A 55,234-nucleotide genomic window follows, 5' to 3' on the forward strand; every position below is an offset into this window, starting at 1 on the left:
CAGCCAGCCCTTCAGGTTGTCCTCGACCACTTTCGAGAGTGCTGAGATATGGGCGGCGTCATCATTGAGGCAGGGAATATAGGTGAAGGCCTCGCCACCCGCCTCTTCGAAACTCTCCTTGATCTCTTCGTTGATCTCTTCCAGCGTTTCGATGCAATCGGCCGAGAAGGCGGGCGCGCAGACAGCGATATTCTTCTTACCCTGCCGCGCCAGTTCGGCCACGTGATCCACCGTATAGGGTTTCAACCACTCCTCCGGCCCGAATCTTGACTGGAAGGTCGAGACGATGTCGGTCTCAGCCCAACCCAGACGTTCTTTCAGCAGGCGCGTGGTTTTTACGCATTGGCAGTGATAGGGATCGCCCTGCTGCAAATAACGCTCTGGCATGCCGTGATAGGAACACACGAGGATGTCGGGCCGATCATCGAGCTTGGCATAGGCCGTCTCGATCGACCGCGCGAGCGCGTCGATATAGGCGGGTTCGTCGTAATAGGCCGGGACCGTCCGGCTTGAGGGTTGCCAGGCCTCGTCCATCAGCGCCCGAAAGAACTGATCGTTTGCGGTGGCCGAAGTGGCCCCCGCATAGTGCGGATAGAGCGGGAAGAACAGGATGCGGTCGCATCCGGCCTCGACCATCACGCGCACCTTCGATTTGGTCGACGGGTTACCGTAGCGCATGCAGAAATCAACCATCACCCGGTCGCCATAGCGCGCGTGCAGCGCCTCGGACATTTTTGTGGTCTGGTCCTTGGTGATCGTCATCAGCGGGCTTTCGCTGCGGTCATGGTTCCAGATCGACTTATAGGCCGCGCCCGAGGTGAAGGGCCGTTTCGTCAGGATGATCAATTGCAACAGCGGCTGCCATTTCCACGCCGGATAATCGATCACCCGCTGATCCGAGAGGAACTCGTTCAGGTATCGCCGCATCGGCCAGTAGGTGTAGTTGTCGGGTGTGCCCAGATTGGCCAGCAAAACGCCCACCTTGCCCATGCGAATCGGCGGGTGATCTGCCGGGGCGTGTTGCGGGCGGGCAGCGGGCTGGGTGGCGTCTAGCATCTGGGGCGTCCTGGGTTTTGAGCGTTGTCTTTGCAGATAAATGGAATGTTGCTGGCGTCAATCGGGCAGTTTTGTCTCACCTGTGCCCAGCGCTTCGGCCAGTCGCGTCTTGGCAGAGCCGGGGCGCAGCGGTTTTGGCTGGCTGTCATCGGGCGCCCAGCCGGTCAGGCACAGGATCTCGAACGTGGCGGGCAGTCTTTGGTCGGATTGGGCGAAATGGTCGGAATAGAGCTTGTTGGCCCGCTCAAACAGCGCGCGCCGGGTGAAATGGCGGTCGCGGGCGGTCAGGATATTGGTCTCGCCCATCGCGCGCAGATCCTGCATCAGATGCGGCAGATCGCGATAGCCTGCGGTCAGGGTGAAGCTATCGGCTACCGGCAGCGCCAGTCCGGCTCGCTGTAGCAGCGCACCGAGGTCGCGAATCTCGGCCATGGGCGCGATACGCGGGCTGAGCCCGCCCCGCGCCTCGATCTCGGCCTGAGCCAGAACGGCGCGCAACTCGTGCAGGGTCTGCCCGCCAAGGCTGACGCATAGAAACAGCCCATCGGGCCGGAGCGCGCGGCGGCACTGGATGATCTGGCCAACCGGATCATTGGCCTGATGCAGGGACATGGCATGGATCACCAGATCAAATTCCGAAATGGGCAGGTCCAGGACCTCGCCATCCTCGACAATGCGCGCGTCGGGGAGCTGCGCGCGCCAGATCGTCGGGAAAGGCGTCACGATTGCGATATCCGTAAACACTCTCTTAACCAGCGACAGGCGATCCTGCACTTCGGTCAGGGCCGCCTCGTGCAGAAACAGCGCATCCGCCTGCACCCGCCTGCGGCGCTGGCGGAGGGCGGGTCGGTCAAACAGGGCCGGTGTATCAGAAGGTGGCAGTCTCATGGCGCGCAGATAACCCATGTGGGCAGGAATTCAAACCGCGGTCGAGATGATCTATCCGCCCCGCTGTGTCAGCTGCGGAGAGCTGGTGACCAGCGATTTCGGACTTTGCGGCCCCTGCTGGCGCGACACGCCGCTGATCACCGGCACGATCTGCGAAAGCTGCGGGGTGCCGCTGCCTGGCGAAGTGGATGGCCACCGCATCGAATGCGACGATTGCATGCAGACCCCGCGCCCCTGGCAAGAGGGGCGCGCGGCGCTGACCTATACGGGTCGGGCGCGCAAGATGATCCTGGCGCTGAAACATGGCGACCGGCCCGATCTGGCTCGGCCTGCGGCAAGATGGATGGCGCAGGCGGCAGGTCGGATGCTGCAACCGGATCGCCTGCTGGTTCCGGTACCGCTGCACTGGTCGCGCCTGCTCAGGCGCCGCTACAACCAATCCGCGTTGCTGGCCACGCATCTCGCAGCTCTGAATAACCTGCCCACCTGCCCGGATATGCTGCTGCGCACCCGCTCCACCCCGAAACTGGACGGCAAGACACGTGATGAACGCACCGCGCTGCTCACAGATGCTATTCGCGTGAACCCGCGCCATGCAGGGGGCCTTTTAGGGCGCGACGTGGTGTTGGTGGATGATGTGATGACTTCGGGCGCAACCCTGACCGCTTGCGCCGAGGCCTGCCTGAACGCAGGGGCAAATCATATTTTCGTGCTCACACTGGCGCGCGTTGCCAAGGATGCCTAGTTGCCCGTAGATTGCCGCGACTCAAGGGAACAAGACATGAAACCGGTTGAAATCTATACTTCTCCGCTCTGCGGGTTCTGCCACGCTGCCAAACGCCTGTTGACACAGAAAGGCGTCAGCTTTGACGAGATCGATGTGCTGCGAAACCCGAAGCGCAAACCCGAGATGATCGAGCGTGCCCGCGGCAGCCGCACGGTGCCGCAGATATTTATCGGTGGTGCGCATGTTGGCGGCTGTGACGACCTTCACGCGCTTGACCGGGCAGGTAAGCTCGACAGCCTTCTGACCGCCTGATGCGCACCGCACTGCTGCAGATCACGTCCTCGGACGATCCTGCTGCGAATCTCGAAATGGTTCGCGGTCTGGTTGGTGATGCAGCAGGTCAGGCGGCCGCGTTTGTGCTGACGCCCGAGGTCACCAACTGCCTGTCAACCAGCACGACTCACCAGCGCGCCGTCCTGCACCATGAAGAGGATGACCCGACGCTTGCTGCCCTGCGCGAACAGGCTGCCGCGCTGAAGATCTGGCTGCTGATCGGGTCACTCGCGCTTAAAACCCGTGGCCCGGATGGCCGCTTTTCCAACCGGTCGTTTCTGATCGGCCCGGATGGGGCGGTCGTGGCACGCTATGACAAGATTCACATGTTCGATGTGCAGGTGTCCGAGACCGAAATCTACCGCGAATCGGCGAATTACCGGCCCGGCACGCGCGCGGTGGTGGCCGAGATGCCCTTCGGCAAGCTGGGCCTGAGCATCTGCTACGATCTTCGCTTTCCCCATCTCTACGCCGCGCTGGCGCAGGCGGGCGCGCAGGTTTTGACAGTTCCGGCGGCGTTTTCGCCGGTCACCGGCGGGGCGCATTGGGAATCGCTGCTGCGCGCGCGCGCAATCGAAACCGGATGCTATGTTCTGGCACCCGCCCAGACCGGGACACATCCGACCAGCCGGGGCAGGCAACGCACAACCCATGGCCACAGCCTGGTGATTTCGCCTTGGGGAGAGGTGCTGATCGACGCAGCGACCGATCCGGGCATTCACATTTTCGATCTGGATGTTAGTTCTGTGACAGAGGCGCGCCGAAAAGTGCCCTCGCTCACCCATATGCGCCATTTCGATGGCCCCTGATCCAGATCCGAAATGAACGACGATACCAATTCCCTTGCGGCTTCGCTGTTCAGCGAAATCCTCACCTCGGACCAGTTGCTGCGCAACCGGCTGAGCCGTGTATTGCCCAAAGGGATGGAAATCTCGCATTTCTCGGTGCTCAACCACCTGGTTTTTGTGGGGGATGAGCGTACGCCGGCGCAACTTGCCGGAACCTTCCACGTGACCCGTGGGGCCATGACCAACACATTGGCCAAGCTGGAATGGGCGGGCTATGTGCATATCCGCCCCGATTGGGACGATGCGCGTCGCAAGATGATCGCGATCAGCCCCGCCGGGCGGCGGGCGCGGGATCAAGCGATCTCGTCCATTACGCCGCTCATCAACGCGTTTGTCGATGATCTGGGGATCGAGCGGGTGCGCAACGTGCTGCCCGTACTGCGCGATCTGCGGCTGAAACTGGAAAACGAATAGGCTCAGCCGGGTTTCACGCTGGCGGTCACGTAGTTGACGCTCAGATCTTTTGCCGAGATCGACCAGGACCAGAGCAGCGGATTGAACACGAATCCCTTTCGGTCCACCGGGTCTAGCCCGGCCTGCCGCAGCAGATCAAAGAGTTCGTCCGGCGTGATGAACTTGGACCATTCATGCGTGCCGCGCGGCAGCCAGCGCATCACCACCTCGGCCCCGAAGATCGCCATCGCATAGGATTTCGGATTGCGGTTGAGCGTCGAGCAGACCTGTAACCCACCGGGTCGCAACAGTTGTTGTGTCGCGGTGAGATAGCTGAGCGGGTCGGCGACATGTTCGACCACCTCCATGTTCAGGACCACATCGAACTGCTCTCCGGCCTCGGCCAGCGCCTCGGCTGTGGTGTGGCGGTAATCGATCTCCAGCCCCGATTGCTGGGCATGGACCTGTGCGACGGGAATGTTGCCTTCGGCGGCATCCGCACCGACCACATCCGCCCCCAGCCGCGCCATCGGTTCACTGAGCAACCCGCCGCCGCAGCCGATATCCAGCAGGCGCAGCCCGGCAAAAGGGGCAGGCACGGTCAAATCACGCTCAAACTCGGCGGCGATCTGCCCGGTGATATAGTCCAGTCGGCACGGGTTGAGCATGTGCAGAGGCTTGAATTTTCCCGCCGGATCCCACCATTCTGCTGCCATTGCCTCAAATTTCGCAATTTCTGCCGGGTCAACGGTGGATTGATAGACTTGCATTCCCGTCTCCGTATGCTCTTTTACCGCTTGAGCACTATATAGGGCGGTAATGGACAAGTATCCCGACCAAAAGCGCGCAGTTCAGTATCTTTATCCGCCGATCGACCCGTTCGATCAGCGCATGATAGATGTGGGCCAGGGACACCGTATCTATGTGGAACAATGCGGAAATTCCAATGGCAGGCCTGTTGTGGTTCTGCATGGCGGACCGGGTGGCGGATGCAGCCCGGCGATGCGGCGTTACTTCGATCCGGACGTGTACCGAGTGATTCTGTTCGATCAGCGCGGCTGCGGCCGCTCGCGTCCGCATGCCTCGGTTCAGGACAATACCACCACGCATCTGCTGTCGGATATCGAGGTGATTCGCCGTCAGCTGGAAATCGACAGCTGGGCCGTCTTTGGTGGCAGCTGGGGCGCAACGCTGGCGCTGGTCTATGCGCAGGCGCATCCCGACCGAGTCGCGCATCTGATCCTGCGCGGGGTGTTCCTCATGACGCGGGCCGAGCTGGACTGGTTCTATGGCGGCGGCGCAGGCAAATTCTGGCCCGAACCCTGGGAGCGGTTCTCCGCCCTCATCCCCGAGGATGAGCGCGACGACATGATCGCCGCCTATCACCGCCGCCTGTTTTCCGGAGACTTGCAGGAAGAAACCCGCTATGGCCGCGCCTGGTCGGCTTGGGAGAACGCGCTGGCCTCGATCCATTCCAACGGGTCTACGGGGGAAAGCCCCGGCGATTATGCCCGCGCGTTTGCCCGGTTGGAAAACCACTATTTCATGAATGACGGCTTCCTGGAATTTGACGGGCAGATCCTCGCCAACATGGACCGGATCGCGCATATCCCGGGGCATATCGTGCAGGGGCGCTATGACATGATCTGCCCGCCTACCTCGGCCTGGAAATTGAGCGAGCGCTGGCCCAGTTGTCAGCTCAAGATGGTGCGCAATGCCGGTCACGCCCTGTCAGAGCCGGGCATCAGTGCCGAGTTGGTGCGCATCATGGACCGGATCGCGGAGCAGGGAACGTGACCCGCCTCGACCGCCGCGCGCTCTTTGCCTCTGGTGCCGCCGCCGCCTTGCTTGCGGCGACCGGGTTGTCGGCACAAGCCGGGCCGCGCGCAGGGGGCACCCTGCGCGTTGCGGTTCCGCGCGAGGGCGATGTGCTGGGCCTGATCGCCCGGCGCGCCGTCTTTGAAACACTGACCGAGATCGGCCCCGACGGTGCCCTGCGCGGCGAGTTGGCAAGCGCCTGGGACAGCGATGCCGATGCGCGTGTCTGGCATTTCGATCTGCGTGAGGATGTCCGTTTTCACGATGGCAGCCCGTTGCGCGCCGCGGATGTGAGCGCCTCGCTGGCACGACTGCCACGTCTGGCATCGGCGCAGGAACTCTCGCCCAGGCGTCTGCGGCTGGCGATGACGCAGCCCGTGCCGGACCTGCCGCTGTTGCTGGCCAAAGATCACTTCCTGATTGCACCCAACGGGCAGTTCGGGGCGACGCTTGCCGACGCGGTTGGAACCGGCTGCTACCGCGTGACCTCTGCCCGTGACGGCCGACAGTTCCGGGCCGTCCGGGTGGCGGATCATCACCGCACGGGCCGTGCGGGCTGGGCTGAAGCGGTCGAGATCATTGTGATTCCCGACGCCGCCGTGCGTGCCGAGGCACTCTGCGACGGGTTTGTCGGCGCGACCGTGCTGCCGCAGGCCGACGCGATCAGGGCGCGCGGTGAATATCGCTGCCATCCCTCTGCCGATGATATGCAAATCGCGTTTTCATCGCAGGTTGGCGCCCCTGAACGGATCGGCCCAACAACCTCGCTGGGCGATCTGCGTATTGCTGAGCGCTGGTGGCTTGCTGAGACCTGATCCGGCATTTGCCTGACGGACAAAGACTGCCGGGGCTTCCTTGCGATCCCCGATGCGCGCCCTCCGAAATGGGTGTTCTTTCGTATATCTAGCAGGTCCTCCCTACTGAGACACAATATTTGCGCCGGTATTTTCTGACTTCAGGAAATTTATGCAACCGGTTGCAAAAATGGAAATTGCCGCTACAGTAAATGATGCTCGTGGGAGGAGCCGGTCTGAAATGATATCGTTTGGCCTGAACCATATGACAGTACCGCGCCTATCTGCGCGGGGCCTGCTGACTATGGCGAGCGCTCTGGGCTGCACCGGTGTCGAGTTCCGCAACGATCTGAATAGCCCTCTGTTTGATGGCGAAGACCCCAAAGATATCGGGGCCGCCGCGCGCGCGGCCGAACTACGCATTCTGGCGCTGGCCGAGGTCAAAGCGTTCAACGACGCCCCATCGGACAAACTGCCCGCCGCGCTTGATCTGATGCAGATGGCTGCCGCCTGCGGTGCCGAAGGGGTTTCGCTGATCCCGCAGGTGGCGACGGGGTCAACCGGACGGGATACCCAACGTCTGGCCCTGCGCGCGGCCTTGGAGGTCCTGCAGGCTCCGCTTGAAGATCACGGCCTGACAGGGCTGATCGAACCGTTGGGCTTTGCCCAGAGCACAGTGCGGTTCAAGAGTGATGTCGTGGCCGTATTGGACGACATGAACCGCCCCGCCTGTTTCGGCATCGTGCATGACACGTTCCACCATCATCTGGCTGGCGAGGACAGCATCCATGCCAAGGTGACAGCGCTGGTGCATATCTCTGGCATCACAGACCCGGCTCCGACATCGGAACAGATGGTCGACACGCATCGTGTGCTTGTGGATGCGGATGACCGTCTGGGCAATCTGCCCCAGTTACACGCTCTGCAAGCCGCAGGCTATGACGGCCCCGTTTCGTTCGAGGCTTTCGCGCCCGAGATTCACAATATGGCCCAACCCGCCCAAGCGCTGGCACGGTCACAGGAATTCATCACATCACATCTGGCCCGGAGAGCCGCCTGATGGGCGTGATGGTCAATCGGCCTCGAAACGAGGTCCCGGTATCAAGGCAACGTGCGCCGGGCACGATCCAAGGGAGGAAACCATGAAGAAACTACTACTTGTCAGCGGTCTGGCCGCATTGATGGGAACGTCCGCAATGGCCGAGACCATCGGGGCCACCATCGCGCGGTTTGACGACAATTTCCTGACCGTCATGCGCAACGGCATGACCGAACACGCGGCATCGCTGGATGGGGTGGACCTGCAGGTCGAGGATGCCACCGACGACGTGGCCAAGCAACTGGACCAGATCAACAACTTCATCGCTTCGGGCGTTGATGCGATCATCGTGAACGCCGTCGATACATCCGCGACCCAGGCAATGACCCAAGCCGCCGAATCCGCCGGTGTGCCGCTGGTTTATGTCAACCGCGAGCCAGCAAATGTCGACACATTGCCTGAAAATCAGGCCTTCGTGGCGTCCAACGAGATCGAATCCGGAACACTCAAAGCCTTCCAGATCTGCCGCAATCTGCGCGGGGAAGGCAAAGCGGGCGGTGCCAAGGGCTATGTTCTGATGGGGCAGCTGTCCAACCAGGCAGCGGTTCAGCGTACCAAGGACGTGCATGACGTGGTCGGCATGGACATGTGCAACTTCATGGAAATCATCGACGAGCAAACCGCCGAATGGTCGCGTGACAAGGCCCAGGACCTCATGACCAACTGGCTGTCCTCGGGCGAAGAATTCGACTTCGTCCTTGCAAACAATGACGAAATGGCAATCGGTGCGATCCAGGCGATGAAAGCCTCGGGCATCGACATGGCCGCCGTGCAGGTCGGTGGTGTGGACGCCACGCAAGATGCGCTGGTGGCCATGCAGTCTGGTGATCTGGACGTGACCGTGTTCCAGGACGCCCATGGTCAGGGTGCGGGCTCGGTCGATGCAGCACTGGCCCTGGCCCGCGGCGAAGAGCTGGATCAGAAGGTCTACATCCCGTTCAAGCTGGTGACGCCGGACAACGTTGCCGACTTCCTGTCGCGCAACTGATCCGACACCCGAAGACCGGGCAGAGCGGCGCGCGGTCGCTCTGTCCTGACACGACCCAATCGCGGCATCACTGATCCAATCGGGGAGCACCAGATGGCTGAACAATCCCATGGCATAGGTGGACTGAAATATGACAAGTCCAAACGGTCCTGGCCGGGCGAAGTGAATATCTTTTTTGCCCTGATCATTATCATCCTCATCTTCGAGGCGCTTGGTCAGATGCTTCCGTATATGCGCGGTCAGAGCATGTTGTTCGACTTCAACACCAACCGCGACGGAACCATCCTGAACATCGCCCGGATCAAGATCATCATCCTGCAGGTGGCGATCATCGGGATCATCGCGCTTGGGGTCACGCAGGTGATTATCTCGGGCGGGATCGACCTGTCGTCAGGGCCGCTTGTGGGGGCGACGGCGATGATCGTGATGTCATTCGCCCAGACCGAACTGGTGAACGGCCAGCTGAACCCCAAGGCGGTGTTCGGAGCGTGGGCCTTTGATCTACCGGTGCTCATACCCGTGATCGTGGGGTTATGTTTCGGCGCGTTCATAGGAGCGATAAACGGATCGCTCATTGCGTTCACCGGCATTCCGCCCTTCATTGCCACACTGGGCATGTTCCTGATCTGCCGCGGCATCGCGCAGTGGTGGACCCGTGGTCAGCCCGTGTCCTTCCCCACTGAAAGTTATGCCTGGCTGGGATCCGGCATGATGCCGGTGTTCTGGTTCCTGCTATTGGCGTTCCTTTTCCATTTCGTGCTGAAATTCACCGTCTACGGCAAACACACCTATGCCATTGGCTCGAACGAGGCTGCGGCGCGGATGTCGGGTATCAACGTGCGCCGGCACAAGGTCATGGTCTACATGATCGCCAGCATGCTGGCCGCCTTTGCTGCGATCATCCTTAGCTCCAAGAACCTGACCGCGCAGACTGGCATGGGCCAGTTCTATGAACTGTTCGCGATTGCGATGGCGGTGATCGGCGGGGTCAGCCTGACCGGCGGGCGCGGCTCGATCATTGGCACCGTTCTGGGCGCCATGGTGTTCGGCGTGATCCAGTCCGGGTTTACCTATATCAAGCTTGATGCATTCTATCAGCTGATGGCCATGGGAGCGATCATCATCAGCGCCGTGGTTCTTGATCAGTGGCGCCAGAAAAGCGCTGCGGCCAAGGCTTAGGGAGGAGGAACTGATGAGTGAAATAAAGCTCCACGACATGGGTGACATCATCCTTGAAACACGCGGCCTGACCAAGCACTACGGTGGTGTGCACGCTCTGGAAGACGCCAATTTCATCCTCAAAAAGGGTGAGCATGTGGCGATCATGGGCGACAACGGCGCGGGCAAATCCACCTTCGTCCGCCAGATCACCGGAGTCGAACAGCGCACACGCGGGACCGTCATCTTCGACGGTCACGAGGTCGATTTCAAAGGCCCGCTGGAGGCCCGCGAGGCTGGCATTGAAACCGTGTTCCAGACGCTGGCCCTGGCCGATCACCTGGATGTGCCCGACAACCTGTTCCTGGGCCGGGAAAAGACCATGTGGAACTGGCTGGGTCCGTTCCGGCGGCTGGATTACAAGGCGATGCGCGCCGATACCATGGCGGCGCTGGAAAAGACTGGCGTCAAGATTCCCAACATCCGCAACACCATCCAGAATATGTCGGGCGGTCAGCGCCAATGTGTGGCGATCGCGCGCACGGCTAGCTTCCATTCCAAGCTGACGATCATGGACGAACCGACCGCAGCGCTGGGCGTTCAGGAAACGGCACAGGTTGAGAACATCGTTCGCACCCTCAAGAAGGCGGGTGAGCCGTTGATCCTGGTCAGCCATAACATGCGGCAGGTCTTTGATCTGGTGGACCGCATCATCGTGTTCCGCCGGGGCCGTATCTGCGCCAATCTCGACATCAAGAACGAGAGCTTCACCGGCGAAGATGTGGTCAGCTACATCACCGGCGCCAAGACCGGCGCGGAATATGAAGGAGTAGCATGAAAAAGCTCGTCGATCTGCAGGACCCCTTCTTTGAACCACTCTGGATCCGAATTGCGGTGGTTGCAGTCGCGGCCGGATGGGGCCTGTTTGAGTTGAGCACGGGCGCACTCTTCTGGGCCGGGGTCTTTCTCGGGTTCGCGGCCATTTGTGCCTGGCGGTTTGCCTCTATTGACTATGGCAAAAAACCGGAAGATTAGGGCGTATGGCCGTTACGCTGAAAGATGTCGCGGAACTTGCGGGCGTGTCACGCTCGGCCGTGTCGCGCACCTTTACCGAGGGCGCCTCGGTGTCTGCCAAGACCCGCAACAAGGTGATGAAGGCCGCATCCGATCTGGGGTTTAGCCCCAATGCGCTGGCCTCATCGCTGACCACCGGCCGTACCAAGATGATTGGCTTGGTCTCGAACAACTTTCACAATCCGATCTTTCTTGAAGTCTTCGATCTGTTCACGCGTGGTCTGCAGGATCGGGGGTTGCGACCGCTGCTGGTCAATCTGACAGATGAAACCGATCCCGAAGCCTCGGTCCGCATGCTGCGCCAGTATTCGGTCGATGGTGTGATTGTAGCCTCGTCCACTTTGCCGCCCGGCTTTGCCACCGCTTTTCGTGAGGCGGGGCTTCCGGTGGTGCATTCCTTTGGTCGCCACACCAGAACGCCGAATGTGGACATACTGGGTATCGACAATATCGCTGCCGGACGTCTTGCCGCGCAAACGCTGATTGCGCGGGGTTATACCGAGCTGGGGTTTCTTGGCGGTCCTGCGGATGCAACATCCACCATCGACCGCGAAAAGGGTTTCCTGCAAGAGATCGCCTCGCGGCCCGGCATTTCCGTCACCTCCAGCTTTGCCGAAAACTACTCTTTCGATGCTGGTCTTGACGGCATGCGGGACCTGCTGGCGGGACAATTGGCCCAGGCCTATTTCTGCGGTGACGACGTTCTGTCCATCGGCGCTTTGGCTGCCTTGCAAGCGGCGGGATTGCGGGTGCCAGAGGATATCGGTTTGCTGGGCCTGAACGACATGAAAATGGCCGCCTGGGCCAATATCAACCTGACGACGATTCATAACCCATTCCCAGAGATCATCGCCGCCTCAATCGATCTGGTCGCAACCCTTGCCGAAGGTGGAACACCACTGCCCGAGGCCCGGCTGTTCGACTGCCATGTTGTCGAGCGCGGCACATTGCGACCTTTGCCCTAAGGCGCGTAGCTGCGGACCAGCGCGGCGGCAATCAGCGACCAGCCATCGGCCACAACAAAGAAGGCCAGTTTGAACGGCAGCGCGACCGAGGCCGGGGGCACCATCATCATGCCCATCGACATCAGCACCGCCGCTACCACCAGATCGATGATCAGAAACGGCATGAAGACCAGAAATCCGATCTGAAAGGCACGGGCGATTTCCGACAGCATGAAAGACGGGATCAGCACCGACAAGGCTGCATCGGGCGTCGGTGCCTCGGCCACGACCTCGGGTCTGAGAGCCGCAAGCGTCTGAAAGGTCTCGGGATCGATCCGTGCCGCCATGAAGCCCCTAAAAGGCTCAATCGCGCGCTGTAAGGCAGGTTCGACCTCCATCTGCTCGTCGATCAATGGTTGGATGGCGTTTTTCCAGGCGTCGGTGAAGACCGGCTCCATCACGAAATAGGTCAGGAACAGCGCGAGGCTGACGATCAGCATATTGGGCGGCGATTGCTGCAACCCGATGCCCTGCCGCAGGATCGCAAGCACGGTGACCAGAAACGGAAAGCAGGTGATCATGATCGCCAGACCCGGCGCGATGCTGAGCACCGTAATCAGCAGAATCAACTGGATCGTACGCCCTGAGACCGACCCGCCCTCGCCCAGCGAGACCGAGATTTCCTGCGCGGCCGCCGGGCCTGCCAGCAGAGTCCCAGCCAGCAGGGTCAGCGCCAGGACGTTGCGTGTACTCATTCCTTGCCATCCGGAATGGTGACGATCTCGATCAGCCTGACCGCCAGTTGCCCGCCCTGATCGCCGTCCAGCTCTTCAAGCTGACCGCGGGCGACCAACTGGTCCCCGACGAACAGTTCCACCGGGTCCTCGACCCGTTTGTCGAGGGTCAGGATGGCGTTCTCGCCCAAACCGATCAGATCCCGTACCAGCGGGCGCGCACGACCGACCGCGACGGTGATCTCGACCGGAACCGAGGTGAATGGCCCGGTGAAATCGGGCTTTGAGGTATGCGGATCATCCATGTCGCGTCTCCGTCTTGGCATGATGCAGGAAGGCGTCGGTCGCCTCGGAAATGGCGTCCAGCAGGGCGGTGCAGTCCAACTCGCGCTCGTCTTTGCCGATGCGCAGGCTGGCCTGACCCTGCGGCAGTGAGGGGTCTTCGATCATCTCGACCGGAAACGAGAACTCGGTGTCCAGCGCGGGCGCGAGTGCTTCAGCCGCACCGGCGGGAACGGTAACGATCGCCGGTTGGCCCGCCTGAGCGCGCGCCATCTCGGTCAATTGTGCGACGATGCGATGCACGAAACTGCGCTCGATGGTTTCGGGCAGGACGGTGTTCATCAGGCTCTGCAACATTGGCTCCAGCGAGGCCACCATCTGCTCCAGCGCCTCTTGATAGGTGAACCCCAGATCCTGCAGCGACTGGGCCAGATCGGCGGAAATACGATCCTGTTCGGCGGTCTGAGCCGCCCCGGCATCGTCCAGACCGGCGGCATATCCCTGTTCGAACGCCGCGCGACGCTGGTCTTCCAACTGCTGCACGGACAGGAGTTGCACAGCCCCTTCGGGCGACAGACTCTGGTCGAAATCCTCAAGTAGATGCGCGATGGACATCAGGCGTTCCCCCGGCTTTCCTCAAGCCAGCTGCGCAGAATCTCGACCGATTCATCCTGGCGGTCACCGACCAGCTCGCGCAGCCGGTCGACCGGCTTTTCGGCCTGATTTGGTAGGGCCGAGACATTCGTCGTCGATGCAAGCGCGGTCTGGGCCGTACCCTGCGGCGTATCTGCGGCCTGGACTTCTCCGGTCAGCGCGGGCAGGTCAGCGGCGTCCGGCGCGCCTGGTTCAGAGTTCAGCGCCAGTTGCGGCGCTGGCAGGGCCGCCGTGCTGGTCAGAATCGGACGGATGACAAAGGCGCCAAGCCCCAATAGAACCAGCGACAGGAACGCCATCTGGACCAGCGGCATTGTCCGCAATCCCAGACTTTGCAGGAAGGATGGTGCGACGGCTTCGGTTCCCTCGGGGGTCGGGACTGGCAATTGCATCGACTTGATCGTTATGACGTCACCGCGTTCAGCGTCAAACCCGACGGCCGAGGCGACAAGCTCGCGCATCGCTTCCAGTTCCTCCTCGGGTCGCGGCGCGCTGGCAAGCACCCCATCCGCGCCTGTGCTTGCCGCCTCGTTAACCAGAACCGCCACGCTGAGCCGCTTGACTGCGCCGGGCAGGCGCAGGATTTCGGTCTCGGTCTCTGACACTTCGTAGTTCACCCGCTCGCGCGTGGAGTTGGCGAGCGATTTTGACGAATCCTCTCCGGCGGCATCGCCGTCCGGCAGGTTCGAGGCAACGGTCACGTCATTGGATTGATTCGACGCGGAATCCGAGCGCTCTTCCAGATCGGTGCTGATGGCCACGCGCCCGTTGGGATCGAACCGCCGCTCGCGCACCGATTCCTGTTCGGTCACCGTATCGACACTGACCTCGACCACCGCATTTCCGCGCCCGACGCGCGCCTCGATCAACCGCAACACGCGTTCGCGCAGCCGGTCGGCGCGGGCATCGGATGTGTCGGCCTGCGAGTTGGCATCAGCCTCGCCGATCAACCCGCCTGCCGCATCGATGACCGCAACATTGTCGACATTCAGCCCGTTGACCGCCGAGGCCACGAGATAGCGAATCGCATCCGCCTGACCCGGCTGGACCTGACCGTTTACCGAGGTGATGAACACCGATGCGGTCGTCTCTGCATCCCGCCGGAACGGCTCTCCCATATTATTCGCGATATGCACGCGCGCCTGGCTGACATGCGGCCCGGCGACAATTGTGCGGGCCAGCTCGCCCTCTTTCGCACGCCAATAGGCAGCATCGAACATGCGTGACGTTGTGCCGAACCCGTTCAGCGAATCGAGCAACTCATACCCGCGCCCGCCATTTGCAGGCAGCCCCTCGCTGGCCAAAGTCAGGCGCAACTGGTCGCGCTGGCCGGAGGGCACGTAAATCGCGCCCGCCTTGACCTCATAGGTCACGCCTTCCTGTTCCAGGGCGCGTACCACCTCGCCCGCCGCCCCGGTTTCGAGATCGGCATAGAGCAACGCCATGGATGGCGTGGTGCTGATTCGGACCAACCCGAAAATGGTGACGGCCATGGCGACAATGGCCGCAATCGCCAACAATTGCTTTCGTTTGTCGAGTCCCGCCCAGACGCTTCCGATCTGCTGCACCCTATCCTCCGTTTGCCGACATCCTGTCTGGCTCGTTCACACTTATTGCGGGTGGCGCTTAACATTCGGTTAGTTCCTGAGAGGGTATGGATTGTTGCGAACAATTCAGGAACCGACGCATGACAGACGCCACAGCAGAAGATGCCGATGAGCCGCCGAAGTCCGGAAAGATGGGTCTCGTGCTGGCGATCCTGCTAACCGTGGTTGGCGGCGGGGGCGGGTTTTATCTGGCCAGTTCGGGGAAGGTTCCGCTGCTTGGCGGGAAGAAAGCAGAGCACGCCGATACAGACACCAAAGATGGCTCATCAAAGGGGTACAAGGCGGTCGAGGTCGCCTTTGTCGATCTGCCTCCGGTTCTTATCTCGCTCGACAGCACAAGCGGCACACGGCATCTGCGCTTTCATGCCCAGGTTGAGGTCGAAACCAGGTATCAGGCCGAGGTCGAGGCGATCATTCCGCGCCTGGTCAACGTGATGAACAGCTATCTCAGAGCGCTCTCGCTGGCAGAGTTGCAGGACCCGCTGGCCCTGCCACGGCTGCGGGCACAGTTGCTGCGTCGTCTGTCGATCGTCAGTGGCGAAGGGCGGGTCCGCGACCTGCTCGTCATGGAATTCATCTTGAACTAGGAGGGGCAGGTGCAGGTAATTGCCGATATTCTACTGGCCGCCGGCGCATTTGGTGCAGGATTTTATTGTTTCATTCTGTCGCGACGGCTGAAGCGGTTCAGCGATCTGGAAAAAGGGGTCGGGGGCGCGGTTGCGGTCCTGTCCGCGCAGGTCGAGGATCTGACCAAGACCGTTGATACGGCCCGTGCCGCTGCCGGAAGCTCTGGTGCTGAATTGCAAGAGCTGACCCGCAAATCCGAATCGGTTGCGCATCGGTTGGAGCTGTTGATCGCTTCCTTTCAGGACGTCGCACCAGCAGACGAGGCGCCGGTTCAGCCTCCCGCACCGCCGCCAACCCCGAAGGGCAAAAAGACGCCCGCGCCGGGCCTTTTGTTTCAGCGCAACGCTCAGGGCGTTGATGAGGTCGCGCCATGACGGCCTTCGTCAATCCACCATTTGAGCCCCGCCGCGCCCGGGTCGGAACATTGTTTCTGATCACGCTGTTCCTGCTCGGCTCAGCAATCGTGCGAATCGGCCTGCATGCCGACCCGGCTATTGCGCGCGAGACCACCCCAGAAGAGGCAGATGGGCACGGGTCCGGGGCGGCTCCGGCGCTTGTGGCAGAGGCCCATTTGCAACCGGTGCTCGCCGCATTTGAAGAGCGCGAAACCCGAATCGCGCGGCGCGAAATGCAGCTTGAGGATCGGCTCAAGGCGCTGGACATCGCCGAGCGCGCGATTGAGGCGAGGTTGGTCGAGCTCACCGCAGCCGAAGAGGCCTTGCGCCAGACACTCGCCTTGGCAGACGGCGCTGCCGAGGGCGATCTGGGTATTCTGACCGAGGTATACGAGAACATGAAACCGAAAGAGACCGCCGCGCTCTTCGAAGAGATGGACCCCGCCTTTGCGGCCGGTTTCCTGGCCCGAATGACGCCGGAATCCGCAGCCAAGGTGATGTCCGGGCTCAGCCCGACGGCGGCGTATACGGTCAGCGTCGTCCTCGCCAGCCGCAACACATCCGTCCCCAGAGAGTGACTCGCAAGATGTACAAGATCGGAGGTTTCGCATGATTGGTATTCTTGGGATCGTCATCATCTTTGTGATGGTTTTTGGCGGCTACCTTGCTGCGGGCGGTAAGATGGCCATTATCCTCAAGTCCCTCCCGTTCGAGATGATGATGATCGGGGGCGCGGCAATTGGCGCCTTTCTGATCGGCAATGACAAGGGCGGCATCAAACACACGCTCCAGGATATCGGCAAGGTGTTCAAGGGCGTCAAATGGAAGCCCGAGGATTACCGCGAATTGCTCTGCCTGCTCTTCGCCCTGATCCGCATTGCAAAGCAGAGCCCGGTCGATCTGGAACAGCATATCGAAGATCCGCAAGCCTCAGCGCTGTTCTTCAAATACCCCAAAATTCAGGCCGACAAGGAGGCCGTCGCACTTATCTGCGACACGCTCCGCTCGGCATCCATGAACTATGACGACCCGCATCAGGTCGAAGAGGTTCTGGAAAAACGCATGGAGGCCAATCTGCATCATGCGTTGCACTCAAGCCATGCCCTGCAGACGATGGCCGACGGCCTGCCTGCCCTTGGCATCGTTGCCGCCGTTCTGGGCGTGATCAAGACCATGGGCTCGATTGATCAGCCGCCCGAAGTTCTGGGAAAACTGATCGGCGGCGCGCTGGTCGGGACCTTTCTGGGCGTTTTTCTGGCTTATGGTCTGGTCGGGCCCTTTGCTGCCAAGGTCAAGGCGGTGGTCGAGGAAGACAGCCACTTCTACCAGCTGATCCGCGAGGTTCTGGTGGCAAATTTGCACAACCATGCCGCAAGCATCTGCATCGAAGTGGGTCGCCAAAACACGCCCGCACATTACCGGCCCGACTTTGCCGATCTCGAAGAAGCCCTCAAATCGATAAAGCAGGAAGCGGCATGACCCGTGCAGTCGCCTGCGGATTGAGTGCAATCTTCCTGGCCGGAGCTTTACAGGCTGAGCCACTGGTGGTCAGGTCAGGGGATCATGGAACCTTCACGCGTCTGACGGTCGGTCTTCCGACCGGCGCGCGGTGGGAGATTGATCAGATCGGCGATATCGCCCGACTGACCCTGGATGCGCCATCCATCACGTTTGACATCAGCGAGGTGTTTTCGCGGATCGGTCGCAACCGGCTGAAACAGATTGAGCAAGCCACCGAGGGTGCGCCTCTGATGCTGGAATTGAGTTGCGAATGTATGGTGACTGCCTTCGAAGAGGGCAATACCTTGCTGGTACTCGATATTCGCCCTGGTCGGCCTGCCGTAGTAGAGAAAGTCGAACTGCCGATCGTCTTTGACCTGCTCGAAAAACCCGAGATCGAGTTTGAGATCCCGCCCGAGATTAAGCGGACGAATGCACCGCACAAAGAGGCCGCCGCCCCACTCGTCGCGGTGGAAGGGGCGGTCATTCAGTCACAGGTGGATCGCGCGATCGCACAGGGTCTTCTTGCCCCGACGGCCAATCACCGCGCGCAATCTGGCCTCGATCAGCTACAGGCTCTGCAGAGAGTGCTGGACAATCAGACCATGAATATCCGAGCCACCACGGTCATAGATCGCGATCTGGACGGGGTCGTTGATGGTATTTCGGCGCAGCTTCGACAGACCCAATGCCTGAAAGATGACCGGCTGGATATCGGGAAGTGGGGCGACGATGCGACCTATGCCGGTTTGGGCGAAATGACATTGCGGATTTACGGCGAATTCGATCGCCTTGACCGTGATGCCGTGCGACAGCTTGCAAAATCGCAACTCTATCTCGGCTTCGGAGCGGAGGCTGCCGCAACGCTCGGGTTGGACCCGACCAGCGCCGATCAGGTCCCGGAGCTGACCTCCATTGCTATGGTGATAGACGAGAGGCCACAGTCTGCGCCTCCGGTCTTTGCCGGGCAGCAAGCCTGCGAGGGATTGGTCGCATTCTGGGCGCTGTTGACCGATCAGAACCTGTCCGATGACGCTGATGTCGAGGCGGTATTGAACGGCTATTTTGCTTTGCCGGAACATTTGCGGGGCCATCTGGGCCCCCGCGCAGCCGGCTATCTGATCGAGGATGGCATGACCGATATGGCACAGATCATGATGCGGCGTGCGACACCCAATCCCGACGAGGACACAGTCGCGGCGCGGATGGTTCAAGCAAAGCTATCCGAGGTCTCTGGGAATGCCAGAAAGGAAATGACCCAGCTCGAAGAGGTGATCCGCGACCGCTCGGACCCACCAGAGGCACCTGTTGCGCTGATCGAACTGGTTGAAACGGCATGGGAAAACCGCCTTGGTGTAGACGAAGAAAACGTGATGCTCACTGCGGCCTTCGCGCAGGAATTCAGAGGGTCGAATTTGGGGCCAAGATTGTGGCAAGCCCATATCCTCGCCCTCGCGCTCAGCGGAAATTTCGATGAGGCGTTCGGCCATCCGCAGATGCGGCAGGCCACCGACTCGGCAGAGGTGAGCGAACTGCGCCAGAAATCCCTGACCTTGTTGGTGGAACACGCGGCGGATATCGCCTTTCTTGTCCACGCGACCGATCAGTCCAACGCGCAAGTCCAGGCAATGGACCCGCAATTGCGCATCGCGGTGGCGCGTCGTTTGGAGCAGTTGGGTTTCTCCAAGCAGGCCATGAAATATCTGGATTTGCCAAAATCGGCGGGATCTCCGATGGTGGCAAGTTTGCTGCGCGCCCGGTCCACGCTGGATGCCGGATTGCCGCGCCGCGCCTTGCTGGAATTGTCAAATGCCGATGGCGAAGAGGCACAGCGTCTTCGGGCCGAGGCGCTTGCAAGGAGCAATGAACTTGTCTCTGCCGCGGCGATTTATCAGGAATTGGGCGAAGTGGACGCCGCAGCAAGGTCGCTCTGGATCAGCGAAGAATGGGGGGCGATCCCGGAAGAGGCCAGCCCGATGTATCGAGAAGCCGGGCAGCTATCGACCGGCCTGTCGCAAGAGCCTGCGGTGCCGGGCACCCCGACATTGGGCGCGGCGCAGGCGGTGGTCGAAACAGCGCGCGACACTCGTACCCGGATCGAGGGCCTGCTTGCAGTCATCGAACGCCCCTGACCTGGGCCGGTTACGAATTATCAATTCCGCCGCAATAGCGTGACAGAACAGAATGTTCAGACGGTTTCACAGAATGTCCATCGACACAAAGCCAGCGTTAAGCGGCTTTCTTTTATTCGTCTTTGTCATGGGGCTGATCGCCACACCGGCGACTGCCCTGCGCCCGGGACAACTTGCGGCGCAATGTGACCGAGCGGCGATCGGCGCGGCGCAAAGATATGGCGTGCCCGAAACCGTCATGCTGGCGATCACACGTGTTGAGACGGGTCGAACCAGAGACGGGGCTTTGGCCCCCTGGCCCTGGGCGATCAACATCGGCGGCAAGGGGTACTGGTTTCAAACGCGGCATGAGGCGCAGAGCTTTGTGTTCAAGCATTTCGTGAACGGCGCGCGCAATTTCGATGTCGGCTGTTTCCAGATCAACTACCGCTGGCACGGCAACAAGTTCCGTTCGATCGAGGAGATGTTCGATCCGCAAAAGAACGCCGATCACGCCGCCCGGTTTCTGCTGGACCTGCACAAGGAGTTTCGCGACTGGACCGCTGCCGCTGGTGCATATCACTCGCGCACGCAATGGCGGGCAGAGCAATATGCCGCGCGTTTCAGGGATGTGGAGGCGCAACTGCCCGATGGCTCGGGTGAGGATCGGCAAAAAACGGCGTCAAAGGGGTCCATCCGGGCGGCCCTGCCGCTGACACAGGGGACATCACCGCAACTGGGCTCGCTCGTGCCGACCGGCAACGATGTGGGCGCGTCTTTTCTTGCGCTGAATTGAGGTCTCGCCCATGCCGAAAATAAACAGCAGTGCCCTGTTCAGCCCGACGGTTTTGCTGGCGCTTTCGCTTATGGCGGTCATCGTCATGATGATCTTGCCGATGCCTGCCTGGATTCTGGATATTGGTCTGGCCGCGTCTTTTGCGCTGGCAATCCTGATCTTCACGATCACCCTTTTTATCGAACGACCACTGGATTTTTCGTCCTTCCCCACCATCCTGCTGGCGTCGCTCATGCTGCGCCTGTCACTCAACGTGTCCTCGACCAAGCTGATCATCGGCGAGGGTCACACGGGGACCAGCGCGGCGGGTGGCGTGATTGAGGGGTTTGCCCATTTCGTCATGGGCGGCAGCATTTTTCTGGGCCTGGTGGTGTTCGGCGTTCTGCTGATCGTCAATTTCATGGTGATCACAAAAGGTGCCGCGCGCATGGCCGAGGTTGGCGCACGCTTTGCACTGGACGGTATGCCCGGCAAACAATTGGCAATCGACAGCGACATGTCTGCCGGCGCGATCGACCATGCCGAGGCCAAGGAGCGGCGCGAACGGGAACAGCAGGAAACCACATTCTTCGGCTCGCTGGATGGGGCGTCAAAATTCGTCAAGGGCGACGCGGTGGCAGGCCTGCTGATCACCCTGCTCAATCTGGTCATGGGCCTGATCATGGGCGTCGTCGTGCATGACATGCCGGTCTCTTCGGCGTTTGAAAGCTATGCGATCCTGACGGTCGGGGACGGGTTGGTGTCGCAAATACCGGCGGTGATCATCTCCATCGCATCGGCGCTGCTTCTGGCGCGCGGGGGAACCCATGGCGCAACCGATACAGCCCTGCTTGCGCAATTGAGCCGACACCCCGCCGCCTTGGCCACGGTTGCCGTGCTGATGGCGCTTTTTGCGTTGGTGCCCGGCCTGCCGTTTCTGCCCTTCATTCTGGGCGGGGCGGTGTTGGGATTTGCGGCGCGCAAAATGCATCTAAGGGCGGCGCTGGCCGCGGACCAGGCCACAACCGAAGAAGAGGTGCAACAGGACGCGCCGCGCATGTCGCTGGGGGATATTCTGGATCTCGACGACGTACATCTGGAGTTTGCCCCCGATCTGGTTGCGATGGTGCTGGACCCGGGGACCGGGCTGGACGCGCGGATCGCCAATATGCGCAATCATGTGGCTTCGGTCTATGGGCTGATCCTGCCCGACATTCGCTTGACCGATAAGGCCGAACTGCCTGCGGGTACATACATCATCAAGGTGCAAGGCGTTGAACAGGTCCGGGGTGTGCTGCATCCTGATCTGGTGCTTGCACTGGTGCCAGATGGGGCCGATGCGCTGCCCAGCGGACCTGACGTGGCGGAACCTGTTTATGGCGCACCGGCGCGCTGGATTGCGCCCAAGGATCAGGATGCCGCAGCAGTGGCCGGGGCGACGCTTGTTACCCCGCCCGAAATCCTCGCTACCCATCTGCTTGAGGTGATCAAGCAGAACTTCGCACGCCTTCTGACCCTGAAATCACTGCGTCGGCTGCTGTCTGAGATGACGCAGCTCAGCGACGCCACCCGCGCCGAGGCGAACCGCAAAATGCTGGATGAGTTGATTCCCGACAAGGTGCCGATCGACTGCCTGCACTCGGTCCTGCGCCTGCTGCTAGAGGAGAGGGTCTCGATCAGAAACATGCCGCTGATCCTGGAAACGATAGCAGAGGCGCGGGTATCGACCACCCAGCCGGAAAACATCTGCGAGTTGGTGCGCCAGCGTCTGGGCTTCCAGCTGGTGGCGGACATGAAACGCGAGGATGGCACGATCCCGCTGGTTCAACTTGCCCCGGAATGGGAGGATACCTTTACCAGCTATCAGCTCGACGGGGTGCCGTCCGGCCATGACATCGCGCTGCCGCCCGACCTCTTTAGTCGCCTCGGCGAAGGGGTCACCGAGCAGTTCGATCAAAGCTCGCGGCAGGGGGTCTTCCCGGCGCTGGTGACCTCGACCCGACGGCGGCGGTTTCTGCAAACCATCATGCGCGCGCGCGGGCTGGCCAACCCGGTGCTGTCCTTCGAGGAAATCGGACTGGAGGCGCGACCCTCGCTGGTCGGCGTCGTCGCGGCCTGATGGAACTCCTGTCAGATCGTCTGAGCGCCGAGGCCACGCATCTGCTCATGGTGTTTCTGCGCGTCGGCGCCGCGGTTTCGCTGTTTCCCGGTTTCGGGGACAGGACCCTACCCGCACGTATGAAACTCGCAATCGCTCTGGTCTTCTCGCTGATCGTCACCCCGGCCACCCCGGGTCCGGGCATTCTGAGCTTTGCGCAGATTCTGAGCATCGGCGGTGCCGAGATTCTGACCGGCCTTGTGTTCGGATTGGCGCTACGATTGCTGGTCCTGGCGCTGCAAACGGCAGGGTCCATTGCCGCACAATCGACCTCGCTGTCGCAAATTCTGGGCGGTATGGCGGCAGAGCCGATGCCCGCGATGGGCCATGTTCTGGTCCTGTCCGGCATCACCCTCGCCATGGTGCTTGGCCTGCATGTCCGGGTGGCGGAATACCTGATCCAGTCCTACACCCTGCTGCCGACCGGCAGCGCCATCGCCCCGCGGGATCTGGCAAGCTGGGGCACCGGCCAGGTGGCGCGCATGTTCGCGCTTGCGCTGTCGCTGGCGGCCCCGTTCGTGATCGCATCGCTTGTCTACAATCTGGCTCTGGGGGCTATCAACCGCGCCATGCCTCAACTGATGGTGGCCTTTGTGGGCGCACCCTTCATCACATTCGGAGGGTTGTTTTTGTTGTTCGCCGGCGCGCCATTGTTGCTGATGCTGTGGCACGACGCCTTGCTGCAAACCCTTTCTGATCCATTGGGGGCACCACCATGAGCGGTCACGAGGAAGGGGAAGACAAGTCATTTGAACCAACGCCGCGCAAGTTGCAGAAAGCGCGTGAGAAGGGCGAGCTCGCCCGCTCCGCTGACCTGAACATCGCGGCGGTTTACGGCGGCTTTATCCTCACCCTCTTTGTTTTTGGCGCGTCCATGGTCGATCAGGCCGGAACCGCGATGAGCGTCCTGCTCGGGCAATCCGATCAACTGTCCCAGATGATCTTTGACGGTCCGGCACAGGCCCCCATCGGAGGGTTGCTGAAGACGATGAGTGTCGCGATTCTGCCGCTGTTCCTGTTGCCAGCCGCAGCCGTGATCCTGTCTGTTGTCGCCCAGCAGGCCTTTGTGGTCGCGCCTGCGAAGATCAAACCGAAGCTGTCCAAAATCTCCCTGATCTCAAATGCCAAGAACAAGTACGGGCGCAGCGGTTTGTTCGAGTTCGCCAAGAGCTTTCTCAAGCTGGTGACCTATGGGCTTTGTCTGGCGCTGTTTTTGAAGGCGGATCTGAACGCCATTCTGACGTCGGGTGCCGCCGGTGCCCGCCCGGCCGTGGTGGCGATGATGGCGACGGTACTGCAATTCCTGATGATCGTTTTCGTGATCGCGCTGGCGATCGGGAGTATCGACTTTCTGTGGCAGCGCGCCGAGCATCTGCGCAAGAACCGGATGACCAGAAAGGAGTTCACCGACGAGATGAAGGAATCCGATGGCGATCCGCATATGAAGAACAGCCGCCGTCAGCGCGGCCAGGAAATCACGATGAACCAGATGGTCCAGGATGTTCCGGATGCGGATGTGGTGATCGTGAACCCCACCCATTTTGCGGTGGCCTTGAAATGGTCGCGACTGCCGGGGTCCGCACCGATCTGTGTCGCAAAGGGCGTCGACGAAATCGCGGCGGTCATTCGTGAAACCGCGATCTCTTCGGGGGTGCCGATCCATTCCGATCCGCCGACCGCGCGCAGCCTGCATGCCAGTGTTGAGATCGGGCAAGAAATCGACGCCGTGCATTACCAGGCCGTCGCAGCCGCGATCCGGTTCGCCGAAAAGATGCGCAAGAAAGCCAAGGGGCGGGTCAATTGAAGGCAGGAAAGCTCGATAGATTGGTCCGTGCGAGCGAGGCTCAGTATCTTCTCGAATATGAAAAGATCAGGTCTCTTGTTGAACGCGAGGCGACCATCAGTCACCGGCTGGCCGAATTGGCCGGGCACAGCCGGCGTGCCTGCGAGACCGATACCGGCTATGCCCAAAGCGGTGCGCATGCCCGCTGGGAAAGCTGGGCAGGCCAGATGGCGGCGGTCTTGAACACCGAGCTGGCGCAGATTCGGGTCCAAAGGCAAAGCCTCGACGCCCAGATGCGCAAGGCTTTTGCGCGCCATTCGGCGCTCAAAGAATTGGACAAATCAAATATTTCGCGCCGAAAGCAAGAGCGTTTGGGGGCAAAAGCCGTTCAATTGGAACAATTAGCGATTCTCTGCGCGTCCAATAGCCGGGATGTGCCCGGTCAATAATTGTCCTGCCGGGCGATATCGACGATCAAAACCGCGTGCACCACATCAGGACCCAATTCGTGCCGGGCGGCATCCAACAGGGCCTGCCGCAGGGGGTCCAGCTTGCCCGACATCGTGAAGGCACCATCGAACCCGCCGGTATTGGCATGGTCGAACAGAACCTGCAGGAAGGCATCCCGCAGCTTGGGTTCACGCGCATAAAACAGCTCGCTTGTGCCGGGTGCTGCTTCGAGGCTCAGCGCCAGATTGGCCAGACCCGCCAAATGTTCTCCATCCAGAAGCGGGACCACGAACTGCTTGCTCATCTTGAGGAATTCATGATCGCCGGACGTGGCCTCAGGTTGCGATTTCTCTTTCTTCTTTTCCGGGGCATCCTGTTCGGCTTCGACCTGCGCCTCTTTCTGCCCTCCGGTCAGCGCAGATCCGGCAAAGATCCCGAGGGCAACCCCGACCAGTGGCAGGATGAACAAAAGCAATTTACGCATGATCGAATTCCTCAGAAGGGCAGAACGGCGTCCAGCACCTGCTGGCCATAGCGCGCCTGCTGGGCGTCGGTAAGCTGGCCCCTACCACCATAGGACACCCGGGCCGAGGCAATCTTGTCATAGGTGATCTGGTTTTGCCGCGAGATGTCTTCGGGGCGTACAAAGCCCGACACCAGCAATTCACGCAGCTCGAAATTGACCCGCAGCTCCTGCGAGCCGCTGATCGACAGCACCCCGTTCGGCAGGACGTCAACCACCGTGGCCGCAACGCGCAGCGTCAGCTTTTCCTTGCGTTTGACCGAACCCTGGCCGGTGTTTTTGCTTTGGCTGTCGATCGCAACCGCATCCGCAAGCGAGGCCCCTTCGGGCAGCTTGTCCTGCAACCGCTGCGGCGCGCCGAAGAGTTCGGCGACCTCTAGCGATTCCGAACCGCCGCGGGATCGTTTGGTGCCGTTCGAAATCTCGGCCTTTTCGTCGATTTCGATCACCACCGTCAGGATGTCGCCCTTTTTCATCGCCCGCCGGTCGCCGAGCAGGGACCTCTGGCCGCCGCTCCAGAGCGAGGATTGATCGACCCTGCGCTGGTCGGGGGCATGCAGCGGCAATCCCGGCCACAACATCGCGACCTGTTCGGGGGAATCCTCGTTATCCGACAGGCTGGGCGGGCGCCCGAGATGGTCGAGCCGACCGCAGGCGACCTGCAGCATGCCAAAGCTCAGAAGAAGAAGCGCGGGTTTGGACAGTTTCATCAATCTACCTCGATGCGGCCATCTGCCAGAATCCGGCCGGACAGGGTGGTGCGTGATGCCAGGTTCATCACACGGATCGTGTCGCCCGCAGCGCCGCGCCCCAGCGCGCGGCCATCGGCGGTGATGGTGAGGCCGCTTTGCACGAAGACCAGCGACACCAGATCGTTGCGATCCACGATGGCAGGCGGCACAACGTCACCCGCGCGAATGGGGCGGCCCGGATAGAGCGTCACGCGCGCCTCATAGCCCACCACTTCGGCGGGATGCGCGTAGACGCCCGGCATCTCTCCGGGTTCCTGAACCAGATCGGTAGGCGCGATCAGTTCCTTGGCGCGGATCGTGCGATTGGGTGTGACGATATCGGCCTGCACAGGCAGGGCGGCGAGCAGTCCGACGATTGCGAGAAACCTGATCATCATCGCACCTGCGTGGTGGCGCCCATCATCTGATCGACCGCTGAAATCACCTTGGCATTCATCTCGTAGCCGCGCTGCGCCTCGATCAGTTCGGTGATCTCACGCACGGCATCAACCGAGCTGTCCTCAAGATATCCCTGCCGCAAGGTGCCCAGCCCGTCTTCGCCCGGGGCGGCGACGGTGGGCGCGCCGGAGGCTTCGGTCTCGCGGAACAGGTTGCTGCCGACCGCCTCAAGCCCCTTGGCGTTGGTAAAGCTCGACAGGTTGAGCTGGCCCAGTAACTGCCCTTCGGCGGTGTCGTCAAAATAGGCATAGACCTCACCGGCGCCGTTGATGGTGATCGATCTTGCATCTTCGGGGATGGTGACCTCCGGGGTGACCGGAAAGCCATCGGATGTAACGATCAGGCCATCGGCAGAACGTTTCAGGCTGCCATCGCGGGTATAGGCTGTCGCGCCCGAGGGCAACGTGACCTCAAGATATCCGCGCCCGTCGATGGCCACATCCAGCTCATTGCCAGTGGCCGACAACGCGCCTTGCTGAATATGCATCGACACGGCTGCGGGCCGCACGCCAAGGCCAAGCTGCACGCCGGTTGGCAGCAGTGTTCCGTCCGAGGCGTTCACACTGCCGGGCCGTACCATCTGCTGATAGTGCAGATCGGCGAACTCCGCCCGGCGGGCGTTGTAGCCAGTGGTGTTCATATTCGCGAGGTTGTTCGAAATCGTCTCGACCCGCATCTGCTGGGCGGTCATGCCGGTGGCGGCAATTTTCAGGGCACGCATCGGTCGCTCCTTCCTTGTGATCTATCGCAGCAACGCTTTGACGGCGTCGCGGATACGTTTGTCTTCGGCATCCAGAAAGCTCTGGCCCAGCTCATAGGCGCGCTGAACCTCGACCATCCGTGCCATCTGTCCGACCGCATTGACGTTTGAGCCTTCAACAAATCCATGCAGGATTGTGGCACCTTCTGCCGGCTCAAATCCGCCGGGGGCGTGGAACATCACCCCGCCTTCGCGGATCAGGTCGGCCCGGTCGGTCGGGGCAAAGACGCCGATCTGCCCGACCAACTGGCCATCGGCGCTGATCGTGCCATCGGCAGAGACGCTAACGCTCGTCGCATCGGGCGGGATGAAGACCGGCGCGCCGCCGGGATCGAGCACGCGGTGCCCTTCGGCGTTGACCAGATCGCCCTGCGCATTGGCGCTGAAACCTCCGGCGCGGGTCAGCCGCTCGCCCGAGGGCGTTTCGACCAGAAAGAAGCCATCTCCTTCGATGGCGAAGTCGAAGCGACCGCCGGTCTGGGTCAGAACGCCTTGCGCGAACGAGGTGTTGCGCACCTCGCCCCGGCTCATCGAGACCGAGGGGTTACCACCGGTATCCTTCACGAACTCGGAAAAGACGATGCCCTCCTGCCGGTAGCCGGCGGTGGCAAGATTGGCGATGTTGTTGGCGACGACCCGGATCTCGTTCCTCAGGCCCACCTGGCGCGATAGCGCTGCATATCCGGCAGTATCCATCAATTGCCCCCTATGATTAGTGTCAGGACCGTGGCCTGAAAGAATGAAACCAGCGTCTGGGTCATGAATCCCATCGACATCCAGAACACGATGACGATGGCGGCCAGCTTGGGCACAAAGGTCAGCGTCATTTCCTGGATCGAGGTCAGCGCCTGGAACAGGCCGACGACCAGCCCGGTAACCAGCGCAACCGTCAGGATCGGCACCGAGGTGATGACCGCGATCCACAGCGATTGCCGCAAAACGTCGTAAAACTGGCCTTCACTCAGCATGGCTCAGACCGGCATCCTCAGGATTTCCTGATAGGCCTCGACCACCTTGTTGCGCACGGTCACCGCCGTTTCGACCGCAAGCTCGGTCTGGGCCAGCGCCTGCACCAGCGCATGCGGGTCGGCCTGTCCGGTCATGGCAGATTGCGACAGCGCCTCGCTGTGGCGCAGGGTGCTTGCGAAATCCTGAAACGCGCCGCCCAGGGCCGGGCCCTCGGGGGCGGGGCCGGGTTTGGTTGCAGGCCGGGCAGAGGCATAGCTCTGCGCCGCCGAAAGAGATTGGATATCCATTCTGGCTGTCCTTTATTTTCTGAGAAGATCCATCAGCGACGAAGACATCTGCCGCGCCTGATCGAACATTTTGAGATTGGCCTCATAGCTGCGCTGCGCCTCGCGGGCGTCGGCGATTTCCAGCATCAGATTGACGTTGGACCCTTGATAGTGTCCGCTGGCATCTGCCATCGGGTGGGCGGGGTCGTGAATGCGCGGCAGCTTGCTGCGATCAAGTCGCACGCGCCCGGTCTTAACCAAATCCACCGCTTCACCGGACAGGGCCATCGATTCAAAGGGCACGGTCTTGCGCCGATAGCCCGGTGTGTCCGCGTTCGAGATGTTTTCGGCCGTGTGACGCAGCCGCATGGCCTGGGCGCGCAACGCGCTGGCGGTGACCTTCAGCGTATTGGAGAACTCGTTCATCTCAGCCCCTTCACCCGCGTCCAAGACCGGTGCGCAGCACGGTCAGCGCAGATTTGTAGATCGCCATGGCCCGGTCATGCTGACGTTTTGCATCGACCGCGTTTACCATTTGCTCTTCGATGGAGACGCTGTTGCCATTGGGGTCGGCGGGGGCGTCCGCCGTGAACTCGGCGGCGGACCAGTTTGGGCCGCTCTGCCCATGCATATGAGTGCTGCGGGTATTGCGGAAAAGCGACGCGTCGCCGCTTTCGCGCATAAGCGTGCCAAATGGTTTGAGATCCTGCGCCTTGTAGCCGGGCGTGTCGGCATGGGCCATGTTGCGGGCGATGACGGCGTGCCGGTGACCGGCATGTGTGGCCATCGCATGGGCCGTCGCAAAGACATTCAGTTTGGTGAACACCGGGGCTTCTCCCTCGATCCGTTTCAATCAAGGCTTAACCCCGATTCGTTTAGAAACGGTTTGCGACACCCTACCGGAGCGTTCGATGACCGCCGCCAACCCTGCGAGCCTGAAAGCCACCTTTGATACGTTGAGCCCGCTGCGCCATCTCGGGCGGGTCAGACATGTGGTGGGCGGCACTATCGGGATCACCGGGTTGTCCGGCAAGGCACGGATCGGTGATCGGGTCGAAATCCGGCGCAGCGCGCTGGCCCCGCTGGCCGGTGAGGTGTTGCAGATCACTGATGACGAAATCCGGATGCTGCCCGACATGGCGCCCGACACCGTGGCGGTGGGGGATGCGGCGGTTCTGATCCCGGTTCCGGTCTTTGCGCCTGGCCTGCACTGGCTGGGTCGCGTCGTAGATCCGCTGGGCCGGGCGCTGGATGGCAGGCCTTTGCTGCGCGGCGAACATGCCCGCAACCTGACCGCTTCGCCGCCAAACGCGGTTGAGCGCAAGGCGCTGGGCGCGCGCTTGTCTACCGGGGTGACGCTGCTGAACACGATGCTGCCGATTGTGCGCGGGCAGCGAGTGGGGCTGTTTGCGGGGTCGGGGGTCGGCAAGTCTTCATTGCTGGGCACGCTTGCGAAATCCATGCAGGCGGATGCGGTTGTGGTCGCGCTGATCGGCGAGCGAGGGCGCGAAGTGAACGAATTTGTGGATCACACGCTGGGTCCCGAGGCGATCGAGCGCGCGGTTGTGGTTGCGGCGACCTCGGACATGTCGGCACTGATGCGGCGACGCTGCGCGTGGTCCGCCATGGCGGTTGCCGAATCGCTGCGCGACAGCGGGCTGAACGTGCTGTTTCTGGCCGATTCAATCACCCGCTTTGCCGAGGCCCATCGCGAAATCGCCGTGGCCACCGGTGAGCTGCCTGCCCTGCGCGGCCACCCGCCTTCGGTCACGCCGCTGATCACCGGTCTGTGCGAACGCGCCGGGCCGGGAACGGTGGATCAAGGCGATATCACGGCGGTGTTCAGCGTTCTCGTCGCGGGTTCGGACATGGATGAACCGGTGGCCGATATTCTGCGCGGGGTGTTGGACGGCCATATTGTACTGTCCCGCGAGATTGCCGAGCGCGGGCGCTTTCCGGCCATCAATGTCAGCCGCTCGGTCTCGCGCAGCCTGCCTGGTGCGGCGAGTGAGGCCGAGAACGCCGCCATCAACGAGGCACGGCGTCTGCTCAGCACCTATGAGCAATCCGAGGTGATGATCAATGCCGGGCTGTATTCAGCAGGTTCGAACCCGCAACTGGATCAGGCGGTGCAGGTCTGGCCGGATCTGGATGCGTTCTTCGCGCGTCCTGAGCCGGGCGGGATTGCCGACAGTTTCGACAAGCTGAACCTGATCCTGCGGCGCAGCGGCGTAGGGCAGCAACGCCCCCTGTGAAACGAAACAGGCCCCGAAGAATCGGGGCCTGCCTGAGCATCTCTCACAAAGGGCGGCTTATTCCGCCGGGACCGCCTCGGCCTCGTTGGTCAGCGGCTGCGGCAGCTTGTTGAGCATCTCGGTCGGGCAGACCTGCAGGAACTTGCCGCGCTCGACCTCCCAATGCTGCAGGATATCGGCGGCCTTCTGGCTGCGCGTTTCCTCCAGATGACGCTCGATCAGACCTTTGAGCTGGTATTCCCAATGGGGCACCGTGACCGGGCAGGTCACCAGTGTTTCCATGTTCATCAGCGATGTGGCCGTGCCGTCGGGATCATAGAGATAGGCCATACCGCCGGTCATGCCAGCGCCGAAATTGGCTCCGATCTCGCCCAGAATGACTGCAACTCCGCCGGTCATGTATTCACAGCCATTCGATCCGCAGCCCTCGATCACCACCTGCGCGCCGGAGTTGCGCACCGCAAAGCGCTCACCGGCGCGACCAGCAGCAAAGAGATACCCATCGGTCGCCCCATAGAGGACAGTGTTGCCGACAATGGTGTTCTCATCGGCCTTCAATGGGCTGACCTGCGGCGGGCGCACGATGATGGTGCCGCCCGACAGGCCCTTGCCGACATAGTCATTGGCATCGCCGGACACTTCCAGCTTCAGCCCCGGCGCTGCAAAGGCGCCCAGCGATTGCCCGGCAGAGCCATGCAGTTTGACATGCAGGTGATCGGGTTGGAACGAATTCCGCATCCCGAAATTCTGCACGATATGGCTGGAGACGCGGGTGCCCACTGTCCGGTGCGTATTCTGCACCGCGTAGGACAGCTGCATTTTCTCGCCATCGCGCAGAAACCGGGCCGCATCGCGGACGATCTCGGCATCCAGCGTGTCTGGCACGGCGTTACGCTCCTTGTCGCGGTCATAGACGATATCAGCGGCGCCATCGACGGTGATCAGCAGCGGGTTGAGGTCCAAGTCATCCAGATGCGCCGACCCCCGGCTGACCTGCGCCAGCAGATCGGCCCGCCCGATCACATCATCCAGACTGCGCGCACCAAGCGAGGCCAGAATCTCGCGCACTTCCTGCGCGTAGAAGGTGATGAGATTGACCACCTTGTCAGCATTGCCGGTGAAGCGGTCGCGCAGCGAAGGGTCCTGTGTACAAACGCCGACCGGGCAGGTGTTGGACTGGCACTGGCGTACCATGATGCAGCCCATGGCGATCAGGGCGGCGGTGCCGATGCCGTACTCTTCGGCCCCCAGCATCGCCGCGATGACGATGTCGCGCCCGGTGCGCAGCCCGCCATCGGTTCGCAGGGTCACGCGGCCCCGCAGGTTGTTCATCGCCAGAACCTGGTGCGCTTCGGTCAGGCCCATCTCCCACGGCAGACCGGCATGCTTGATCGAGGTCGCCGGGCTGGCCCCGGTGCCACCGTTATGGCCCGAGATCAGGATGATATCGGCCTTGGCCTTGGCGACCCCGGCAGCAATCGTGCCAACACCGGACGAGGCCACCAGTTTCACCGTCACCTTACAGCGCGGGTTGATCTGCTTGAGGTCATAGATCAGCTGCGCGAGATCCTCGATCGAGTAGATGTCATGATGCGGCGGGGGCGAGATCAGCGTCACGCCCTTGGTCGAATGCCGCAGACGCGCGATCAGGTCGGTGACCTTCATGCCGGGCAGCTGCCCACCTTCGCCGGGCTTAGCACCCTGGGCCACCTTGATCTCAAGCTCTTCGCAGTGGTTGAGATATTCGGCGGTCACACCGAACCGGCCCGAGGCCACCTGTTTGATCTTGGCAGACGGGTTATCGCCGTTCGATTCCGGCACGAAATGCGCCGGATCTTCGCCGCCCTCGCCCGAGTCGGATTTCGCACCGATCCGGTTCATCGCCACGTTCAGCGTCTTGTGCGCCTCGGGGCTGAGCGCGCCCAGCGACATGCCCGGTGTCACGAACCGCTTGCGGATGGCGGTGATGCTTTCGACCTCTTCCATCGCCACCGGCTGACCCAGCGGTTTGAAATCCAGCAGGTCGCGCAGATGGATTGGCGGGTTCGACTGCATCTTGGCGGAATACTGTTTCCACAGCTCATAAGACGCCCGATTACACGCCATCTGCATCATATGCATCGAGGTCGCTTCCCAGGCATGGGTCTCGCCCGACTGGCGCGCCTTGTAGAAGCCACCGATAGGCAAGACGTCCAGCCCCGAAGTCCAGCCCTTGGCGTGAATTTCCTCGGCCTTGGACTGAATGCCGGTCACACCGATGCCCGAGATACGGCTGATCATGCCGGGGAAATACTCGGCCACCATGGCGCGGCTGAGGCCGACTGCCTCGAAGTTGAGACCGCCGCGATAGGACGAGATCACCGAAATCCCCATCTTGGACATGATCTTGAGCAGCCCCTGATCAATCGCCTCGCGATAGCGCGCCACGTTTTCGGTCAGCGTGCCGTCCATCAGGCCACGTTCGACCCGATCGGCAATACTGTCCTCGGCCAGATAGGCGTTCACAACGGTCGCACCGCAACCGATCAACACCGCAAAGTAATGCGGGTCCAGACATTCTGCCGAACGCACATTGAGCGAGCAGAAGGTGCGCAGACCCTTGCGGGTCAGATGCGAATGCACCGCACTGGTGGCCAGGATCATCGGCATGCCAACGCGGTTGGTGTCGGCGTGCTGATCCGTCAGGATCAGGTGGCCCGAGCCAGACCGCACCGCCTCTTCCGCCTCGGCCCGGATGCGGGCCAGCGCGGCGCTGAGCGCGCCGGTGCCAGGTTCAAAGCTACAGTCAATCTCGGCTACGGTGGAGTTGAAGCTCTCGACCAGGGTGTCCCATTGGGCGTTGCCGACAAACGGGCTGCCCAGAACAACGATAGCGGTCTGGCTGCTGTCTTCGTCCAGCACATTCTTGAGGTTGCCGAAGCGGGTCTTCAGCGACATCACCCGGTATTCGCGCAAACTGTCGATGGGCGGGTTGGTCACCTGGCTGAAATTCTGACGGAAGAAATGGCTGAGCGGGCGGTATTGCTTGGACAGAACCGCAGAGGGCGTGTCATCGCCCATCGAGGCCAGTGCCTCTTTGCCGTCTTCGCACATCGGCACGAGGATCTGTTCCAGTTCCTCAATGGAATAGCCCGCCGCGATTTGCCGCTTGCGCAGCTGCTCGCCGGTAAAGAGCGGTTTTTCCTCGACCTCGGCCAGCTTGCCGTCCAGATCGCTGATCTTCCTGACCCAGTCGCCGAAGGGCAGCGCGCGCGCCAGCTTGTCCTTGATCTGCTTGTCGCGGAATACCTTGCCCTTCTTCATATCGACGGCCAGCATCTGGCCGGGGCCCAGCGCGCCTTTTTCAACGACATTGGCCTCGTCGGTCGGAACCATGCCCGCCTCGGAGCCTGCAATGACCAGCCCGTCGCCGGTGATCACGTAGCGCATCGGGCGCAAGCCATTGCGATCAAGCCCGGCACAAACCCAGCGCCCGTCAGTCATGGCCAGTGCGGCCGGACCGTCCCAAGGCTCCATCACCGAGTTGCAGTAGGAATACATGTCGCGCCAGGCCTGCGGCAGTTCCACCGCCTGTTTTGACCAGCTTTCGGGAACCAGCATGGTCTTGGCCATGGGCGCAGAGCGGCCTGCGCGTACCAGAACCTCGAACACCGAGTCCAGGGCGGCCGAATCCGACGATCCGCCTGCGATGATTGGTTTGATATCCTCGGCATAGTCCCCAAAAGTGGCCGACGCCATGCGGATCTCATGGCTTTTCATCCAGTTGGTGTTGCCCTTGAGCGTGTTGATCTCGCCATTATGGGCCAACATGCGGAACGGCTGTGCCAGCCACCATTGCGGGAAGGTGTTGGTCGAATAGCGCTGGTGATAGATCGCAAACGCGCTCTCGAACCGCTCATCCACCAGGTCGGGGTAGAACACCGCCACCTGTTCGGCCAGCATCATGCCCTTGTAGATGATCGAGCGGCAGCTCAGCGAGGCGATATAGAGCCCGGAAACGCCTGCTGCGGCCGCCGCCTTTTCGATCCGGCGGCGGATCACGTAAAGCTCGCGCTCGAAGGTCTCTTCATCAACGCCTTTCGAGTTCGAAATCAGAATCTGCTCGATCTCGGGCCGGGTCGCGTTGGCCTTTTCGCCCAGACAGGTCACATCGACCGGCACGTGACGCCAGCCATAGATGTAATAGCCCATGCGCAAAACCTCGGCCTCCACGATGGTCCGGCAGGTTTCCTGCGCCCCGAAATCGGTCCGCGGCAGAAAGACCTGACCCACCGCGATCAGCCTGTTCTTGTCCGGCGTGTGACCCGTGCGTTCGATCTGGTCATAGAAAAACGGAACCGGAATCTGCACATGAATGCCTGCGCCGTCGCCGGTCTTGCCATCGGCATCCACAGCGCCCCGATGCCAGATCGCCTTGAGCGCATCGATGCCCGCTTCGACCACCTTGCGGCTTTTCTTGCCATCGACGGACACGACAAGGCCAACCCCGCAGGACGAATGCTCTTCTTCCTCGGAATAGAGACCATTTTCGGCCATCCACTTGCGCTTTTCTTCTTCGGCGCGAACCCAGTTGGCGTCATATTTGGTCATTGGCTATCTCCTTGTTCCGAAGGGGCGAACATCGCCATCACTTCGGCTTCGGTCATTTGTCTGCGGTCCCCGGCAAAAGCGTAGCCCTGCGGTTTCCGATCGATATAAAGTTCCAGATTGAGGTCACCGCCAGCCGCGTCGTCAAACAGGCCAGCAGCGATCTGAGTTTGTCCATGCATGTCGCCCGGCGCGGTGATGCGGTACCAGAGCGCTGATCCGCAGTCGCCGCAAAAGGCACGCTCGGCCCAGTCCGAGGATTTGAAGATGCGCACCGGGCCATCGGCGGTATATCCGAGTTCGGCCGGAAAGGTGATCAGCATCGAACTGGTCCAACGGCGGCACATATCGCAGTGGCAGGCCCCCAAGGACGCTTTGGCTGGTGTCGCGGTGACGGTCACGGCGCCGCACATGCAATGTCCCGATAGTTCACTCATGATTAACCTCCGTTAGCCATCACATCCGAACTCGGATCGTGTCGCCAGAAAACCCGGTTGACCCGGAAAGCGGATCGCGCGCGGGGTCTGGTCCACCGTCAGTGAGTCCCGCCCTTCGAAATGCCGCGTGAGGCTGCCTTCGATGAACAAATCCAACTCGTCCGACCCCAGAAAATCAAAGCCGAAACCGATCTTGCTGCCTTCGATCCCCTCACGCTCCATCTCGCGCAAAAACACACCCTTTCGGAACGTGTGCCCATCCAAAACGACCTCTTCTTCATCAAGGGTATATTTGCCATCGAACGTGAATTCGCGGTTCTTTACGACCCTGGTGTTGAACAGAAATACGCCGCTTTCGGTCGCTACCCCGTCTGAGAGCAACTGATCGAGCTGAAGGTTCTTGCCACTGCCGGGCTTGAGCGTGAATCTGGTTTCCGCGTTGGCTCGGTACAGAAATTCCAGCATGCCCCAGTTTCGGTCATAGACATTGGCCGATTCTGGATTCCCGTCGAGGAACCCGAAAACCAGGAAGGTTTGACCACAATCCATAACCGTCGACACGGCGCAGGAATTCTTGTGCACGGTCGCCAGCGCCGTGCAATCCTGCGGAACCTGCACCTGCGCCGCAGCCGGGCCTGAGAAAGCCCAGAGACATGCAAGACCTGTCAGCAGCCTGTTCATGGTTTCAACCCTTGTCATGCGCACCCGGTAGACATTACCCGCGGCGCAGAGATGTCCTGTTTGCAGAACTCACTCAGCCGCAACCGAGAGCGGCGCGTTGAATTTCTCGATGATCGCTTCGGCACAGTCGCGGCCATCGCGGATCGCCCAGACCACAAGGCTGGCCCCGCGCACAATGTCGCCAATGGCATAGACGCCGTCCATGTTGGTTGCACCGGTGCGGAACGCGGCCTTGACAGTGCCCCAGCGGGTAACAGGCAGATCGGCCTGGCCGAAGAGCTTCGGCAGGTCCTCGGGCTCGAACCCCAGCGCCTTGATGACCAGATCGGCCTCTTCGACATAATCCGCGCCTTCGATCACTTCGGGGGCTTGGCGGCCAGACGCATCGGGTTGGCCCAGGCGCATCTTCTGCACCATCACGCCTTCGACCGCGTTGTTGCCGGTAAAGCCCTTAGGCGCGCTCAGCCATTCGAACACAACGCCTTCTTCCTCGGCATTGGCCACTTCGCGCTGCGAGCCGGGCATATTCGCGCGGTCACGGCGATAAAGGCATTTGACCGAGGTCGCGCCCTGCCGGATTGCGGTACGCACGCAATCCATGGCCGTATCTCCACCGCCGATCACCACGACCCGTTTGCCTTCGGCGTCGTAGCGGCCGCTATCGAATTCCTCGACCGCGTCGCCAAAGCTCTTGCGGTTGGAGGCGGTGAGATAGTCAATCGCCTTCTCAACTCCGGTCAAACCGCTGCCGGGCATCTGGATGTCGCGGCTTTTGTAAACACCGGTGGCGATGATGACGGCGTCATGTTCGGCATGGATCGCCGCAAAGATGTCAGCATCCACATCGCAGTTCAGTGCAAACTCAACACCGGATTTCTCCAACTGGTCGATCCGCCGCATCACCGCGTCCTTTTCCAGCTTGAAGCCGGGGATGCCATAGGTCAGCAGCCCGCCCGCGCGGTCATAGCGGTCATAAACCGTCACGCTGAAGCCCGCGCGGCGCAGCATATCCGCCGCCGCCAAACCGCCCGGTCCGGCCCCGATGATACCGACGCTTTCATCGCGCTCCTGATCGGGGATAGCTGGCTTGACCCAGCCATTTTCCCACGCCGTATCGGTGATGTATTTCTCGACCGAGCCAATGGTCACGGTGCCATGGCCCGACTGCTCGATCACGCAATTGCCCTCACACAGGCGGTCCTGCGGGCAGATGCGGCCGCAGATTTCCGGGAAGGTGTTGGTGGCCTGACTGACCTGATAGGCCTCTTCCAGCCGCCCGGTTGCGGTCAGGCGTAGCCAGTCGGGGATGTTGTTGTGCAGCGGGCAATGCGACTGGCAATAAGGCACACCACATTGCGAACAGCGGCTGGCCTGCTCTTCTGCCTTGGCCGCCGCGTATTCGGCGTAGATTTCGTCGAAGTCTTCCTTGCGTTCCGTCGCCGCGCGCTTTTCAGGCATGTCGCGTTCGATCTGGACGAATTTTAGCATCGGTTGCTTGGCCACAGCTTCGACTCCATGAATTGGCTAGGTTGCGATGCTATAAACGAGGCGTGGCGCAATTAAAAGTCAATTCTACTGACCTTCTTTTAATTCCCATCTCGCGAAACGCAAGGTGAGGTGGTGGCGCGAGGTGAATTTAAGTACGAATCGGACCTAAATGCGGCCTTTCCATTTACGCCAGTCACTTATACCCCGATTCCCAAAAAGGTTCAGAGGCATTTCAGCGGATGACATTCCTGCACATCATTCTTGTTGCACTGATTCAGGGCATCACCGAGTTCTTGCCGGTTTCATCTTCTGGCCACCTGATTCTTCTGCCCAAACTCACTGGCATGACGGATCAGGGGCAATTCATTGATGTAGCCGTCCATGTCGGCACGTTGGGCGCCGTGATCCTGTATTTCCGGCGCGATGTCGCGCTGGCGCTGCGCGGGACGCCGGCCGCCCTTTTGGGCCGCTTGGACGCGCCGGGCGCGCGGTTGGCGCTCGGGCTGATGATCGCAACTGTGCCGATCATCTTGGTCGGGGCGATTCTTCATTTCGCCGGGCTGTCGGACGCGCTGCGCTCGATCAAAGTCATTGCCTGGACGATGCTGGGATTCGGCCTTGTTCTCTATTGGGCTGATCGCACTGGCGGCGATGTGAAAGCGACCGGAGACTGGACGCTCAGGGATGCTGTGGTCTTGGGGCTCTGGCAAGTTTTGGCGCTGATCCCAGGCACGTCACGCTCTGGCATTACCATAACCGGCGCGCGCCTGTTGGGTTATGGGCGAGAGGACGGTGCCCGTCTGGCCATGCTGATGTCGATACCGACCATCGCCGCTTCGGGTATTCTGTTGTCAGCCGATGCCGCCGTCAGCGCCGATGCCGAGACGATCCGCAATGGCGTGCTGGCCGCAGGTCTGTCATTCCTGTCCGCCCTCGCCGCACTGGCCCTGATGATGCGATTTTTGCGCAGCGTCAGCTTCACGCCCTATGTGGTCTACCGGGTGGCTTTGGGGTTGATCCTGCTGGCGATCGCCTATGGCTGATCAAATCTTCAGGTTCTTCGCCGATTTCTGGATCTCGTCATACTGCCCCGAGGGGCGGAATTTCCAAAGATAGTCCGGCAACACCGATTGCATCGCCACCGGCTCGATTCCCAGTTCAGCAAAACCCCTGGCCCCGTCCGACACCACATTGTCACTGCGCAGCGATTTCACCTGATCGCCCGTCAGGATGGGGTTGGAAAACAGCTGAAAGCTCACGAATTTCATCATGTCCAGAACCCCGGCCATGATCCGCGCCACAAACATCGGCATGCCGATGATGACCCGGCGCCGGTGAATCGTGTCGAGCATTACCTGCATCAACGCGCGAAAGCTCTTCGCCTCCGGGCCGCCCAGTTCGTAAATGCCCCCGCTCGCCGCACCTGTCGCGCCCATCATGGCAGCGTGGGCAACATCATCCACAAATACCGGCTGAAACCGCGTCTCGGGTGCGACAATCGCCAGGAGCGGTCCGAACCGCGTCATTGCCGCGAAACGGTTGAAGAACTCATCCTCGGTCCCGAAGATGATTGAGGGTCGCAGGATCATGGCATCCGGCATATGTTCCAGCACTACGGCCTCGCCCGCAGCCTTGCTCCGCGCATAGGCACTGTCGGCATCGGCATGGGCGCCAATCGCCGAGAGATGAACCATACGGCTGATCCCTTCTTCCGAGGCAATCCGGGCGATCCGGCCAGCGCCCTCGGCGTGAACCGCGTCGAAATCGTTCTTGCCCAGCTCATTAAGGACTCCGACGCAGTTGATCACCGCATCGGCGCCATGCATGACCCGCCGGACCGAAGCATCGTCGCGGATGTTACACGCAACCGGCTCGACCTGACCGACTACGCCATAGGGCCTGACATGAAGCGCTTCGTTCGGGCGGCGTACCGCAACCCGCACCCGCCAGCCTTGTTCGGCCATGCGCCTTGTGATGTATCGACCGACGAATCCCGAACCGCCATAAATCGTGACCAGCTTGGACATTCCGGGCTCCTGCGTTTTTATACGTCGATACCGATCTACCGCCCTCAAGAGGCGCAAACAAGACGCAATGACGACGCGGCCCCAGCGGTTCCGTCAGGCGCGGGGCATAGCAGGACCGGTGTGGCAAAAAAACTTTCAACAAACGCCGAGAATCCGGTTGACCCTTTCGCATGACATCCTTAAACGGCCCTCCACGACACCTGCCCAGGTGGCGGAATTGGTAGACGCGCTAGCTTCAGGTGCTAGTGTCCGTATGGACGTGGAGGTTCGAGTCCTCTCCTGGGCACCATGAATCCCCAAATAAACAAAATTTGTCCGTCATCAAATGAATTGGTCCGATTGAGCTGACAGCGTTTAGGACGGTTTGGCTCATCGTTTGTGATTTTAGGCGGCGTGCCCGAGATTGAGCAAGCGTCGCTGTTTCAGGGTTCTTTCCTTGGTCTGCTTCCTTTCTTTCAGAATGTCGTCACTGCGGCCGAAATAGACATCGGCGGGCGTCAGGTTTCCGAGGCTCTCATGGTATCGGTGATTGTTGTAGTGGGTGACAAAGTTGCCGACCTCCTGCTCGAGCGCCCCGGGAAGGTAATAGTTCTCGAGCAGGATGCGGTTCTTCAAGGTCTGGTGCCAGCGCTCGATCTTACCTTGGGTTTGCGGATGGTTCGGGGCGCCGCGGATGTGGTCCATGCCTTGATCGTCGAGCCAGACTGCAAGATCGCCTGATATTGTCTGACAGGTGCTGTGTTTCGCCCTTGCGCGAAGGGAGGCTCCATCCGGCATTCCCGCCTATCAAAAGAAGCGGTCGCAATCGTGGTTAAGAGGCACGTTGACCGCATCGGACTAGACCCGAGCGAGTTTTCGGGTCATTCACTGCGTGTCTGACATCAGCACCTCTGGGCCTGATTGAAGGATTTGCATAACGGAAGGTTTCTGGCTCATCTGAACCGTTAAGGAGTGAAGATGAGACGGAAAGCTGGAACCGACAAACCGACGGCTGAACGGGTCGTCAAGGACATTCACCGGCGAAAAGACACTGCTTGTGTTTTTCCGTGCTAACTGGTGCCCATTCTGCATGAATCAGCTCAAAGAGGTGAAAGCGAAAGCTGATCAACTGGCCACGGCAGGCGTGAAGGTGAAGTTCATCTCCAACCAGGGCATCGAGAATTCCACGAAACTTGCCAAGGATCTGGACCTGCCTGCTCATTTCGAGATCTACCAGGACAACGATCTGGCAGCAGCCAAAGCTTTGGGCATAGAAGACATCGGCGGCGCACCCACAGGTATGCCGGGTTACCCCGTCGATACCGTGAAAGCCACCGTCATTGGCCTTGACGAAGACGGTAAGGTGATCTTCGGCGACGAAACGGACAGTTACCGTATCCGTCCGCATCCAGACACCTTCCTGCACGTCTTCGAGTCGCGTGGAAGCGTCCGGGCTTTCTCGGCAGCGTAAGATCACTGAACTGACAAGAACTGGTACCGCGCAACCCTGCGCGGTACCATAATTATTTTCGGATAAGCGTTCCGGAAGCAACAGGTACGCTTAACAGATACCCCGTCAAACAAGGCTTGATTGCTGACATTCGTTCAAAGCGCAGCATTGGTCGGAATGGGCTCGCAGTCAGATTTCGCCGCCCGAAGCGCGAACGGCGGCCCCTGATTTGCGAACGACCGCGCAATGAGAGACGCGCTACAAGATCAAAGACTTGGCCCGCCCCTCCTATGACCGGTCTCGATCAGCCTGTTGCAACGGCATTGCCGCGGGACCGCATGGCGGCAGTGAGCCCCAACTTGTTCCTTGATCTTTTACGCTGCACGCGCACGCGGCGTGAAAATTACTGCCTGAGCGAAAAAGTCCCTGCCGCGACGCGGCTGCAAAAGCTACCATTGATGCATGGCGCAGCGGTGATATCGGTAGCAAGGATCAAGATGCGGACTTTGCCGCCGTTGCCATTCCGTGTGTTCGCTTACGCAGCATTCGCTCGCAAGTGTGGCCCACTCTTCGCTGCGTTGCAGCCGGTGTCGGCAGAGCGGCCATTGAAATCCACTTCGCGGGACGAGATTCAAACCGCCCTTTCGCCGCGAGAGGGATCGACCATCGAGGAGCGGACAAGGACGAAACCGCTTCTGTAATAGGGCGGTTGGTGTCAATCACTTTTTTGCGTGATCAATCTTACGATTCAATATGACTGATCGCATCATGGAGCGCTGGCCCGTTGTCTCGGATATTTTGACTTTTGCCAGTTGAGGGTACGGCCAAGCGAGGGTTTCCCAGCGTCGGGATGATGCTTCTGTCCGTGGTCAACGCTGTGGCTGCCACATGATGCCTGGTTCAAGAGCGGTTCCCGCGCGCCCATCTCTCGCACGTGCTCGAATGTGAGCATTCGGCGACGAGCGGCTTCACGGCGTCATCGGGGACCGCGTCCCGACGGGGACCTCGGTGGGCCTGTGCCCTCGGGCGTGGCCAATTCCTTCTGTCAAGGGTGAGAGTTGGCAACTTCCGTTCCGGATGCCTACGCGGCAGCCGTTCCAACGGCATGACGGCAAAAACAGAACCCGGTTCCATCGCGCCACATCCGATGCAAAACGACACCGATACGTCGAGCCAGGGCTGTTGTTGCACGCCGTTGGCCACGGCGTGCGGCCACCCGCAACGCCCAAGCTCCAAGCCAGTTGTGCCGCCCGCAACGCAACATTGTCGTGGCCGCTTGAAAGAGGGCCGTGCGCAGCACTTCATCACCCGCACGCGTGAGGTGACCGGTGATGTCCCGCTCTCCCGACTGTTCCCGCCGCGGGGTCAGCCCAACCCAGGGGCCGACATCTTTTGAGGACCGGAAACGGGCGGGATCGTCAATGGCCGAGCGTACCGTCAGCGCAACAATCGCTCCGACACCCGGCATCGTCATCATCAGTTTGCACGCTGTATCCTGTCTCGCCATATCCCGCAGCAGCCTTTCCAAGACCGCCAGCTCATTGCGCAGTTCGATCCGCAGCCGCAGAATTGGTGCCACCGCCGCTTCGAGCATTGGATTGCCATGTACCAGTTCCCAAACTCGCGTCTCGAACCGGGTCTTGCTCACCTGGCCCATCTTCAGCCCGAAGTTACGCAAAACACCTCTGACTGACTGTTCGAGCTTGATTGCGGCGTTCAGGATCGCCTTGCGTGAGGTCAGGACTGCGCGCATCTCCTGTGCTGATACAGATTTGCAGTGCACGGGCCGGAACCAGCCCATCTGCAACAGACGGGCGATGCCGAACGCATCCCGGCGGTCGGTTTTGATTGGCATGGCCTTCAGTGCGCCCTTCACATGCCGTGTTTCCATCAAAACCACTTCAAAGCCCGCCGCCGTTAAGTGCCTATACAACCACTGCGACAGCGGCCCCGCCTCCAACCCCACGACCTCTACATTTCCTGAGAGATCCCGCAGAAATGCGGTCAATACCTCTGGTTCGCTGGCCGCGCTCGCCTCCTTCACAACCTTACCGCAATCGCTCAGAACGCAGATCGCCGTGCTTTCAAGTGAGACGTCAAAGCCGATAAACAAATCCATGTCGTTGTCCTTTCATTCTGTCAAAGAAACGGCGCGCGCCTCCTGGCATGCCCCCGCAGACACGCCATACGTGTCAAGGACAACGACGCCTCATCACCACAAACACATCAAAATGCCGAAACGGTGGCGGTTCACGCCAAGCCCTATTACGGCATCTCTCGCGGTATTGGCGCTTGTGGCGGATGATGCGCACGAATGTGAGCATCGTAGGTTTTGCGACCTGATGAACCTGTCTGACGATTGGGACCTTCTCAATCTAATGACAGGAGGGTCTGATGACCGATCAATATGTTCCCAAGCTGCGCCAGCGTTTTCTTGAAGATATGCAGATCAAAGGGCTGCAACCAAAGACTCAGACGATGTACCTTCGGGCAATGCGCGACTTCACGCGGTTTCTGGGGCACGCGCCGGATAGCGCGACGCCTGAGGAGTTGCGGGCGTTTCAGTTGGACATGAAGGAACGGGGTATGGGCGCTCCGACTTTCAATAACCGGCTGACGGTTCTGAGCTTCTTCTTTGCTACGACTTGCCCAAGGCCCGAGATGAAGCGGCACATGCAGTATCAGCGGGCGGCCAAGAAGATCCCCGTCGTGCTGAGTGCTGAAGAGGTCACACGCATCCTCGAAGCGGCACCTGGGCCAGGGCTCCGATACCGCGCGGCCTTCAGCGTTGCCTATGGCGGCGGATTGCGGGCGAGTGAGGCCACCCACCTGAAGGTTGGCGATATCGACAGCGACCGCATGCTGATCCGGGTCGACCAGGGCAAGGGCCGCAAGGACCGGCATGTGATGCTGTCGCCAAGCCTGCTTGGTTTGCTACGGGATTATTACCGCGAACCGCGCATATGCCGCCGAGATTGCCGGATCGCGATATTTCAGGCCCACGCCGCCTCTGACCAACGCGGCGGAGGGTCGTGATCGGCTGATCGCGGGCGATGTGTCTCTGGTGGTCGAACTGCCCCCCGATTTCGGGCGCAAGCTGCGCACGGGGAGGCGACCGAGGTCTTGGCGACCGTGGATGGCGCAATCCCCTTCAAAGGCAAGACCGTCGAAGGCTACGTAGCCGGGTTGCACCGAACATTTCAAGATGTGCTGGCGCGGGAGGCGGGCGCCCGGCAAGCCGAGATTGCCCGGATCGAACCCCGGTTCCGTTATAACCAAAGCTTCGAAAGCATTGCGGCGATGGCACCGGCCATGCCAGCGATCCTGCTGATCATGCTGCCCGCGGTCCTGACGGCGGTTAGCGTCGCGCCGGAACGGGAACTGGGCTCGGTCATCAATTTCTACGTGACCCCGACAACGCGGCTGGAGTTCCTGATCGGCAAGCAGCTTCCCTATATCGGGATCGCCTACGCGAACTTTCTGCTGTTGGCGGGCATGACAATTGTCGTCTTCGGCGTTCCGCTCAAGGGCAATTCCCTTCCCCTTGCGATAGGCGCGCTTCTCTATGTCTGGGCGACCACCTCCTACGGGCTGCTGATCGCGACGATGACATCCAGTCAGGTTGCTGCGACCTTTGCGACGGCCATTGCCTCGGTGGTGCCGACGATCCAGTTCTCGGGTCTGCTCCAACCGGTTTCGACGCTTGAAGGGGGGGCTCAGACCATAGGCTCTCTCTGGCCGTCCTCCTACTTCCTTCATCTGAATGTCGGCGCGTTCACCAAGGGATTGGGATGGGAGGCCCTCGCGCCCGACCTTCTGGCCCTGGCCTGTTTCGGTCCGGTGCTGACCGCAATCGCGGCGCTGTCTCTGCGCGCGCAGGAGAGATGAATGCAACGGCTGTCCTGCATCTTCTGGCTTGGTCTGAAAGAGATGATGAGCCTTCGCCGCGACTGGGTGATGATGGCCTTGCTGGTCTGGTCCTTCACTCTGGCGCCGATCATGGAGGCCACCGGTGTCGCCAGTTCAGTGAACAACGCCTCCATCGCGTTTGCTGACGAAGATAACTCACCGCTTTCACGCGCTTTAGCGGCTGCGTTCTTTCCGCCGGAATTTCAGCCCGTTGTCCAGATTCTACCCGGATCAGGCCCCGCGCATATGGATGCGGGGCGGTTTCTGTTCGTTGTCGCCGTGCCACCGGGCTTCGAGAAAGACGTGCGCGCGGGACGGGTGCCGGAGGTTCAGGTTCTCATCGACGCGACCGCGATGGAACAGGCCGGGATCGGCGCGAACTATATCACCAACATTCTGGCTGGCGAAATCCGCCGCTTTGCCATCGGTGCCGATCTGGTGGACGCGCCCTTAATCGGGGTCATCCTGCGCAGTGCCTTCAATCCGAACCGCGATACCGTGCGCTTTGCCGGTATCGTCGCGCTGATCGGCCAGATCATGTGGCCGACAACCATTCTCACCGGCGCCGCGATGATCCGGGAACGCGAGCACGGCACCATCGAACACCTGCTGGCCATGCCAATTGCCTCGTTCGACATCGCGGCGGCCAAGATCTGGACGAATGCCGGGGTGGTGCTGGTCGCCGCCGGCCTGTCTCTGACATTTTTGATGCAAGGTTCCTTGGGGATCGGTATCGCCGGATCCAAGGCGCTGTTTCTGCTTGGCACCGCGCTCTTTCTCTTCACCGCGACGGCGCTCGGGGTATTTCTGGCGACGCTGGCGCGCTCCATGGCGCAATTCGCGCTGCTGGTGATGCTGATCGTCTTGCCGATGCTGATGCCGTCAGGTGGTGAAACACCCATCGAGGGTCAGCCGGATTGGGCACGCTCATTCTTCCGTCACGCCACTACATGTCGGTCAGCCAGGCGATCGTCTTCAAAGGCGCCAGGATCGAGACGGTATGGCCAGAATTCGCGTGGATGGCCTTTCTCGGTATCGCCCTTCTTACGATGAGCATCATGCTCTCCGGCGGTCGGTCGCGCGGGATGGTTAGAGCAAAGGCGGCTGGTTTAAGAGGGCTCCCGGCCATGAAAACCGGCCAAGGCGTTTCACCGGGAAGATGATCTCAAATCCGGCGCTTGGGCTGAGGAAATAGTTGAAACCACATCGACAGGACGCTCACTCTTCCAGAGAAACGATATACGCCACCATATCGCCGATATTGCCGCCAATCATATACTCGGTGTAGCGCGGCATGTCCTCGTGAATGGGCTGTTCAATGCGGTGTCTGATCTGTTCCTCTGATCGATACTTTGCAATCGCCGCAAAGCTGGGCGGGTCCATCTTGAATGGTCCACTCTCGCTCACATCGTGACACTGAACGCAGTATTCCTCAGCTATGTCGCGCCCCATTTCGACATTGCCCTCTTCGGCGGATAGAGCGCTCGAACTCGCGCTCAACGCAATGAATGAGAGTGCGAGGTAACGTGCGGGTTTCATGACTTAATCCTTCTCTGGGCAGACTAAGAACCCGTTTGGTGTGGTGTCCTGCAACCGAGATGCGCTGCCTCACCAAAAGGTTCCAAGAGATCGTTATTGCGGATCCGAGCGTCAGATGTGAAACATGGTCCCCACTCCAAATGCGATCGCCGCCGCAACTCCGCCAATGAGCGACGTTTCGATGGCGGATCGCCACCATGGGCTGAGCGACCAGAAACTTTTTAACGCACCAATCGCAAAGAAGGCCGCCATGGTCACCCAGGCCGACACTGCGAATGCGTCTGTCAGCCCGAGCATGAAAGGCAACAGCGGGATCATCCCCGCAACGAGAAACGACAGGAATGTGGTTGCCGCCGAACGCAGCGGGCGCGGATCGACTCCGCCCAACCCGTATTCGCCCTCCAGCATAAGCGCGATCCAATTGTTCCGGTCCTGGGTTATCGCATCCGTGGCTTGTCCCAAAACCTGCCCCTTTAGCCCCTTTCGCGACAGAATCTCCCGCACCTCAAGCCATTCGCCCTCGGGGTAATCCCGAATGTGGCGTTCTTCGATCTTTCGAATGCGTGCAATGTTGTCCCGCTCCGCTTTCACACCGGAGTAATTTGCCGCCGCCATGGAAAAGCCATCCGCCAGAACGTTTGCCAGCCCCAGAACCACAATGATGTATGGAGATAGACCCGCACCCGTTACGCCCGCTACAATCGCGAAAGTCGTGACAGTCCCGTCAATGGCACCATACACTGCATCGCGAAGCACTCCCCGACCCTGGGGATGGCCTATGCGAGCAGAGATTTCCGCCCGGGTATGTCCGTGATCGGGCACCATCAAAATTTCCTACCGTTCCAGTCTAAAGCTTCGCCCAAACTGCGCCTTGCCTTTCTCAATTCGATGCGTGGCAGAGCCTGACCAACGCACCCGCCACAGCTGCGGCGGAGTAGTTGACCTGTCAGCCACCCATGGTGTGGATTGTCACGTTTCGGAGTGCCGCACGGAAGAGACCCGCATGCCGTAACCGATCTTCGATGCGATGAGGAGCATCGATCTATCGATCCGTAGGCTCGGCGCGCTAGACCGGCTCGGATTTTGCCGTACTTTTCGTTTTACGCGCCACCTTTGTTACGGCTTCTGCGGTTTTTTCCACGGCGTCCGCCTCGGTTTCACTTACATGCTGTGCGCAGCGGGACACAACATCGAACCATTCACGCGCATCCTCAACCATCCGCTCAATCGAATGACGCTGCCATTCCGCCAGGGTTTGCATCGCCTTCGCGGGCTCCACACTGTCGCCCGATGTCGTTTCCCGCGCGACTTCCAATGCGGTGCGGGCGGCTTCGTGACGGCGCTGGAACCAGTGGCGGGAAAACGCCTCGGCCTCATCCAACAGCTTATCCTGCGCGTTCCAGAACTGCTCAATCTGTGGTGTGATCATTGGGTTGCTTGGCATCATGCTTTGCATTGATTTCAGAACTTCACCAAACCTTCAGGCGACGCGACTTTTGCTGACTTCGTAGGCATCCTCTATCCTCCCAGAAAAAGATGACGGTAGGTCGATTTTATCACATCCACGCAAAGCAACCTTAACGGAGATCAAGCCACCGCCGCGAATAGGAAGAGAGCGGGCCCTCAGCGGCACCCGGAACCTCGAAGGTGACTTCCGGCGATCTTGTCCAGCTCATGTCCTGAACGGCCAAATCGGCGTGCTTTTCGCGCTGCGCCGTCCACCGTCGTCAGGCTGGAAGATTGTAAGGCCCCAGTGGTCAGCACCCTGTTGGCCGTGCCCGAAAGTGATGTCGCGATGATACGGGCCGGCATGTCGCGGAGGCCCCTACCTGCCAAAGCCCCAAGTCCATCGGTCAGCATCAGCAGGCCGATCAGAAACTGGCCTACACCTCCGGGTGCTTATAATACATTCCAGAACATGTGCGCCTTTCACCCTTTGCTGAAGGCCTTCGTAGCCTCAGACCTACGGTTTTGGACCGCTGCCTGACCACACCGCCACTCGCCGCCAAGGCGTCATTGACCGCCCCATACCAGCCCTACAACTCTTGGTTTCGCGACTTTGCCTTTTTCATTGTCTCACCCTGGCTTGGCAGAATACACCTGAGAAGCGGAGCGCTGCTTTTGCTGGCGGGGAGGCCATGCCCGGCGGTTTTCGAAGCGCAGGTCATCACACCTATTGCTTAGATCATTTTACCACGGCGATCTGTCGCCCGTTTGATCGATGTCAGCGACTGCGCCCTCTACGTTGCGCTATGTGGAGAGGGGAAGGGCCTGATCTTTGGCTCGGGCGCTCTGTTTGGAGGCGAACATGGATCATCGAACAATTCTTCTGATGCTGAACAAGGAAACCTCCGGCGAGATACTTGCGGAATACGCGGAGAACGCGCGCACTAATGATGCGCATCTCATCTGCTTGATGCTGGGGTCGACGCCCGCGCTGCCCTACTACGCATACGGAAATCCGCCCTATGGCACGGTCAGCGCGCCGGAGAACTGGACTGAGCTGGTTCATAAGACCAGATCAGAGCAGTGCGCACGGGCAGAGCATATTGAAACCTTGCTCGCCCGAATCCAGGCATTTGGCGAAGTGCGTTCGTTGATATGCTCAAGCTACGATATCAAATACGATGTCGCGCAATGCGCCATGGCCTGTGATGTTGCGCATATCGCGCCCAATCTGCGGGAAACCGAGGTGATGTTCCGCGAGGCAACGCATGGGCTTCTGTTCCGCTCGCCCGTTGGGTTGGTGTTGAATGGCGACCCCTCGGTCACCCGGCGCCGGATTTTCGTGGCCTGGAATGGCGGTCTGGCATGCGCGCGCGCGGTCCATGCAGCGCTGCCCTATCTGGGTGCCTGTGAGGAAGTGATTATAGGCTGTTTCGACCCGGTAATGTCATCAGAGAAAGACGGCGAGAATCCCGGCAGTGACATCGCCGCGTGGCTCAGTCATCGGGGCTGTGCTGTCTCTGTGCATCAGTATCCCAGCGGTGGGCTGGAGATCGGGCGCTGCATTCAGGACCGCGCCGCCGAAACCGGCGCGGATCTGGTCGTGATGGGGGCCTATGGACACGCTCGCGCGCGCGAGGCCATCTTCGGTGGCACGACCCGAACAATGATAGAGCAAGCGGAATTGCCCGTCCTGATTGCTCACTAGCACTGTGTGCAAGATCGGGACGCGCGAGCTCGCAATCAGGACAAGTGCACGTAGCTGCCCGGTGCCGACGGCAGTTGTTTGACGCCTCTGCGCTTTCCGCCCATGGGCGGAGGCGCGGCCGACCCCGTCGAACGGGCCTTGAGCCAATCCGCCATCGCGGGCCACCAGGACCCTTGGGTCACCTGGCTGGTCTCAAACCAGTCGTCAGGCGAGGTATAGAGCGCATCGGCAGGCCTATGACCCAGCCGGTAGTGGCGTCGCTTGTGCCCAGGTTCGCTCAGGATACCGCCATTGTGGCCGCCATTGGTGAGCACGAAGGTCAGGTCTCCGTCCGTGAACAGCCTGATCTTGTAGACCGAGCGCCAGGGGGCGATGTGGTCGCTCTCCGTTCCCACGACAAATAGCGGCAGACGGATGTCTTTAAGGGCCACCACACGCCCATCAACGGCGAAGCGGCCGGCGCTCAGCCGGTTATCCAGGAACAGGCCGCGCAGGTATTCCGAATGCATCCGTGCGGGCATGCGCGTCGTATCATTGTTCCAGACCGTGAGGTCAGAGGGCAAATCCTCCTCACCCAAGAAATAACGGCGCATGGCGCGGGCATAGATCAGGTCTTCGGCGCGGATCGTCGTGAAGGTGCGCGTCATCTGTGGCCGGTCCAGGTAGCCCTGCAGCCACATCAGGTCCTCGACAAAGGAAACCTGGCTGTCATCGATGAAGAGCAGGAGTTCACCGGCTTCGGCGAAATCGACCTGTGCCGCCATGAGTGTGACGCTGGCCAGCCGATCATCGCCGTCGCGCTGCATCACCGCAGCCGCAATCGCCAGCAGCGTGCCGCCCAGGCAATAGCCGTTGGCATGGATTTTCTGACCCGGCACGATCTGCTCCACCGCGTCGATCGCGGCCATGATCCCCTGCTGGCGATAGTCTTCGAGGCCGAGATCGGCTTGATCCGTGCCCGGATTGACCCAGGAAATCATGAACACGGTGAAGCCCTGACTGACCAGGTAGCGCACCATGGAATTCTCCGGCGAGAGGTCTAGCACGTAGTATTTCATGATCCAGGCTGGCACGAAGAGAATGGGTTCGGCCTGCACCTTCTTGGTGGTCGGAGTGTATTGGATTAGTTCGAAAAGCGCGTTGCGGAAGACGACCTTGCCCGGTGTCGCCGCCAGATCCTTGCCGATCTCGTAGCCTTCGGGCGGGGGTTCGTGCTGTTGCGTGGCGGTGCGGGCGAGATCTTCCAGAAAGTGCGCGCCGCCTTCGACCAAGTTACGACCGCCGGTCTGCAGGCTGCGGTCGATGATCTCTGGATTCAACCATGGGAAATTCGATGGGGAAATGAAATCGAGCGCCTGTCGGACTTGAAACTGGGCGCGCTCGGCGTCGCGCGGCGCGATGCCGGGCATGTCATCCGTCGCGGCCTGCCACCAGTCCTGTGCGCTCAAAAACGCCTGTTGCCAAAGCGCGAACGGAGCCTTTTGCCAGCCCGCGTCGGTAAACCGGTGGTCTTGCGCGCGCGGAGAAAAAGGCGGCTCGGGCGAGGCGCCCATCGCAAGCGCGCTGGCATGCGCCCAGAGCTTTGACATGTTGTGGGCCGCACGTTCCGCAAGCTCGGTCTGGCGACCGGGCGAGCGGCCCAGATGGACCGCCCAATCCATCCATGTGGCCATGATCGAATGCGGGGACACCCCGGCTGTTGCCCGGGCCAGAGCCGCACGCATGGCGCGGTCCAGCTTGTCATAGGGGTGGCCCGGCGTTTCGGGTTCGGGCTTGGTGTTCGCCGGGTAACGGTCGACTTCCAGCTTCCCTGGTTGCAACTCGTTCATCTATTTTCTCCGTTTGGGCCAGACGTTTCAATACGTTGCAGACGAGTGCTCGGGGACATGCCCCCGGTATTGTGACGCTCCGAGCCTAGAGTTTCATGACCACGCGCCCTTGGATGTCGCCCCGCTCCATACGCGCGAAGATGCCGTTGATGTTATCCAGTTCATCCCATTCGAAATGCGATGCAACCTGACCCTTGGCAGCAAAGGCCAGCGCCTCCGCCAGATCGTTGCGCGTCCCGACGATTGAGCCGCGAATGGTCTTGCGGGACAGCACGACGTCGAAAATCGGCAGTTCGAACCCGCCGGGCGGCAAGCCCACCAAGCTCATGGTGCCGCCGCGCCCCAGCATGCCAACCGCCTGGCCAAAGCTCTTGTTGGATACAGCAGTGACCAGAACGCCCTCGACGCCGCTGCCCGCCTGCAACTCGACCACCGGGTCGGTCTTGGCGGCGTTGACCACCATGTCGGCGCCCAACTGTTTGGCCAGCGCCAGCTTGTCATCGGCCACGTCCACAGCGATCACGTGGAACCCCATGGCCTTGGCATATTGCACAGCGAGATGACCCAACCCGCCGACACCGACGATGGCCACCGTCTGGCCTGGTTTCGCATCGGTTTCCTTGAGCCCCTTGTAGACTGTAACGCCTGCGCAGAGGATCGGGGCCGCCGGGCCAAATTCCAGCCCGTTGGGCAGATGTCCCAGATAGCTGGGATCGGCCAGCACATATTCCGCAAAGCCGCCATTGACGCCATAACCGGTTTTCGACTGATCGGGGCAGAGCGTTTCCCAACCGCCAACGCAGTGACGGCAATGCCCGCAAGCAGAGTGAAGCCAGGGAACGCCCACTCGGTCCCCCTCTTTCACAGTGGCGACACCCGCGCCAACCTCAGCCACGGTGCCCACGCCCTCATGGCCGGGTATGAACGGCGCCGAAGGCTTGACCGGCCAATCCCCACGGGCGGCATGCAGGTCCGTGTGGCACACCCCGCAGGCTTCGACCTTCACCACCACCTGACCCGGTCCTGCGACGGGTTTTTCCACTTCGCGAATTTCGAGCGGTGCACCGAGCCTAGGCACGACGGCCGCCTTCATCATTTCACCTGCCATGAGCGATCCTCCTGAAATAAGCGAATGCTTCGATGGGAGTTTGACACCAAACGCGACTGTTCGATCTGACAGAGGTCAAACTTGGCATTCTGAGAATTGGATTTTGAAGGGCGTTGTCACGTAAACTGCCGTTCGGTTGCTCATGTCAGCAATTGGACGTAGGTGACATCGATGAAGTCATCGTCAATCAGCTACAAGCGCCACCGATTTCCTCCTCAGATCATCGCGCGCGCGGTGTGGCTGTACGTGCGCTTCAATCTGAGCTTGCGGGAAGTTGAAGAGATGCTGCTGCAGCGTGGGATCGATGTGTCCTACGAAACAGTCCGGCGTTGGGTTATCAAATTCGGGCCGGCGCTAGCTCGAAACTTGCGGCAGAGACAGAACCGTCCAGGTGATGTCTGGCATTTGGATGAAGTTGCCGTGAAAATCTCGGGTCGCAAGTATTGGCTTTGGCGCGCGGTTGATCAGCATGGCGTCGTGCTGCACGAATTACTCCGACCGAAGCGGGACAAACGGGCGGCAAAACGGCTGTTGCGCCGCCTGATAAAGCGTCTTGGTTTCATTCCCAAGCGGATCATCACGGACAAACTACGCTCGTATGGCGCCGCCAAGCGAGAGGTCGCGCCGGGGTTGAATCACTGGTCGCACAAAGGCCTCAACAATCGAGTCGAGAACAGTCATCTCCCTTTCCGAAAGCGGGAAAGGACGATGCAGCGCCATCTCTCTCCAGGAGGGTTGCAAATGTTCGTGGCGACCCACTCAGCAATCCGCAATTGCTTCAGCGTCCCCGCTCGCCGCCGCTCCGCCTTAACAATCCGATATCACCGTCTCGAGGCATTTGACGCCTGGAATGGCGCCACACAGGCCGCTTGAATTTCATTTGACAACATTCCTTGGCGTTTCGGGAGTTAACGTGATGGCGTGGACAGCCCCACCCAGCGGCATCGCAATGTGCCATGTTGGAGTTGTTGAACCCAACAGAAAAAGGGAGCCATCCACATGCAGATTACAACATTGGGGATCGATATTGCCAAGTCTGTCTTTCAACTTCACGGGGTTGATGCTGATGGGAACATCCTTCTCAGAAAGAAAGTCCGACGGCGGGCTTTGCTCGATGTTCTTGCCAGCATCGATCCATGTCTGATTGGTATGGAGGCCTGCGCGACTTCACATTTCTGGGGGCGTGAGATTGCAGCCCGGGGCCATGAGGTGCGCCTGATCCCGCCGATTTACGTCAAACCTTATGTGAAGCGTCAGAAAAACGATATGGCGGATGCGGAGGCGATTTGCGAAGCCGTCACACGACCGAACATGCATTTCGTCGCAATCAAAAGCGCTGATCAGCAAGCAATTTTGATGCTGCATCGCGCCCGGGACCTTCTGATGCGGCAGCGCACGATGCTGATCAATGCGCTGCGCGCTCATATGGCGGAGTTCGGTATCGTTGCCGCCCGCGGCCCACACAAGCTCCGTGAACTTCTCGTTGATTTGCAGGATGACAGCGACAGCTTCCCCGAAGTTGCACGATCGGCCTTGCTGAGCCTGGTCCGGCAGATGGACGGCCTGGACGGCGAGATTGCCCAGCTCGATCGAGAGATACAGATCTGGCACCGTCAGAGCAAAGTCAGTCAGAGGTTGGCCACGATACCTGGTATCGGAGTGCTCACCGCGACGGCCTTGGCAGCGACCGTTGCCGACCCGACCCTCTTCAGATACGCTCGTCAGTTCGCGGCTTGGCTCGGCTTGGTCCCACGACAAAATTCATCGGGCGGCAAAGACAGGCTGGGGCGCATTACCAAGATGGGCGACGGCTACTTGCGCAAGCTTCTGGTCGTTGGTGCAACGGCCGTTCTCAGGCGCGCTGTTAGAACCCAAACGCAAATCGGT

At 60.7% G+C, this 55,234-nt stretch carries 59 protein-coding genes, 1 tRNA gene and 1 pseudogene (2 of these 61 running past the window's edge); 33 read left to right on the forward strand and 28 right to left on the reverse strand.

Annotated elements, in window-relative coordinates; all coding sequences use genetic code 11:
• Both hemH and AB1E34_RS16845 read right to left on the reverse strand, forming a co-directional pair.
• Positions 1-1,056: the 5' portion of a ferrochelatase gene (gene hemH, locus AB1E34_RS16840; protein WP_372573491.1), read on the reverse strand. The gene continues 6 nt to the left of window position 1, outside the view; the window shows 1,056 of its 1,062 coding nt (coding positions 1-1,056); it begins with the start codon at positions 1,054-1,056; the stop codon falls past the left edge of the window.
• Positions 1,057-1,113: 57 nt separating this feature from the next.
• Positions 1,114-1,944, reverse strand: coding sequence for a methyltransferase domain-containing protein (locus AB1E34_RS16845; protein ID WP_372573492.1), 831 nt, complete (start codon positions 1,942-1,944; stop codon positions 1,114-1,116).
• 46 nt (positions 1,945-1,990) lie between these two features.
• Between AB1E34_RS16845 and AB1E34_RS16850 the strand changes: the two genes are divergently transcribed.
• The 4 genes from AB1E34_RS16850 to AB1E34_RS16865 are packed head-to-tail and all read left to right on the forward strand — an operon-like array spanning position 1,991 to position 4,266.
• The gene (locus tag AB1E34_RS16850) at positions 1,991-2,689 is read left to right on the forward strand and encodes a double zinc ribbon domain-containing protein (protein ID WP_372573493.1); all 699 of its coding nucleotides are present in this window, start codon (positions 1,991-1,993) and stop codon (positions 2,687-2,689) included.
• Between the two features lie 36 nt (positions 2,690-2,725).
• Positions 2,726-2,983: a glutaredoxin 3 gene (gene grxC / locus AB1E34_RS16855; protein WP_306201799.1), complete on the forward strand. Its 258-nt coding sequence runs from the start codon at positions 2,726-2,728 to the stop codon at positions 2,981-2,983.
• Positions 2,983-3,813: a carbon-nitrogen hydrolase family protein gene (locus AB1E34_RS16860; RefSeq protein WP_372573494.1), complete on the forward strand. Its 831-nt coding sequence runs from the start codon at positions 2,983-2,985 to the stop codon at positions 3,811-3,813. The genes grxC and AB1E34_RS16860 overlap by 1 nt, the downstream gene beginning before the upstream one ends.
• Before the next feature lie 12 nt (positions 3,814-3,825).
• Entirely contained in the window at positions 3,826-4,266 is a 441-nt protein-coding gene (locus AB1E34_RS16865) for a MarR family winged helix-turn-helix transcriptional regulator (RefSeq protein WP_306201802.1), read from the forward strand.
• A 2-nt stretch (positions 4,267-4,268) separates the two neighbouring features.
• Here AB1E34_RS16865 and ubiG read toward each other — a convergent pair whose 3' ends face one another.
• Complete coding sequence (gene ubiG / locus AB1E34_RS16870; RefSeq protein WP_372573495.1) at positions 4,269-5,015, reverse strand: bifunctional 2-polyprenyl-6-hydroxyphenol methylase/3-demethylubiquinol 3-O-methyltransferase UbiG; 747 nt, start codon at positions 5,013-5,015, stop codon at positions 4,269-4,271.
• A gap of 49 nt (positions 5,016-5,064) precedes the next feature.
• On the opposite strand from ubiG, the gene pip reads away from it, so the two are divergent.
• The 8 genes from pip (at position 5,065) to AB1E34_RS16910 (ending at position 12,141) form a co-directional block, all read left to right on the forward strand.
• Entirely contained in the window at positions 5,065-6,042 is a 978-nt protein-coding gene (gene pip / locus AB1E34_RS16875; protein WP_372573496.1) for a prolyl aminopeptidase, read from the forward strand.
• Entirely contained in the window at positions 6,039-6,878 is an 840-nt protein-coding gene (locus AB1E34_RS16880) for an ABC transporter substrate-binding protein (RefSeq protein WP_372573497.1), read from the forward strand. Before pip ends, AB1E34_RS16880 begins: the two co-directional genes overlap by 4 nt.
• A 244-nt stretch (positions 6,879-7,122) precedes the next feature.
• A complete protein-coding gene (locus AB1E34_RS16885) occupies positions 7,123-7,917 on the forward strand; it encodes a TIM barrel protein (protein ID WP_372573498.1) in 795 nt (264 codons plus the stop codon).
• 82 nt (positions 7,918-7,999) lie between these two features.
• Positions 8,000-8,944, forward strand: coding sequence for a sugar ABC transporter substrate-binding protein (locus tag AB1E34_RS16890; protein WP_372573499.1), 945 nt, complete (start codon positions 8,000-8,002; stop codon positions 8,942-8,944).
• Between the two features lie 93 nt (positions 8,945-9,037).
• Positions 9,038-10,123, forward strand: a complete 1,086-nt coding sequence (locus tag AB1E34_RS16895) for an ABC transporter permease (RefSeq protein ID WP_372573500.1) — start codon at positions 9,038-9,040, stop codon at positions 10,121-10,123.
• 37 nt (positions 10,124-10,160) lie between these two features.
• On the forward strand, positions 10,161-10,940 hold the full coding sequence (locus tag AB1E34_RS16900) for an ATP-binding cassette domain-containing protein (protein ID WP_372573562.1): 780 nt from the start codon (positions 10,161-10,163) through the stop codon (positions 10,938-10,940).
• Complete coding sequence (locus AB1E34_RS16905; protein ID WP_372573501.1) at positions 10,937-11,137, forward strand: hypothetical protein; 201 nt, start codon at positions 10,937-10,939, stop codon at positions 11,135-11,137. Before AB1E34_RS16900 ends, AB1E34_RS16905 begins: the two co-directional genes overlap by 4 nt.
• A gap of 5 nt (positions 11,138-11,142) precedes the next feature.
• The gene (locus AB1E34_RS16910; protein WP_372573502.1) at positions 11,143-12,141 is read left to right on the forward strand and encodes a LacI family DNA-binding transcriptional regulator; all 999 of its coding nucleotides are present in this window, start codon (positions 11,143-11,145) and stop codon (positions 12,139-12,141) included.
• On the opposite strand, the gene fliP is transcribed toward AB1E34_RS16910, so the two are convergent.
• The 4 genes from fliP to fliF are packed head-to-tail and all read right to left on the reverse strand — an operon-like array spanning position 12,138 to position 15,358.
• Positions 12,138-12,875: a flagellar type III secretion system pore protein FliP gene (gene fliP, locus AB1E34_RS16915; protein ID WP_372573503.1), complete on the reverse strand. Its 738-nt coding sequence runs from the start codon at positions 12,873-12,875 to the stop codon at positions 12,138-12,140. The two genes, AB1E34_RS16910 and fliP, sit on opposite strands and share 4 nt — an antisense overlap.
• Positions 12,872-13,159 (reverse strand): FliM/FliN family flagellar motor switch protein, encoded by a 288-nt coding sequence (locus AB1E34_RS16920; protein WP_372573504.1) that lies wholly within the window; start codon positions 13,157-13,159, stop codon positions 12,872-12,874. The genes fliP and AB1E34_RS16920 overlap by 4 nt, the downstream gene beginning before the upstream one ends.
• The gene (locus AB1E34_RS16925) at positions 13,152-13,751 is read right to left on the reverse strand and encodes an ABC transporter ATP-binding protein (RefSeq protein ID WP_372573505.1); all 600 of its coding nucleotides are present in this window, start codon (positions 13,749-13,751) and stop codon (positions 13,152-13,154) included. The genes AB1E34_RS16920 and AB1E34_RS16925 overlap by 8 nt, the downstream gene beginning before the upstream one ends.
• On the reverse strand, positions 13,751-15,358 hold the full coding sequence (gene fliF, locus AB1E34_RS16930; protein ID WP_372573506.1) for a flagellar basal-body MS-ring/collar protein FliF: 1,608 nt from the start codon (positions 15,356-15,358) through the stop codon (positions 13,751-13,753). Before fliF ends, AB1E34_RS16925 begins: the two co-directional genes overlap by 1 nt.
• Positions 15,359-15,477: 119 nt before the next feature.
• Between fliF and AB1E34_RS16935 the strand changes: the two genes are divergently transcribed.
• The 10 genes from AB1E34_RS16935 (at position 15,478) to AB1E34_RS16980 (ending at position 25,195) form a co-directional block, all read left to right on the forward strand.
• Positions 15,478-15,984, forward strand: a complete 507-nt coding sequence (locus AB1E34_RS16935) for a flagellar basal body-associated FliL family protein (protein ID WP_372573507.1) — start codon at positions 15,478-15,480, stop codon at positions 15,982-15,984.
• 9 nt (positions 15,985-15,993) lie between these two features.
• Positions 15,994-16,398 carry a hypothetical protein gene (locus AB1E34_RS16940; RefSeq protein WP_372573508.1) on the forward strand — a complete coding sequence of 135 codons (405 nt, stop codon included), beginning with the start codon at positions 15,994-15,996 and terminating at the stop codon, positions 16,396-16,398.
• Entirely contained in the window at positions 16,395-16,997 is a 603-nt protein-coding gene (locus tag AB1E34_RS16945) for a MotE family protein (protein ID WP_372573509.1), read from the forward strand. Before AB1E34_RS16940 ends, AB1E34_RS16945 begins: the two co-directional genes overlap by 4 nt.
• Before the next feature lie 31 nt (positions 16,998-17,028).
• Positions 17,029-17,898, forward strand: a complete 870-nt coding sequence (motA, locus tag AB1E34_RS16950; RefSeq protein ID WP_372573510.1) for a flagellar motor stator protein MotA — start codon at positions 17,029-17,031, stop codon at positions 17,896-17,898.
• A complete protein-coding gene (locus AB1E34_RS16955; RefSeq protein WP_372573511.1) occupies positions 17,895-20,051 on the forward strand; it encodes a hypothetical protein in 2,157 nt (718 codons plus the stop codon). The genes motA and AB1E34_RS16955 overlap by 4 nt, the downstream gene beginning before the upstream one ends.
• 73 nt (positions 20,052-20,124) lie before the next feature.
• Positions 20,125-20,826: a transglycosylase SLT domain-containing protein gene (locus AB1E34_RS16960; RefSeq protein ID WP_372573512.1), complete on the forward strand. Its 702-nt coding sequence runs from the start codon at positions 20,125-20,127 to the stop codon at positions 20,824-20,826.
• Between the two features lie 10 nt (positions 20,827-20,836).
• Positions 20,837-22,924 carry a flagellar biosynthesis protein FlhA gene (gene flhA, locus AB1E34_RS16965; RefSeq protein WP_372573513.1) on the forward strand — a complete coding sequence of 696 codons (2,088 nt, stop codon included), beginning with the start codon at positions 20,837-20,839 and terminating at the stop codon, positions 22,922-22,924.
• On the forward strand, positions 22,924-23,682 hold the full coding sequence (locus AB1E34_RS16970; protein WP_372573514.1) for a flagellar biosynthetic protein FliR: 759 nt from the start codon (positions 22,924-22,926) through the stop codon (positions 23,680-23,682). The genes flhA and AB1E34_RS16970 overlap by 1 nt, the downstream gene beginning before the upstream one ends.
• Positions 23,679-24,767, forward strand: coding sequence for a flagellar type III secretion system protein FlhB (flhB, locus tag AB1E34_RS16975; RefSeq protein WP_372573515.1), 1,089 nt, complete (start codon positions 23,679-23,681; stop codon positions 24,765-24,767). The genes AB1E34_RS16970 and flhB overlap by 4 nt, the downstream gene beginning before the upstream one ends.
• A complete protein-coding gene (locus AB1E34_RS16980) occupies positions 24,764-25,195 on the forward strand; it encodes a hypothetical protein (RefSeq protein WP_372573516.1) in 432 nt (143 codons plus the stop codon). Before flhB ends, AB1E34_RS16980 begins: the two co-directional genes overlap by 4 nt.
• Here AB1E34_RS16980 and AB1E34_RS16985 read toward each other — a convergent pair.
• The 9 genes from AB1E34_RS16985 to AB1E34_RS17025 are packed head-to-tail and all read right to left on the reverse strand — an operon-like array spanning position 25,189 to position 29,730.
• Positions 25,189-25,680 (reverse strand): flagellar basal body-associated protein FliL, encoded by a 492-nt coding sequence (locus tag AB1E34_RS16985; RefSeq protein ID WP_372573517.1) that lies wholly within the window; start codon positions 25,678-25,680, stop codon positions 25,189-25,191. The two genes, AB1E34_RS16980 and AB1E34_RS16985, sit on opposite strands and share 7 nt — an antisense overlap.
• An 11-nt stretch (positions 25,681-25,691) precedes the next feature.
• Positions 25,692-26,429, reverse strand: a complete 738-nt coding sequence (gene flgH, locus AB1E34_RS16990; RefSeq protein WP_372573518.1) for a flagellar basal body L-ring protein FlgH — start codon at positions 26,427-26,429, stop codon at positions 25,692-25,694.
• The gene (gene flgA / locus AB1E34_RS16995; RefSeq protein WP_372573519.1) at positions 26,429-26,845 is read right to left on the reverse strand and encodes a flagellar basal body P-ring formation chaperone FlgA; all 417 of its coding nucleotides are present in this window, start codon (positions 26,843-26,845) and stop codon (positions 26,429-26,431) included. The genes flgH and flgA overlap by 1 nt, the downstream gene beginning before the upstream one ends.
• Positions 26,845-27,630 carry a flagellar basal-body rod protein FlgG gene (gene flgG, locus AB1E34_RS17000; protein WP_372573520.1) on the reverse strand — a complete coding sequence of 262 codons (786 nt, stop codon included), beginning with the start codon at positions 27,628-27,630 and terminating at the stop codon, positions 26,845-26,847. Before flgG ends, flgA begins: the two co-directional genes overlap by 1 nt.
• Before the next feature lie 21 nt (positions 27,631-27,651).
• Positions 27,652-28,365, reverse strand: coding sequence for a flagellar hook-basal body complex protein (locus tag AB1E34_RS17005; protein ID WP_372573521.1), 714 nt, complete (start codon positions 28,363-28,365; stop codon positions 27,652-27,654).
• Entirely contained in the window at positions 28,365-28,637 is a 273-nt protein-coding gene (locus tag AB1E34_RS17010; protein WP_249713393.1) for a flagellar biosynthetic protein FliQ, read from the reverse strand. Before AB1E34_RS17010 ends, AB1E34_RS17005 begins: the two co-directional genes overlap by 1 nt.
• Positions 28,638-28,640: 3 nt before the next feature.
• Entirely contained in the window at positions 28,641-28,925 is a 285-nt protein-coding gene (fliE, locus tag AB1E34_RS17015) for a flagellar hook-basal body complex protein FliE (protein ID WP_372573522.1), read from the reverse strand.
• 12 nt (positions 28,926-28,937) lie between these two features.
• On the reverse strand, positions 28,938-29,330 hold the full coding sequence (gene flgC, locus AB1E34_RS17020; RefSeq protein WP_372573523.1) for a flagellar basal body rod protein FlgC: 393 nt from the start codon (positions 29,328-29,330) through the stop codon (positions 28,938-28,940).
• 10 nt (positions 29,331-29,340) lie between these two features.
• On the reverse strand, positions 29,341-29,730 hold the full coding sequence (locus AB1E34_RS17025; protein WP_372573524.1) for a FlgB family protein: 390 nt from the start codon (positions 29,728-29,730) through the stop codon (positions 29,341-29,343).
• Positions 29,731-29,815: 85 nt separating this feature from the next.
• Between AB1E34_RS17025 and AB1E34_RS17030 the strand changes: the two genes are divergently transcribed.
• Positions 29,816-31,159, forward strand: coding sequence for a FliI/YscN family ATPase (locus tag AB1E34_RS17030; protein ID WP_372573525.1), 1,344 nt, complete (start codon positions 29,816-29,818; stop codon positions 31,157-31,159).
• A 57-nt stretch (positions 31,160-31,216) separates the two neighbouring features.
• Here AB1E34_RS17030 and gltB read toward each other — a convergent pair whose 3' ends face one another.
• The 4 genes from gltB to AB1E34_RS17050 all read right to left on the reverse strand — a co-directional run bounded on the left by gltB (position 31,217) and on the right by AB1E34_RS17050 (position 38,367).
• Entirely contained in the window at positions 31,217-35,749 is a 4,533-nt protein-coding gene (gene gltB / locus AB1E34_RS17035; RefSeq protein ID WP_372573526.1) for a glutamate synthase large subunit, read from the reverse strand.
• A complete protein-coding gene (locus AB1E34_RS17040; protein ID WP_372573527.1) occupies positions 35,746-36,183 on the reverse strand; it encodes a GFA family protein in 438 nt (145 codons plus the stop codon). The genes gltB and AB1E34_RS17040 overlap by 4 nt, the downstream gene beginning before the upstream one ends.
• A 12-nt stretch (positions 36,184-36,195) precedes the next feature.
• Complete coding sequence (locus AB1E34_RS17045) at positions 36,196-36,864, reverse strand: hypothetical protein (protein ID WP_372573528.1); 669 nt, start codon at positions 36,862-36,864, stop codon at positions 36,196-36,198.
• Between the two features lie 69 nt (positions 36,865-36,933).
• On the reverse strand, positions 36,934-38,367 hold the full coding sequence (locus AB1E34_RS17050) for an NAD(P)-dependent oxidoreductase (RefSeq protein ID WP_372573529.1): 1,434 nt from the start codon (positions 38,365-38,367) through the stop codon (positions 36,934-36,936).
• A 224-nt stretch (positions 38,368-38,591) separates the two neighbouring features.
• Between AB1E34_RS17050 and AB1E34_RS17055 the strand changes: the two genes are divergently transcribed.
• On the forward strand, positions 38,592-39,395 hold the full coding sequence (locus AB1E34_RS17055; protein WP_372573530.1) for an undecaprenyl-diphosphate phosphatase: 804 nt from the start codon (positions 38,592-38,594) through the stop codon (positions 39,393-39,395).
• Here the strand turns inward: AB1E34_RS17055 and AB1E34_RS17060 are convergent, their stop codons facing one another.
• Positions 39,396-40,379 carry a complex I NDUFA9 subunit family protein gene (locus AB1E34_RS17060; protein ID WP_372573531.1) on the reverse strand — a complete coding sequence of 328 codons (984 nt, stop codon included), beginning with the start codon at positions 40,377-40,379 and terminating at the stop codon, positions 39,396-39,398. It lies immediately after the preceding gene.
• A gap of 202 nt (positions 40,380-40,581) precedes the next feature.
• Here AB1E34_RS17060 and AB1E34_RS17065 point away from each other — a divergent pair.
• A tRNA-Leu gene (locus AB1E34_RS17065) sits at positions 40,582-40,668 on the forward strand.
• A gap of 95 nt (positions 40,669-40,763) precedes the next feature.
• Here AB1E34_RS17065 and AB1E34_RS17070 read toward each other — a convergent pair.
• Positions 40,764-41,102, reverse strand: a pseudogene (locus tag AB1E34_RS17070) (integrase core domain-containing protein); the annotation flags it as partial.
• Between the two features lie 268 nt (positions 41,103-41,370).
• On the opposite strand from AB1E34_RS17070, the gene AB1E34_RS17075 reads away from it, so the two are divergent.
• Positions 41,371-41,829 carry a peroxiredoxin family protein gene (locus AB1E34_RS17075; RefSeq protein WP_372573563.1) on the forward strand — a complete coding sequence of 153 codons (459 nt, stop codon included), beginning with the start codon at positions 41,371-41,373 and terminating at the stop codon, positions 41,827-41,829.
• A gap of 269 nt (positions 41,830-42,098) precedes the next feature.
• Positions 42,099-42,509: a hypothetical protein gene (locus AB1E34_RS17080; protein WP_372573532.1), complete on the forward strand. Its 411-nt coding sequence runs from the start codon at positions 42,099-42,101 to the stop codon at positions 42,507-42,509.
• Positions 42,510-42,889: 380 nt separating this feature from the next.
• Here the strand turns inward: AB1E34_RS17080 and AB1E34_RS17085 are convergent, their stop codons facing one another.
• Positions 42,890-43,927, reverse strand: coding sequence for an IS110 family RNA-guided transposase (locus AB1E34_RS17085; RefSeq protein WP_372573533.1), 1,038 nt, complete (start codon positions 43,925-43,927; stop codon positions 42,890-42,892).
• A 275-nt stretch (positions 43,928-44,202) separates the two neighbouring features.
• On the opposite strand from AB1E34_RS17085, the gene AB1E34_RS17090 reads away from it, so the two are divergent.
• The 3 genes from AB1E34_RS17090 (at position 44,203) to AB1E34_RS17100 (ending at position 46,770) form a co-directional block, all read left to right on the forward strand.
• Complete coding sequence (locus tag AB1E34_RS17090; RefSeq protein ID WP_372573534.1) at positions 44,203-44,844, forward strand: tyrosine-type recombinase/integrase; 642 nt, start codon at positions 44,203-44,205, stop codon at positions 44,842-44,844.
• A 96-nt stretch (positions 44,845-44,940) separates the two neighbouring features.
• Entirely contained in the window at positions 44,941-45,696 is a 756-nt protein-coding gene (locus AB1E34_RS17095) for an ABC transporter permease (RefSeq protein WP_372573564.1), read from the forward strand.
• Positions 45,697-46,770: an ABC transporter permease gene (locus tag AB1E34_RS17100; RefSeq protein WP_372573535.1), complete on the forward strand. Its 1,074-nt coding sequence runs from the start codon at positions 45,697-45,699 to the stop codon at positions 46,768-46,770.
• Between the two features lie 165 nt (positions 46,771-46,935).
• On the opposite strand, the gene AB1E34_RS17105 is transcribed toward AB1E34_RS17100, so the two are convergent.
• From AB1E34_RS17105 to AB1E34_RS17115, 3 genes are all read right to left on the reverse strand, one after another.
• The gene (locus AB1E34_RS17105) at positions 46,936-47,256 is read right to left on the reverse strand and encodes a c-type cytochrome (protein WP_372573536.1); all 321 of its coding nucleotides are present in this window, start codon (positions 47,254-47,256) and stop codon (positions 46,936-46,938) included.
• A gap of 111 nt (positions 47,257-47,367) precedes the next feature.
• The gene (locus AB1E34_RS17110) at positions 47,368-48,081 is read right to left on the reverse strand and encodes a VIT1/CCC1 transporter family protein (protein WP_372573537.1); all 714 of its coding nucleotides are present in this window, start codon (positions 48,079-48,081) and stop codon (positions 47,368-47,370) included.
• 241 nt (positions 48,082-48,322) lie between these two features.
• Positions 48,323-48,685: a hypothetical protein gene (locus AB1E34_RS17115; RefSeq protein ID WP_372573538.1), complete on the reverse strand. Its 363-nt coding sequence runs from the start codon at positions 48,683-48,685 to the stop codon at positions 48,323-48,325.
• 879 nt (positions 48,686-49,564) lie between these two features.
• Between AB1E34_RS17115 and AB1E34_RS17120 the strand changes: the two genes are divergently transcribed.
• The gene (locus AB1E34_RS17120; protein ID WP_372573539.1) at positions 49,565-50,410 is read left to right on the forward strand and encodes a universal stress protein; all 846 of its coding nucleotides are present in this window, start codon (positions 49,565-49,567) and stop codon (positions 50,408-50,410) included.
• Positions 50,411-50,445: 35 nt separating this feature from the next.
• On the opposite strand, the gene AB1E34_RS17125 is transcribed toward AB1E34_RS17120, so the two are convergent.
• Entirely contained in the window at positions 50,446-52,239 is a 1,794-nt protein-coding gene (locus AB1E34_RS17125) for a PHA/PHB synthase family protein (protein ID WP_372573540.1), read from the reverse strand.
• An 85-nt stretch (positions 52,240-52,324) separates the two neighbouring features.
• The gene (locus AB1E34_RS17130) at positions 52,325-53,347 is read right to left on the reverse strand and encodes a zinc-dependent alcohol dehydrogenase (RefSeq protein WP_372573541.1); all 1,023 of its coding nucleotides are present in this window, start codon (positions 53,345-53,347) and stop codon (positions 52,325-52,327) included.
• Between the two features lie 171 nt (positions 53,348-53,518).
• Between AB1E34_RS17130 and AB1E34_RS17135 the strand changes: the two genes are divergently transcribed.
• Together AB1E34_RS17135 and AB1E34_RS17140 are read left to right on the forward strand one after the other, a co-directional pair.
• Positions 53,519-54,220, forward strand: a complete 702-nt coding sequence (locus AB1E34_RS17135) for an IS6 family transposase (protein WP_372573542.1) — start codon at positions 53,519-53,521, stop codon at positions 54,218-54,220.
• A 126-nt stretch (positions 54,221-54,346) separates the two neighbouring features.
• Positions 54,347-55,234, forward strand: the 5' portion of a protein-coding gene (locus tag AB1E34_RS17140) for an IS110 family RNA-guided transposase (protein WP_372573543.1). The gene runs 123 nt beyond the window's last position; 888 of the gene's 1,011 nt are visible here — the first part of the coding sequence; its start codon is at positions 54,347-54,349; the stop codon falls past the right edge of the window.

The sequence above is a fragment of the Ruegeria jejuensis genome (assembly GCF_041537905.1).
Lineage (GTDB): Bacteria > Pseudomonadota > Alphaproteobacteria > Rhodobacterales > Rhodobacteraceae > Ruegeria_C.

Excerpts from the sequence above, each read along its gene's own strand:
- AB1E34_RS16925 (WP_372573505.1), bottom strand. The coding sequence starts at position 13,751 with ATGTCCATCGCGCATCTACTTGAGGATTTCGACCAGAGTCTGTCGCCC.
- AB1E34_RS16895 (WP_372573500.1), top strand. The coding sequence starts at position 9,038 with ATGGCTGAACAATCCCATGGCATAGGTGGACTGAAATATGACAAGTCC.
- AB1E34_RS17115 (WP_372573538.1), bottom strand. The coding sequence starts at position 48,685 with ATGATCACACCACAGATTGAGCAGTTCTGGAACGCGCAGGATAAGCTG.
- AB1E34_RS17090 (WP_372573534.1), top strand. The coding sequence starts at position 44,203 with ATGACCGATCAATATGTTCCCAAGCTGCGCCAGCGTTTTCTTGAAGAT.
- AB1E34_RS17105 (WP_372573536.1), bottom strand. The coding sequence starts at position 47,256 with ATGAAACCCGCACGTTACCTCGCACTCTCATTCATTGCGTTGAGCGCG.
- AB1E34_RS17005 (WP_372573521.1), bottom strand. The coding sequence starts at position 28,365 with ATGGATACTGCCGGATATGCAGCGCTATCGCGCCAGGTGGGCCTGAGG.
- AB1E34_RS17055 (WP_372573530.1), top strand. The coding sequence starts at position 38,592 with ATGACATTCCTGCACATCATTCTTGTTGCACTGATTCAGGGCATCACC.
- AB1E34_RS17125 (WP_372573540.1), bottom strand. The coding sequence starts at position 52,239 with ATGAACGAGTTGCAACCAGGGAAGCTGGAAGTCGACCGTTACCCGGCG.
- AB1E34_RS17060 (WP_372573531.1), bottom strand. The coding sequence starts at position 40,379 with ATGTCCAAGCTGGTCACGATTTATGGCGGTTCGGGATTCGTCGGTCGA.
- AB1E34_RS17120 (WP_372573539.1), top strand. The coding sequence starts at position 49,565 with ATGGATCATCGAACAATTCTTCTGATGCTGAACAAGGAAACCTCCGGC.
- grxC (WP_306201799.1), top strand. The coding sequence starts at position 2,726 with ATGAAACCGGTTGAAATCTATACTTCTCCGCTCTGCGGGTTCTGCCAC.
- flgA (WP_372573519.1), bottom strand. The coding sequence starts at position 26,845 with ATGATCAGGTTTCTCGCAATCGTCGGACTGCTCGCCGCCCTGCCTGTG.
- pip (WP_372573496.1), top strand. The coding sequence starts at position 5,065 with ATGGACAAGTATCCCGACCAAAAGCGCGCAGTTCAGTATCTTTATCCG.
- AB1E34_RS17100 (WP_372573535.1), top strand. The coding sequence starts at position 45,697 with ATGCAACGGCTGTCCTGCATCTTCTGGCTTGGTCTGAAAGAGATGATG.
- ubiG (WP_372573495.1), bottom strand. The coding sequence starts at position 5,015 with ATGCAAGTCTATCAATCCACCGTTGACCCGGCAGAAATTGCGAAATTT.
- AB1E34_RS16890 (WP_372573499.1), top strand. The coding sequence starts at position 8,000 with ATGAAGAAACTACTACTTGTCAGCGGTCTGGCCGCATTGATGGGAACG.
- AB1E34_RS17135 (WP_372573542.1), top strand. The coding sequence starts at position 53,519 with ATGAAGTCATCGTCAATCAGCTACAAGCGCCACCGATTTCCTCCTCAG.
- AB1E34_RS16955 (WP_372573511.1), top strand. The coding sequence starts at position 17,895 with ATGACCCGTGCAGTCGCCTGCGGATTGAGTGCAATCTTCCTGGCCGGA.
- AB1E34_RS16850 (WP_372573493.1), top strand. The coding sequence starts at position 1,991 with ATGATCTATCCGCCCCGCTGTGTCAGCTGCGGAGAGCTGGTGACCAGC.
- AB1E34_RS16910 (WP_372573502.1), top strand. The coding sequence starts at position 11,143 with ATGGCCGTTACGCTGAAAGATGTCGCGGAACTTGCGGGCGTGTCACGC.
- AB1E34_RS17110 (WP_372573537.1), bottom strand. The coding sequence starts at position 48,081 with ATGGTGCCCGATCACGGACATACCCGGGCGGAAATCTCTGCTCGCATA.
- AB1E34_RS16905 (WP_372573501.1), top strand. The coding sequence starts at position 10,937 with ATGAAAAAGCTCGTCGATCTGCAGGACCCCTTCTTTGAACCACTCTGG.
- AB1E34_RS17040 (WP_372573527.1), bottom strand. The coding sequence starts at position 36,183 with ATGAGTGAACTATCGGGACATTGCATGTGCGGCGCCGTGACCGTCACC.
- AB1E34_RS17085 (WP_372573533.1), bottom strand. The coding sequence starts at position 43,927 with ATGGATTTGTTTATCGGCTTTGACGTCTCACTTGAAAGCACGGCGATC.
- AB1E34_RS17010 (WP_249713393.1), bottom strand. The coding sequence starts at position 28,637 with ATGCTGAGTGAAGGCCAGTTTTACGACGTTTTGCGGCAATCGCTGTGG.
- flgC (WP_372573523.1), bottom strand. The coding sequence starts at position 29,330 with ATGAACGAGTTCTCCAATACGCTGAAGGTCACCGCCAGCGCGTTGCGC.
- flgG (WP_372573520.1), bottom strand. The coding sequence starts at position 27,630 with ATGCGTGCCCTGAAAATTGCCGCCACCGGCATGACCGCCCAGCAGATG.
- AB1E34_RS16845 (WP_372573492.1), bottom strand. The coding sequence starts at position 1,944 with ATGAGACTGCCACCTTCTGATACACCGGCCCTGTTTGACCGACCCGCC.
- AB1E34_RS16865 (WP_306201802.1), top strand. The coding sequence starts at position 3,826 with ATGAACGACGATACCAATTCCCTTGCGGCTTCGCTGTTCAGCGAAATC.
- AB1E34_RS17080 (WP_372573532.1), top strand. The coding sequence starts at position 42,099 with ATGACCGGTCTCGATCAGCCTGTTGCAACGGCATTGCCGCGGGACCGC.
- AB1E34_RS16960 (WP_372573512.1), top strand. The coding sequence starts at position 20,125 with ATGTCCATCGACACAAAGCCAGCGTTAAGCGGCTTTCTTTTATTCGTC.
- AB1E34_RS17030 (WP_372573525.1), top strand. The coding sequence starts at position 29,816 with ATGACCGCCGCCAACCCTGCGAGCCTGAAAGCCACCTTTGATACGTTG.
- AB1E34_RS16935 (WP_372573507.1), top strand. The coding sequence starts at position 15,478 with ATGACAGACGCCACAGCAGAAGATGCCGATGAGCCGCCGAAGTCCGGA.
- gltB (WP_372573526.1), bottom strand. The coding sequence starts at position 35,749 with ATGACCAAATATGACGCCAACTGGGTTCGCGCCGAAGAAGAAAAGCGC.
- motA (WP_372573510.1), top strand. The coding sequence starts at position 17,029 with ATGATTGGTATTCTTGGGATCGTCATCATCTTTGTGATGGTTTTTGGC.
- AB1E34_RS17130 (WP_372573541.1), bottom strand. The coding sequence starts at position 53,347 with ATGGCAGGTGAAATGATGAAGGCGGCCGTCGTGCCTAGGCTCGGTGCA.
- flgH (WP_372573518.1), bottom strand. The coding sequence starts at position 26,429 with ATGAAACTGTCCAAACCCGCGCTTCTTCTTCTGAGCTTTGGCATGCTG.
- fliP (WP_372573503.1), bottom strand. The coding sequence starts at position 12,875 with ATGAGTACACGCAACGTCCTGGCGCTGACCCTGCTGGCTGGGACTCTG.
- flhB (WP_372573515.1), top strand. The coding sequence starts at position 23,679 with ATGAGCGGTCACGAGGAAGGGGAAGACAAGTCATTTGAACCAACGCCG.
- AB1E34_RS16985 (WP_372573517.1), bottom strand. The coding sequence starts at position 25,680 with ATGCGTAAATTGCTTTTGTTCATCCTGCCACTGGTCGGGGTTGCCCTC.
- AB1E34_RS16920 (WP_372573504.1), bottom strand. The coding sequence starts at position 13,159 with ATGGATGATCCGCATACCTCAAAGCCCGATTTCACCGGGCCATTCACC.
- flhA (WP_372573513.1), top strand. The coding sequence starts at position 20,837 with ATGCCGAAAATAAACAGCAGTGCCCTGTTCAGCCCGACGGTTTTGCTG.
- fliE (WP_372573522.1), bottom strand. The coding sequence starts at position 28,925 with ATGGATATCCAATCTCTTTCGGCGGCGCAGAGCTATGCCTCTGCCCGG.
- AB1E34_RS16860 (WP_372573494.1), top strand. The coding sequence starts at position 2,983 with ATGCGCACCGCACTGCTGCAGATCACGTCCTCGGACGATCCTGCTGCG.
- AB1E34_RS16970 (WP_372573514.1), top strand. The coding sequence starts at position 22,924 with ATGGAACTCCTGTCAGATCGTCTGAGCGCCGAGGCCACGCATCTGCTC.
- AB1E34_RS16900 (WP_372573562.1), top strand. The coding sequence starts at position 10,161 with ATGGGTGACATCATCCTTGAAACACGCGGCCTGACCAAGCACTACGGT.
- AB1E34_RS16885 (WP_372573498.1), top strand. The coding sequence starts at position 7,123 with ATGACAGTACCGCGCCTATCTGCGCGGGGCCTGCTGACTATGGCGAGC.
- AB1E34_RS17045 (WP_372573528.1), bottom strand. The coding sequence starts at position 36,864 with ATGAACAGGCTGCTGACAGGTCTTGCATGTCTCTGGGCTTTCTCAGGC.
- AB1E34_RS16945 (WP_372573509.1), top strand. The coding sequence starts at position 16,395 with ATGACGGCCTTCGTCAATCCACCATTTGAGCCCCGCCGCGCCCGGGTC.